The sequence below is a fragment of the Funiculus sociatus GB2-C1 genome (genome assembly GCF_039962115.1).
Lineage (GTDB): Bacteria > Cyanobacteriota > Cyanobacteriia > Cyanobacteriales > FACHB-T130 > Funiculus > Funiculus sociatus.
On the sequence record NZ_JAMPKJ010000045.1, the window covers coordinates 1 to 50,082 of the forward strand.

Genomic DNA, 50,082 nt, shown 5'->3' on the forward strand with positions numbered 1-50,082 from the left:
ATCTAAACGGGCTGAGCATGATTTCTATGACCAGATTTGGTTCTCTCGCATCCGTTCATTAACCTGTCACCCTTGATCTACCAAGCATCTACAAAGATGTGTCAGGCAGTCAGGTTCTTACCCTATCTCAGCAGATTGGCGCTAAGGAATGGCACGAATTGGCACTCTACCATCTAGGTAGGTATTACTTGAATTTGTGTCAATTTAATGATTCTATCATCCAGTTTGAGCAATTACTGCAACTTACTCATGACACTGGAAATAGGATGCTTGAAGCCGCAGCATTTTGGGGATTGGGAGGTAATTACCGCTATCTAGGGCAGTATCAAAAAGCGATTGAGTGTTTTCAGAAACAACTTGCTATTAGCTGTGAAATAAACGATCGCAGCTGGCAGATAAGTGCATTGGAAGGTCTAGGGGGTGTTTATCAGTTTTTGGGGCAGTATCAACAATCACTTGATTACTCTCAACAGTGTTTGGTAATTGCTCATGAAACTAATGATATTAACAGTCAGGCAGGGATACTATCAAATAGTGGTGGTATCTATTTACTTATACAGCAGTGGGAAAAAGCAATTGAATTATCTGAAAAATCACTTGAGCTTGCCACTGAAGTCAACAACAAAGATATTCAGGCACGTAGTCTCAGAAATCTTGGTCAAGCATACAAAAGCTTGGGCCAGTATCAGAAAGCCAGGGATCTTTTAGAAAGAGCTTTAACAATTTCTAGTGAAATTGGCGAAAAAGCATTATTAAGTAATATATTAGGAAGTCTGTGTGGGATATTTTTTGAAACCCACCAACTTGAACAGGCAATTGAATATAGCCAAAAGGCTAGTAATATAGCCTCTGAGGTGGGTAACAAAAGCGGCGAGGCTCACGCTTTATGGTGGATTGGAACTGCTTATAATAAGCTAGGGAGATATCAGAAAGCCCTGGAATATGAAAAACAAGCTTTAGTCATTTTTCACAATATAGGTGAAAGGCAGAATGAACAATATCTGCTTTACAACATTGCTAATGAATATTTCTCCCTAAAACAGTATCCTCAAGCAATGGGATTTTATCAATCTGCTCTTAGCCTTGCCCAAGAACTAAATAATCGTCGCGAAGAAGCCAAAGCATCTCATTTACTTGGTGTAACTTTTCACAATTTGGGTCGTAATACAGAAGCTATTTCTTATTATCGACAGGGCTACAGCATTTACAAAGAACTAGGTGATGAGACACAGGCACAAGAATGTTGGAAAGGTTTATCGCAATTAGGGGCAGAATAGCCAACCCTGAATAAGGTAGGGCCAGGGTATTCCTTACTCTCTACCTTATTCGTCACGTATTGGCTTATTCAATACCTTTAATCCGGTCTTCAACCTACTGATACAATTCACACAACATTTGTAGATTGCTTTGGCTAGTTTCCAAGTAACCGCGACCGTTGACTTCTAATAAAGTGGCAACAAATTGGAGGAAGAAATAAGGATTAAGGTTCATCAACCACTGACGCATTTCTTCATCTTGAATGAACGTGGCGTTAGTATCTTTAGAAATCCAGTTATCGAAGGCATCAACTCTCTGACTTGTCGCTCATCTGTTAATTTTTACCAAATTGATTCGAGATTTAGGTTAAAACCAGGGAGAACATTTTCTCCTGATAAAGTAGTAGGAGATTGCAGCACTTCAACTTCTTGACCTTGGCGATAAATTTCTACTTGCTTGGATTTGCGGTTAATTAACAAACCCAAAATAGTGCCATTCTCTCGGTATTCTTTCATTTTCTCTTGAGCTACTTTCAAAGTATCACTCGGTGAAAGTAACTCAATGACAAAATCAGGACAAATGGGGGGAAATTTCTCTTTCTGCTGCTGAGTTAGCGCATCCCATCGTTCCAGTTTCACCCAAGCAGCATCAGGAGAACGATTGGCACCATTGGGGAGTTTGAAACCTGTAGAGGAATCGAAAACTTTACCCCATTTATTTTGCTCGTTCCAAATCCAAAGTTGAGCAGTTAGTCCAGCGTTGCGATTTCCTGTTTCTCCCCCAGCGGGTGACATAATGATTAATTCCCCTGTAGCTGTGCGCTCAAACCTTAGATTTTCATTTACTTGGCAAAGCTGAAAAAATTGCTCATCTGTGAGCTTAATAATGGGGTTGAAGTTAACGGTTAGGGCAGTCATACCGACATTGGGGTTTAGATTTTGGATTATTTAACCCATGTAGAGACGCGATTAATCGCGTCTCTACATGGGTTTCAGTTACCGACTATTCTATTCCTTCAATCCGGTCTTCGACCTCCTGATACAATTCGCGCAGCATTTGTAAGTTGCTTTCGCTGGTTTCCCAGTAACCGCGACCATTTACTTCGAGTAAGGTTGCGACAACTTTGCGGAAGGAGTGAGGATTGAGGTTCATCAACCGCTTCCGCATCTCTTCATCTTGGATAAACGTGGTATTTGTATCCTCGTAAATCCAGTTATCGACTGCACCAGCAGTTGCAGACCAACCCATCGTATTTACTAGCCGCTTCGAGAGTTCGCGGACACCTTCGTAACCGTGACTTAGCATCCCTTCGTACCACTTGGGATTGAGTAGTTTGGTACGGGCATCTAAGCGGACGGTTTCAGATAGGGTGCGGACTTGGGCGTTGGCGGTGGTGGTGTCAGCAATGTAGGATGCTGGCGTTTTGCCATCGCCGCGTAGAGTGGCGACAACCTTGGTGGGGTCGGAGTCGAAATAGTGGGAAACATCCGTAAGACTAATCTCGGAAGAGTCGAGGTTTTGGAACGTCACTTCAGCAGTTTTCAGGGCGGTTTCAAAAATCTGACGCGACTGTTCCATTGTGCCGGGACTATCGGAGGTGAAAGCGAAAGATTTGCGGCTGAGGTACATATCTTGTAACTCAGATTCGCTTTCCCAGGTACTGTTTTCTACTGCCAGGTTGATATTAGAAGAATAAGAACCGGAGGCATTAGAAAAAACACGAGTTGCTGCTTGCCGCAGGTTGATGCCCATTTCCTCCGCCTGTTGTAAGGCGTGTTTGCGGACAAAGTTCATCGATAGCGGTTCATCGGCTTCTGCTGCCATTTTCACAGCTTGGTCGAGTAAATTCATCTGATTGATGAACAAGTCGCGGAAGACACCAGAACAGTTGATGACCACATCAACGCGGGGACGACCGAGTTCAGCCAGGGGAATCAGCTCCAGTTTGTTGACTCGTCCCAAAGCATCTGGCACGGGTTTAACGCCCACCATCCACATAATTTGGGCGAGGGATTCCCCGTAGGTTTTGATGTTGTCGGTTCCCCAGAGGACGCAGGCGATAGTTTCGGGATAGGCACCAGTTTCCGCCCGTTGCCGTTCTAGAAGTCGGTCTACAACGACTTTGGCGGATTTTACTGCGGCTGCGGTGGGGATAGATTGAGGGTCGAGGGCGTGGATGTTTTTGCCAGTAGGCAGGACATCCGGGTTGCGGATGGGGTCGCCACCTGGCCCCGGAAGGATGTATTCGCCTTCTAAACCTTTGAGTAATGCACCCAGTTCGTTGTCGGCACAAACTTGCTGGAGGCAGAATTCCAAATATTCAAACAAAGGCTTAATTTGTGCTTCGTCAATTTTGGGATATCCTGCTGCGTGCAATGTTTCAATCCAGGGCTGCTTTCTGCCCATGTTGAAGAAATTCAGCTTAGAAACTAGGGAAACGCGACCATCAGCGTCGGTTTGTTCTTTGACGAGGGCGGAAACGGCGGCACGGGTGGCTAGGGTGATATCCTGCAATAGCTGGACATCTTCTAAGACACCTTGATCGTTGTTTTTGTAGATGTCGTCAATGTTGCGTCCGATGCTGTTGGCGATGATGCGGGGAAGGCTGAGGATTTCTTCTTCGGCGCGGTCGAGAGAGGCGATGTTGACGAGGGTAGCGATCGCTTCCTCTGCACTCGGCGGTTTCCCAACGACGTGCAAGCCACAGGGCAACAACCGCGATTCAATCTCCATCAGCCTACGATACACCAAACCAATTAAGGTATCCCGTTCCTCGGCGGTCATCTCTTTAGCATCTTTCTCTGGCAAGGAGATATCCTTATCCAGATTCACCAAACGGCACTTGTCCACAATGGTGTTGACAATTTGCACGCCTCGCCCGGTATCTTTGAGAGTTTGGTAGGAGGCGATTAACTCGCTTAATTCCTTCAAACCCTTGTACAATCCGGCATTTTCTGCTGGTGGTGTCAGATAGCTAATCGTTTCCGCATAGCTGCGACGCTTAGCAATTGTGGCCTCGCTGGGATTATTCGCCGCATAGTAGTAAAGATTGGGAATAGAACCAATCAGGTTATCTGGGTAACAGTCGCCAGACATTCCCATCTGCTTACCAGGCATGAATTCCAACGATCCATGCGTGCCGAAGTGCAGCACTGCGTCAGCTTCCCAAATACGTTCCAGATAGGTGTAGTAGGCGGCAAAACCGTGATGGGGGCTGGCAGAACGGGAGAACAGCAACCGCATCGGATCGCCTTCATAGCCAAAGGTAGGCTGAACACCGATAAAGACATTGCCGAAGTGTTTGCCGTAAATTAGCAAATTCTGCCCGTCGCTGTTGAGATGTCCGGGAGGTGCGCCCCAGTTCTCTTCTAGGCGTTGCGAGTACGGTGTAAGTTCTTCATACTCCGGTACTGACATCCGATAGGCAATGTTAAGCTCAGGACTGGCGTACTGTGCTTGAGCATCATGGATGACTTCTTGCATCAACGCCATTGCTGAATCTGGCAATTCGGGCAAGTCGTAGCCGTTCTGCTTGAGGGCTTTCATCACCTCATAAATTGAACCAAATACATCTAGGTAAGCAGCAGTACCGACGTTGCCTTTATCAGGTGGGAAGCTGAAGACGGTAATAGCAATTTTCTTACCAAGTTTTGGCTTGCGGCGCAGGTTAGCCCATTTTAAAGCGCGTTGAGCGATCGCTTCAATTCGGTCTTGGAGTGCGATCGCTTTCCCGGTCGCTCCATCCCTTCCCGATAATATAATCGGTTCAATCGCTCCATCCAGTTCCGGAATCGCAATCTGCAACGCCACTTGAATTGGATGCAGTCCCAAGTCGCTATCTTCCCATTCTTCGGTAGTTTGGAAGACTAAGGGTAAAGCCACCATGTAGGGACGATTCAATTTTTTCAGCGCATCAATGGCTTTCGGATGATCTTGTCTGGCGGGGCCACCCACGAGAGCAAACCCGGTAAGAGATATCACCGTATCTACTATCGCCTGCGGTGTCTTGGCAGATGGATCGTAGAAATAAGCCTCAATTGGCTTGGCAAAATCTAAACCTCCAGCAAAAACGGGAATTACCCGTGCGCCCATCGCTTCTAGTTCCTGCACCATTGCCACATAATGGGCATCATCGCCTGTGACCAAGTGAGTGCGTTGTAGCACTAAGCCAACACAGGGTGCCAAAGGATCTTTGATATCGTTGGATATATCTCTGCGGCTGCTGTGCCAGTTAAGATACTCCTTGACATCCTCAAACATTTGTGGTGCGAGGGGATGCCAGATGCCCATGTCAGGATAGGTTACTGGTTCCTGAAACTTCAGCTTTTGCTCACCTTTGTAAACGTATTTATCCGCCAGCATCAGCAGGAAGTTCTCCAGGTTTTCCTGAGAACCGCCTAGCCAATATTGGAAGCTAAGCATGAAGTTTCGGGCATCCTGCGCTTTGTCCATTGGCAGGTATTTCAGGACTTTGGGCAGAGTTTGCAGTAGCTTCAGCATCCCATCTTGGAAGCCGCTGCCGGATTTTTCCTTGCGCTTTCGCATGAATTGCGCGATCGCACTCTTCGATTGTCCCAGCTGCGCCATCGAGAAGCTGCCCATCTTGTTCAGGCGCATCACTTGGGGCATTGAGGGAAATACTACGGCAACATCAAGGTTGTCTCGGTGTGGTTCCACCGCCGCTACAACTTTATCCGCTAAGTCTTCTATAAAGATCAACGAAGCGATAAAGATATTCGCCGCAGCGACCTCTTGCTTAAAACCCTCGTAGTTCTCAGGATCTCGCAGTTCTTCCAGCAGATATCCGCTGATTTCAACCGCTAAGTCGGGGTGGTTCTTGTTAATTGAGCGAACCGCTCCTGAGATGGCACTCTGGTACTGTGGCTCTAGCACGACATAGACCACCTTGAGTAGCGATCGCCCCCTCAGGTTGTCCGGGGAAATGTGGCGAATGGTGGACTTGACGTGAGTGAACATTCGCTTAGGCTCCAATGATACGGTGTTCTCTTCTTCAGGAATGCTCGATCTTTTAGCTCTAGGGCAGGATAGGCAATAATCCCCTCCCAATCGCAAAATCGTTAATTGCTAAAAGTAGGCACATCAGCATTTTTAGCAGAAGATGCTTACACTGTGGGGCTTTTGGCGTTTATCTGACACAATTTGATAAAAAAAACGCCATTTTTCTTTACATTTCTACATATTTAGCTGAGTGGAATACTTATTTATTGTAAAAATATTTGATAAATAATTGACATTTTTTACCAAGTGATATATTTTTTATTTTTTTTGATAACAACTATAAAAGTGAAGATAAATAACGCGGTGTGCAACTTAAGAGTTTATTATTAGTGCGTACATAGCATATAATGAGAATAAAAGTTTATTGAATACTTGAAAAAAAATCCTATTGATGTGCGATGGTGCTAGTTTTCCTAGAGAAAATGAAAGACTGATTAATTAAAGATAATGAAGGTAAACTCCAGAAAAATGGTCTAAGAATTGTCATTTATTTGCTTTTTATACCCCCAAAAAATTTTATTAAACTTTTAAATAGGTAGTTTTAATTAAAAAACTGCATGGGTTACGCATTGCGTAACCCATGCAGTACAAGGATTTGATGTATTACAAGTAGAAGCTGACGCATAGTACAAACAACTATGCTGTCCTATTTAGTAACGGTTGCTATTAAAAATTTTCTGTTGATGGCTCAAGTCAGTAAACAGAAATAAAATATCAACTTTATCTGCTGTAACCATCTTGGTGACGGATTATTATGACCTCTAATCAGCCCTTTGAGCAACCTACATCCGAATCTACTGGTAAAGCGTCTGATACAGAACAGCAAGACGATGTTTTATTTCCCATCGTTGGGATGGCTGCCTCTGCTGGTGGACTAGAAGCATTTATAGACTTGCTCAGGCATTTACCCATAGATACAGGCATGGCATTTGTGCTGATTCAGCATCTATCTCCTGACCACAAAAGTCTGCTGACTGAGATTTTAGCGAGGGAGACTAAAATGCCTGTGAGCGAAGTGAAAAACGGTGTGGCTGTAGAACCGAATCAAGTCTACATAATTCCGCCAAACACCAAAATGATTTTGTCTCAAGGGATGCTGCAACTCGCGCCTCGTGAGAAGGTGCTAGGGAAATATATGCCAGGTGATGCCTTCTTTACGTCACTTGCCACCGAGAGAGGGACGAAAGCGATCGCTGTGGTTTTATCTGGAGGTGATGGAGACGGATCGCTAGGACTAACAGAGATCAAAGCAGCAGGCGGCGTGACCTTTGCTCAGTGTGAAGGAACGGCAAAATTTGACAGTATGCCGAATACGGCTGTAGCAACGGGTAATGTCGATTTCATTCTACCTCCCCAAAAAATTGCCGAAGAACTGGCAAAGCTCAGTCGCCATCCCTTAATTGCTCATCGGTCTTCACCTATCTCGGTTGACAATTTTTCTCAAAGTGAAGATGTCCTATCGATCATCTTTGCGCTCCTGAAATCGTCAACAGGCGTTGACTTTAGCGACTACAAGCCCAATACATTAGCTCGACGAATGCAGCGACGAATGCTGTTATACAAGCTAGAACGGCTAGAGGATTACGCTCAGTATCTTAAAGACCATCCGGCTGAAGTCAAGGCACTCTATGAAGAAATTCTGATTCATGTCACCAGTTTTTTCCGCGACTCGGAAGCGTTTCAACAATTGAAGGAGCAAGTCTTTCCGACGATTACCCAAAATAAATCAGAGGATGCTCCGATTCGGATTTGGGTAGCGGGATGTTCGACGGGGGAAGAAGTCTACTCAATCGCTATTTGCTTGCTGGAGTTTTTGCGAGATACTAGCCGTCAGCCCATTCAGATTTTTGCAACGGACATCAGCGAGACAGCGATTAACAAAGCGAGGTCTGGTGTTTATCAAGAAAATCAGATGGTGGAGGTGTCACCAGAACGCCGACAACGCTTCTTTAATAAGTTAGAGAATGGCGGTTATCAAATTAGTAAAGTTGTCCGCGAACTGTGTATATTTGCTCGACAAGACTTGGGCAGCGATCCGCCTTTTTCTAATTTGGATCTGGTTAGCTGTCGCAATGTGCTGATTTATCTAGGAGAGGCGTTGCAACAACGGGTGATGCCGAGCTTCCATTACAGTCTCAACGCCAGAGGATTTCTCTGGCTAGGTACTTCAGAAAGCACGGGTAAATTCTCAGGCTTGTTTACTTTAATTGATAGAAAGTACAGATTTTATGCCAAGAAGCTAACTGTCGCTCGACCCATTTTTTCCTTTGTCACAAGCCAGCATCCAGTGTCAATAATGGATAGCCCGAAGCGGATAAATGAGATTACAAAGGATAATTTTAACTTACAAAAAGAAACCGACCAACTGATCTTGAATCGCTATACTCCAGTGGGTGTGGTGATTAATGAGAAAATGGATGTTCTGCAACTTCGGGGAAAGACCGATCTCTACCTCCGACTGCCATCAGGAACGCCAAGCTTTAACGTATTGAAAATGGTGCAAGACGATTTGCTCCTTGGGCTACGCACCGCCGTATATCAAGCACAACAGCAAGATGTACTGGTGAGAAAGGAAGGGTTACAAATGGTAGATGGCGATCGCTCAAAATTTGTCAATATTGAGGTAATTCCCTTTAAGAATGACATTGCCCAAGAGCGCTATTTTTTAGTTCTATTTGAAGAAGCAACCGCCCCCATTCGCCACCTCAACCCGATTGCTCCTGAAGATTTAGAGCAGAATGATTTAGAGCAGGAGATTGGGCGACTGAAGCAAGAACTCGCAACGGCAATTCAAGAACAGGCAGCGGCTCATGAGTATCTGCAAGCCGCCCTCCAAGAGCAGGAGCATACAAACCAAGACCTGAAAGTTGCCAATGAGGAAATATTGTCGAGCAATGAGGAGTTGCAAAGTACCAATGAAGAACTAGAAACAGCTAAAGAAGAGATTCAAGCGACCAACGAAGAACTACAGACAACCAATGAAGAACTTCGCAGTCGAAACTTGGAATTACACGCTGTCAATAACGATCTGATCAATTTGCTTGCCAGTAGTCACATCCCAATTTTGATGCTGACCAACGATTTGAGGGTTCGACGCTTCACGCCAATGGCGCAAAAATTATTCAATTTCATTCCTACTGATGTTGGACGACCCTTTAGCGATATCAGAACTACTCTTGAGCTTCCTGATTTAGAACCTTTGATTTTAGAGGTGATTGAAACCTTGAGTCCAAAGGAGCTAGAAGTTCAAACCCAGGCAGGATATTGGTATAACCTCCGCATTCGTCCCTACCGCACCACAGAAAACCGGATTGATGGGGCAGTGGTGGTGTTAATTGATATTGATGCTCTTAAACGCAGTGCTACAACCCTAGAAACGGCTCGGAAGTATGCAGAAGCGATCGTGGAAACGGTACAAATGCCTTTGCTGGTGCTGGATAATAAGTTGCGGGTGAACCGAGCGAATCGATCGTTCTATGAAACGTTTCAGGTTTCATCACTGGAAACTATTCAGTCTTCGATCTTTGAGATCGGGAATGGTCAGTGGGATTTGCCGACAATGCGATCGCTCCTAGAAGATACTTTTGCTAATGACACGCCGATTGCAAACTTTGAAGTCGAGCATTGCTTTGAACAAATTGGACAAAAAACTGTGCGGCTTACTGCTTGTAGAATTTTGCAAGCTGGGGATGTCCAAATGCTTTTGCTGGCGATTGAAGACATCAGCCAACAGAAGCAGTTTGAGGCAGAAAAGTCACAGCTACTCGTCCAGGAGCAGTCAGCGCGTCAACAGGCAGAAACCGCCAATCAAAGTAAGGATGATTTTTTATCCAATCTCTCTCACGAACTCCGTAACCCGCTTAATACGATCCTGGGTTGGGCGCAACTTCTGAGTAAAAAAAAGTTAGATGAAGCCACAGTCACTCGCGCCCTGGAGGTGATCGAGCGGAGTGCCAGAGCGCAATCTCAGTTAATCGAGGATCTCCTTGATGTTTCGAGGATTAACAGTGGAAAGCTACAATTAAACACTCGTCCGCTCGATCTAGCTTTGATAGTAAATGCGGCGATTGAGTCTATTCAATTGGCAGCAGAAACCAAAAACATTCAAGTTACTTCGCAGTTGGACTCGGCGCTCATTGTGGGAGATAGCGATCGCTTGCAGCAAGTTCTCTGGAATCTCCTCACTAATGCAATTAAGTTCACTTCATCCGGTGGGCGCGTGGAAGTGACGCTAACATCTGTGCAAAATCACGCTCAGATCCGAGTCTGCGACACAGGGCGAGGCATTGGGGCTGAGTTGCTACCTTATGTATTCGATCGCTTTCGTCAAGGCGATGCCAGCAGCAGCAAAGCGACTCAAGGGCTGGGTTTGGGCTTGTCGATTGTTTGGAATATTGTGGAACTACATGGCGGCACGGTACAAGCAGAAAGCCTCGGTGAAGCACAGGGAACGACGATGACGGTAAGGTTGCTTCTGCGATCACTTCCGCCGAGCCAATTGGAGCCAGTGGAACCTGATGTACCGAGTGATGCAGTTCCATCTTTAGGTGGTTTGCAGATCCTGGTTGTTGATGACGATTCGGATATCTGTAATTTTGTAACGTGGATCTTGGAAAATGCGGGAGCCGAAGTTGGAGTGGCTACCTCAGCTAAAGAAGCGATCGCCTCGCTAACCAAAACACCCAACCGATATGATGTACTGTTATCCGATATTGGTATGCCAGAGAACGACGGCTACTGGTTGATTCGTCAAGTCAGAGGGTTTGACGCGGAAACCGGAGGACAAATCCCAGCCGCCGCGTTAACTGCCTATGCTAGCGATCGGGATCGTCAACAGGCGATTGCGGCTGGTTTTCAAGCACATCTGGCTAAACCAATCGATCCTTCACAACTGATATTCACGGTGGCGAACTTGGTTGTAACTAGAAATACCAGTGCATAGGCAGGTGTCCTGTCTCTGCTTGCATAAGATAAAGAATATAGCGTTTCTCAGTTGGGTGGAATACATCGCGGTTATTTTGTTTTCGCCACCAACGTTAGGAACATGGCAATGCCATGTCCCTACAGATGTATCTCACCCAACCCTTGAATTGCTATAGTTTAAAATTGGGTTTTTTGACTCATTAAGTAGGAAAGAAATTAGTGCAACTCGTGGATATTTTAATCCTCTCAAATGGGCCTGGGGAGTTGGCAACCTGGGTGCGTCCAGTTGTGCGACGTTTAAGAGGACAGTTGGGAGATGAGCGAGAAAAGGTGCGGGTTTCTGTTGTATTGTCGCCTTGTACTCATGCTACCGGAAAAGAAGCAGCGATCGCACTCTCCTATCCAGAAGTAGACCGCGTACAGGGAGCAGATCATTTTTTAAAGTTTTTGCTTTGGGGAAAGACTGCCGAAAATTGGGAATGGCGCGATTGCGGTGTAGTAGTCTTTTTAGGAGGCGATCAATTTTTTGCCGTAGCGATTGGCAAACGCTTAAATTATCGTACCGTTGTCTATGCGGAATGGGAAGCTCGTTGGCAGGGCTGGATTGACAAATTTGGTGCGATGAAACCAGAGATTATCGCCAAAGTTCCTCAAAAATATGCCGATAAATTTACTGTTGTCGGGGATTTAATGGCAGACGTATCTCAAGAAGGCAAAGAAGACTCTTATACTGCCTCATTTTTACTCAGTCCGGAACTTATCGGATTACTTCCAGGATCGAAAGCGGCTAAACTAGCTCAAGGTGTGCCTTTGTGTTTAGCGATCGCAGAAAACATCCACAAACAACGTCCCCAAACTCAATTTGTAATTCCTGTTGCTCCTACTTTAGATTTATCAACTTTATCTAGATTTGCTGACAAAGACCAAAACCCAGTAATTGAACTGGTGAAAGGTTCTTCAGCCAAGCTTATCGTACCGGAACCGCCAGAGTTGCCATATTTCAAGACAGAGGCTGGATTGCGGGTGCAATTGTGGACGCGATCGCCTGCTTACGAATTATTATCCCAATGTTCGCTATGTTTTACCACCGTGGGAGCCAACACCGCTGAACTCGGTGCCTTAGCAGTACCAATGATCGTTTTACTGCCAACTCAACAACTTGATGCCATGCGAAGCTGGGATGGTTTGCCTGGGTTACTCGCCAACTTGCCACTATTAGGTTCCAGTTTTGCCAAAGCGATCAACTGGATAATAATGAAACAGGTAATGAAACAGGGGCGTTTATATGCTTGGCCTAATCTCTGGGCGAAATCGCAGGTAGTGCCAGAATTGGTAGGCAGACTACAAGCAGCAGAGGTGGCAGCACTGGCTTTAGATTATCTTAACCACCCGGAAAAATTACAACAAATGCGCGATCGCCTCAAAAGTCTTCGCGGTCAACCTGGTGCTGCGGAAAAACTAGCAACTTTAGTTTGTCAAGAGCTAGGAGTTATAAGTTAATAACTGCTCCCTATTTTAAGAAGATTTCCCATCTCTTCGACCTAGTTCATAAACGCCACAACTCATACAAGCTAGTATTCCCATACTAATTGCCCAGCTGCGTCCTAAACCGATTTCCACACCGTAATTGCAGGCGGCACCAACAATTAAAAAAGGTACAATGCTCAAAATGGAAGCATAAAAAGCGTTTTGTGATTCTCTACCCTTACGAGTTCTTTCAAATTCCTCATTAGAAGTGTATAGCGATCGCTCAGCAAAGTTAAACCAGCGATTTAGTTGTTCTGTAACCCATTCACTGGCTGGAGAGAAACCTAGATATAAAGCTAACGACCATAAAGAGGCACCAGCGATCGCAGTCGCATCGAGAGCGAATCTAAAAGGTAAAATTTCAGTCAGCATGAGTTTTAAAGCATTATATTTTTCACTTTTAGGAATTTTAACAAAATTAAAGAATCTCGCGAAATAGCCAATACCCCTCTACTGGGAGGCTTGACAGAGCTGCAATCTAGAGTAGAATACACCACGATCTTTGATTTTTTTTGGCAAAATACACCGTTGTGTGTAACTTATTTAAGCAGTCGAGGAGCGAATTAATGCAGCAAGCGCCAACGCCACCGAATCTCCAAAACCGCTTTCTGCGTCCCATATTTCTTCTACTTTTTCTAGGGCTGAGTTTAATTGGGTTAATGCCAGCAGTAGAACTTCAGGAGGAGAAAGTTGAGGCGAGGGAAATTAGAACAAATTCAGTATTAACTCGCAGTAGTTGGCAAGGTGCATCTTTCCCTGTCGAAAATTTTAAAGGCTACACTTCTGGCTTTGGCTACCGCCGTTCTCCCACTGACGCTTCTGGTTGGGAATTTCATCGCGGTTTAGACATTGCTGGGCCAGAAGGCAGCTACATCCGCAATTGGTGGGCAGGTTACGTCGTGGAAGTCTCAGACCATACCGCCTGCGGCACCTTAATTAAGATCCAATCTGGGCAATGGCAGCACGTCTACTGTCACCTGAAAGGGAGTGTAGGAACTGCCAATGGCAACCGTTATGTAATAGATCGTGGCGGTGGCATCATAATTTGGCAAGGTCAACAGCTCCCCGCAGGGGCACGGATTGGTCGTATAGGTATGACTGGGCGTACCACTGGCCCCCACCTGCATTGGGGCTTAAAGTACGCTAATAACTATGTAGATCCTGCCCAGGTTCTCCGAGCTATGTACTCTCAACAACCAGGCACCACTCAGCAATTTGCTCAGGGTTTCTCTGAGCAATTCACAGGACAGCCGTCTTGGGGTAGCTCTCAGGGGCGACGCACCATAGATTAGTGAAGTGGCTCGTGGATGGGGTACTACAGTTTTGGCGTGTTCTTAACCCTCTCCTTAGAGGAGAGGGTTAAGGAAGAATTTTTTCACGGGAGAGGCTTTAAAATTAACCCCCTTCCCTTGAAGGAAAGGGAAGGGGGTTAGGTGTGTATTAGACTCAACGGCGAAAGAAAAATAGATTAAAAGAGAACCTTTTTCTTTTTTTTTCTTTTTTCTACACGCTCTCTTTTAAAGGAGCGGAGGGAAGCACTAGCTCTTGCTTACGCTTTTGGATGTATTCATCAACGATCTGACGGAAGCGATCGCCTTCAATGGTTTCGTGGTCTAACAGCAGATCCACGAGCATATCTATCAAGGAGCGGTTTTCCAGAATTATCCGGCAAGCTTCTTTGTAGCAATGGTCAACAATTGAACGGACATGACCATCAATCCGAGCTGCAATCTCCTCCGAATACTCGCTGCGGTTCCCCCAATCTCGACCTAAAAATACTTCTCCATTCGGACTTTCTAGCGCCACAGGCCCAAGCTCGGACATTCCAAACCGTGTCACCATCTGTCGCGCTCGTTCCGTCACCTTCTCCAGGTCGTTACCCGCTCCAGTAGTTACTTCATCGTTGCCAAAGATGATTTCCTCTGCTGCTCTCCCGCCTAAGGTAGCAGTAATGCTGGAGAGAATTTGAGATTTGGAATCCAAACCTATCTCCTCGGCAGGAGTAAACCAAGTTAGCCCCAAAGCTTGCCCGCGAGGCAGTATGGTGACTTTCTCTAAAGGGTTGTGGTGGGGACTCAGGGTGCCGACGATTGCGTGACCAACCTCGTGATAAGCAATCAGACGCTTCTTCCTGCCATCTACCAAGGGTGTTCGTTCCATGCCAGCTACCACCCGGTCTATGGCATCGTTGATTTCTAGTTCTGAAACGGCTTCTTTCCGGCGACGAGCCGTTAAAATGGCGGCTTCGTTGAGCAGGTTGGCTAAATCAGCACCTGTGAAACCTGGGGTACGACGAGCGATCGCTTCTAAGGATACTTCCGGAGCGATTTTTTTGTTGCGGGCGTGTACATCCAAAATTTCCCGTCGTCCTTTCAGATCCGGGTAGTCTACTATTACTTGGCGGTCAAAGCGTCCCGGACGCAGTAATGCCGAATCTAGTACATCGGGACGGTTGGTGGCAGCAATAATAATAATCCCAGTGTTGCCTTCAAAGCCGTCCATTTCGGTCAGCAACTGGTTGAGGGTTTGTTCCCTCTCGTCGTTACCGCCGCCGATACCTGTGCCGCGTTGCCGTCCTACAGCGTCAATTTCATCGATGAAGATTAAACAAGGGGCGTTTTCCTTGGCTTTTTTAAACAAGTCGCGGACGCGGGATGCACCAACGCCGACAAACATTTCCACAAACTCAGATCCAGAGATGCTGAAAAATGGGACTCCAGCTTCGCCGGCGATCGCTTTTGCCAATAAAGTCTTACCCGTTCCCGGAGGGCCTACTAACAGCACTCCTTTGGGAATTCTCGCACCTATTGCTGTAAACCGTTCCGGTTGCTTCAGGAAAGTGACAACTTCTTCTAGTTCTTCTTTGGCTTCTTCAATCCCAGCTACATCGTCAAATTTGATTCCTGTTTTCGCCTCCATCTGGAATCTAGCTCTGGATTTGCCAAAGTTCATCGCTTGACCAGAGGAATTGCTAGAACGACGGAAAACGAACATTAAAACTGCCATTAAGAACAACAGCAAAAGTAAATTTGCCGCCACCCCCAAAACAGCCGCGTTATCCCCAGACGGTTGTACATCCAAGTCAATGTTTTTATCGCGGAGTCTTTCAATCAACTCTGGATTTTGCTCGAACAGCATCACCTCTTGACGCGGAGCTGTGGAGCTTTGCCCCTTTAATGTCACCCTAGCAATCTTGGTTGCTGGGTCAATTTCTACTTTGGTGACTTGGTTGGCATCAATTTTCTGCAACAGGTCGCCATAACTGAGGGTGTTCTGCTCTACCTTGGCAAGGGCTGGGGAACCCAACAACATCCCCTGAAAAATCATCAAACCTGCGGCAAGTTGCCAGAAGCGTTTCGGCTTCTTAGCACGATTCTCCTTAGAATTTTTTGGTTGTTCTTGCCCTGTCCATGCTCTCATTGAGGAATTGTTTTTCATACAAATGCCCTTTGCCTGCTGCTTTGACTGAACCTCTCACTTGCTGGATTTCCTGAGAAATATACCTGATTCAGCAGTTGAGTTAACCTTTCTACAATCTAGTTTAACTTTCTCTATTACAGCCGTGAGTGCTAACCGATCCGCTTTGTTTGACGGACTCATTGACAAAGTTCGCTTAAATCAGCTATCTTAAATGTAGTCATTACGACTTCGATTTATTTTGGCTTGATCTTAGCGGTCGATATGCAGATGAAATTTAATACAGCATATGCTGGAGTTTAGTTAAATATTTTTGCTGTTATTCAAATCAGTTTTTAACCCTAGTAGAGGCGAATATGGTCAAAATAGTTGGAATTGGCGGGAGTTTAAGACCTGCATCCCAGAGCCAGCAGGCTTTGAATTTAGCCGCTGGGCGGGTGCAAGCTTTGGGAGCTTCAGTAGAAATTCTCGATTTGCGACAGATGCAGTTGCCGTTCTGCAACGGGGAAAAAGAATATCCCGGCTTTCCGGATGTTGAGCGTTTGCAAAAGGCGGTAGCCGAGGCCGATGGCATAATTTTGGCGACCCCTGAGTATCATGGCAGTCTCAGTGGTGTGATGAAAAATGCCTTGGACTTGATGAGCTTCGACCAGATGAGCGACAAAGTTGTTGGTTTAATTAGTGTATTGGGCGGGCAAGTCAACAGCAACGCTCTCAACGATCTGCGGCTGATTATGCGTTGGGTTCATGCTTGGGTAATTCCAGAGCAAATTGCAATTGGACAAGCTTGGAAAGCCTTCAGCCCAGATGGCAAGTTGCTGGATGAGAAACTATCCCAGAGATTCGATGAGTTTGCTCAGAGTTTAGTAGAAAACACCCAAAAACTCCGAAACGTTGCCTAACCTAAGAACCTCACCCCCAGGCTCTCTCCGTTTTTCGGAGAGAGCAGCTAGAGTCTATGGCTCTGGCGGGGTGAGGTTCTTTTGTGAATGTAATCAGCCAAACTACATAACTCTCAAAGCCTTGCAAGTGAAGCAGAGCTTAAGCTAAATCATTCCCAGGCTCAGCCTGGGAATGAGAGAATGGCTTAGTGGTGGTGATGGTCGTGATTATGACCGTGCTGATGGTCGTGATCGTGACCGTGGTGATGACCGCTATGGGTATGAGCTTGCACTGCTGCCATCTGAGGATTTACGGAAAGTGCTTGCTCTGAGAGTAAAGCCTCAATTTGAGGATTTGCCCAATCTGCCGCCATCTTTAAGAATTCGGGATTGTCGTTAACGCACTCCATTTGCACGTAGGTAACGTGCGGATGGCGACGACGCAACCCGTGCAGGATGTGGTCTACATCTAACAGAGTTTCGTGATTTTCTGTGGCAAAGCCTATCGGCATGAAGACAAGTGATGTTGCCCCTAGCTGAATTAGGTTAAGAGCCGCTTGCTTAGCATCAGGCTGAGTCCATTCAATTAGGGGCGTGTCGTGGTTGAGCCAGCCCACTGAAATCAGCGGATATTTGTTCATCAGTTTGTCCCGTACTTTGTCGTACAGGGCTTGACTTTCGACAATACCTGATGTAAAGCCTTTGGCTTTGTGGGGGCAACCGTGGTTCATCAACACGATCCCTGTTTGCGAGGGCAGATGCGCTACTGCCAAGTCGCGAACAATTTTCTCTTCTACGAGATTGGCTAGCAAATCGATGTAGGCGGTTTCGTTGTAGAAGGAGGGGATGTAACGCTGTCCTTTGACCCAGTGTTCACTGCCATCAGCGAGATTGACTAGGGCGTTGTTGACTTGTTCGACGGCGATGCCGCTGGTGAAGATGGAATCTACTACTAATAGGGGGTAGATCAGGATTTTGTCAAATCCTTGAGCTTTGATTTCTGTGAGGACTTGTTCGGGTAGGAAGGGGGCGCAGAAGTTAAAGGCTTTGAAAACTTGGACGCGATCGCCCCATTTTTCCTGTAAATTTTTCTCTATCCCAGCCCGCTGTTTTTCAAAAATGGCGTTGTGGGGGGAAATAAAATTACCGTGCTGATGATCCCACTCGTGCAAGTCAAAAATTGCCAAAATCTTGGCAATTGGCGGATACATCCAGGTGGGAACTGGGGCAAATTTGGCGGTGAGTAGATTTAAAGCTTGTTCGTTGTAGTTGGCGAAATCTTCGTAACTTTCAACTTCTCCGTAACCCATTAGCAAGACGGCTACTTTGTCTGTACCTTGTTGAGCGTTCGGTGTTTGTTGCAGTTTTTCAGGGGTGGCAACCAAGTCGCATTCCTCCAAAGGAATATTTTCTTTCTTTAGAGTGGACTTTGGCAAAGCGCATTGTTTTACAGCTTCATTGCCCTCAAAGTGCCACTCATAATCTAGCTTAACATCCCCTAGGGGGGGATTAGGTTAAATAATTCAGTAATTAAATAATAATCCAGCAAGTTTTGCTGGGGCGATTCATCGTTGGGAAGATTTATGCTTTACGAGGCACAAAGAACGCGATCGCGTCCTTGTTGTTTAGCGCGATATAAAGCCGCATCAGCTGCTCGAATCACCGCGGAACCTGTCAAGCCATGTGTGGGGAAAATTGCTACCCCTATTGATAGGGTAATAGAACCAAGGCTCTGACGGCGATTTTGTAAATTTAGGTGCTTAACTCCTTCCCGGATAGCTTCGGCTCGTTCTCTGGTAGCCTCTAAAGATGCTTCTGGCAGAATCAGCGTTAGCTCCTCACCGCCGTAACGACAGGCAATATCTGAACCACGGGTATGACTTTTCAAAAATACGCCAAGTTCTCTCAGCACAGTATCACCTGCTTCGTGACCAAAGGTGTCGTTAAAGTGCTTAAAGTGGTCAACGTCGATCATAATGATTCCCAGTGATTGCTGTTTGCGCTCAGCGCGGCTAATCTCCCGTTCCAGAGATTCTTCCAAGTAACGGCGATTATATAAACCAGTAAGAGTGTCACGGATACTCTGCTGCTTGAGAGCTTCGTGCAGTTTTAAGTTTGCCAACGCCAACCCAATGTGTTCAGCAACTGTTGTGGCTAACTGTTGTTTGGCTTGGGTGAATTGTCCCAAAGCTTGAGAACTCAAATACAGTACGCCCAAGGCTTCCCCCTGTGCCATCATCGGGACGCATAGAGATGCAGGGGGGATTGGGGATTGGGGATTGGGGATTGGGGATTGGGAGTAATTCTCCTCGGTGTTGGTGCGCCTGGCTTGATCTAGCCCAATCCCCAATCTGTGCTTGCAGCGCAAACCACGATGATCGCATTCAAACAAATGCGATCGCCCACGTCGTAGCGCCCAACATTCATTAGGCGTGAACAAAAGCTGGCTAGTAAACGTTGAATCTCCCCAGGTAGCAACAGCCTCAACTATTTGTTTTGAGGAATTAATCACAAATACCCCACCTGAGAAATTAGGAAATAAGGGTTGGACTAATCCAGCGATCGCGCTATAAGCTTCTTCAATACTTAAGCAAGTTTGTAGAATATGGCTCATTTCTCCAAGCAAGGCGATTTCTCGGTTGCGAGATTCTAATTCCTTTACCCAGCTACGTAACTCAGTGTTAGCTTCCTGCAAGGCTTCTTCTGAGGCCTTACGTTCAGTGATGTCGCGCAAAATTACAGTAAATATTTTTTCGCTGCCTAATTCCAGTTGGGAAATTGAAGCTTCAGCAGGGAACTCTGTACCATTTTTGCGACAACCAAAAATCTCGCGGCGATCGCCGATTTTCCTTGCCACACTCTCAGATTGGAAAAATTGCGCCAGGTCTTGAGGATGAGCATCTGCAAAACTTTCTGGCAACAGCAAGCTAAGCGGTTTTCCTAAAACTTCATTAGCAGTGTAGCCAAAAATCTTTTCCGCGCCTTGATTGAATAATGTAATTTGCTGGCTTTGATTTACTGAGATAATCGCATCTTCAGCAATATCCAAAATTCCTGCCAGACGAACACCGGAAGCTATTAGCGCGTCTTCGCTTCGCTTAGTAGCTGTGATGTCACTGTTGATTTCCAGAATTTTTATCGGATTGCCGTGCAAATCCCGTTGAATTGCCAAACGTCCAGCAACTACGATAGTTGTACCATCCCGTTTGGTCTGGATAAGTTCACCTTCCCAGCGTCCTTCTCGTAATAGCTTGGCTTGGATTTCAGGCAACCCTTTGGGAAATTGCGTTTGCAGTAATTTATAGCTTTCCTTTCCTAAAGCTTCTTGTTTTGTCCAACCATACATTTTTTCTGCGCCACGATTCCAAAAGGTGAGATTAAAGTTCAAATCTAAAGTTAGGATGGCATCGTGAGCCAGATCGAGCAGTTGTGCCTGATCTTGTAACATTTTTTGTGTGCGTTGGCGCTCGAAGAGTTTGAGTTGCAACTCTTCGTTGGCTTGGCTCAATTCCTCGTTACGCTTTATGGCTTTGAACTCTAGCTCGTCTTTGGCTTTTTGCAGATTCGATTCTGTCTGCTTTCGTCGGGTGATATCCATGACTGTGCCAACCATCCGCACCGCCTGGAAGCCGCTATCGTAGAAAAATTGTCCTTTGGCTTCTATCCAGTGGATGCTGCGATCGCGCCAGATGACACGAAATTCCTGTTCGTAGTCTGCTTTGGCTTTCACGCATCTGTTTAGGGCTTGGGTGATGCTTTCGCGGTCTTCAGGATGAACGCATTCATTGAAAGCTTCATAGGTGCCATTAAATGTTCCTGCTTCCAGCCCGAATAGCAGTGCATAATTATCAGACCAAGTAATTTTGTCGGTGAGGATATTCCAGTCCCAAATCCCTATGCGGGCTGCTTCTAGGGCTAATCTCAGCTGCTCTTCACTCTGTTGCAGTACGACTTCTGCTTTGGCGCGATCGCTTAATTCTAAATGCAGCAGCTGGTTACTCGCAACGAGTTGGTTTTCTTGTTCTGTGACCTTTTGGAGCAGTTGACTTAAAGATTGCCAGAGCAAGGCAATTTCATCATTTCCTTGGCGTACTGGTATTTGGATTTTATCGCCCAGACGGATGCGGTGTAAGGCGGATGCGATCGCTAAAATTGGATCGACAATCTTTCCAGCCACCATCCAGCCAAATATCGCCAACACGACGCCAAACACCATGTCCCCGATCAATATCTGTTGTTGCAACTGACGCGCTGGCGCAAACGCAATATCAGTTTTCTGCCGCACCAGCACCACCCAACCCAAGCCAGGATAGTTCAAGTAGCCCTGAGAGCGAGCAAAACCAGTTATATAAGTTTTACCATCTGCCCAAGTTTCAACTAGATAGCGGTTCTCACCATAACGTTCTGGGTCAAAGTTTTTGGGTTTCATCTGTAGCCCCTGTAACTTTGGCGAACCTAACAACATGGTGCCATTTTGACTTAAAATCAGCATCTCTACCTGGGAACGGCTTTGTAGCGCCGACAGCCAGTTGCGAACTTCTCTAGCCCATTCCCAACTTAGATGAGCGCACAATACACCTTTGAAATTACCTTCAAAATCGGTCACGGGTGCGGCTACATCTACAACGCTCAGGGATTCGCCATTAAAGTTGGGTAGCAACTTAGCCAGCGCTGTTTTATGCAAATCGGCTACATCAGGTAATTTCTGCCCTTTGAGAAACCAAGGTTGTTGAGAGTTTTTGCCTTCCAGCAATTTTCCCGTACTAACTTGGACAATTCCCAAGGTGTCAGCAAGACCAATCCAGGCATAGTTAGGATTGGTGCTTTGCAGCTTTTCTAGGAAACTTCGCATCTCCTCTGATGGCGTCGCATAATCTCGCAGTGTGTGGAGTGTGGCGATATTCTGAATATCCCGGTAGCGCTCGAACATCCCCCGATCCAGCTTATCTGTAATCTGGTGCGCTAACTCGACTAAGGCATTACCCGCCTCAGCTTCTATTCTGGCGCTAGTAAGTTGGCTGACGGTGACACTTTGCAAGATCGACAGTATCAGGGTAATGCCACCAACTGCCAAACCCAAGCGGACTCTGAGACTGTATCGAGGATCGACAGCGATGCTAAGGCGACCGAAAAACTGGGAGCGATCGCCTTTCTCCGGTGAAAACCCAGTTACTGCTAAGAGCCATTTGCGTACCACTGCACTCATTTCAGCCCCGCTACTTCATAATTACTTAATAGTATCTTCTTGAAATCTTTAATATTAGGGTTCCCACCTAGCCAGTAGCGCGATCGCAGCGTTAGCATTACTTAATAAATCCAAGCAACATCGCGATTTTTTGCAGTTTATATAGCTAAAAAGCCCTGTATTAGGCTAGACATTGAAAAACCAGCATGAGAAAGAAAAAAGTGAAGAATTATTTTTTTCCTTTTGCTTTTTAATACTGTGTCTAGCGATATACGGAGTAATCGCCTAACAAACTACCCAGAGCAACCTCGCTGCAAATAATCTAAAAGTTTTATTCTTTTTCTATCTTAGGGTAGATGCTTTATATACAGTCAATTTTAGATTAAATTAATGAGCCTAATCATTTGTCCCGGAATCCACGAGCCAGAACTGACTGAAGGCTTCTTAAAAGGGTTGCGATGGGAAGGTTCAAATCAAAATTTATTGATTTTTCCGGCTCACGACTACCCAGCTTATTCAGCTATTGACATATTCCAGTTTTTATGGAAAAGTTCGGTAAATTCTCCGGTAGTATTTATCAGTTTTAGTGCTGGTGTTGTAGGTGCCATTGGCGCAGCTTGGATGTGGCAGCTATCGGGAAGAAGCGTAAAGGCTTTTATTGCTGTAGATGGCTGGGGTGTTCCTTTAAGTGGCAATTTTCCGATTCACCGAATCAGCCACGATTACTTTACTCACTGGAGTTCCGCTGTACTGGGAACCGGGGAAGATAGTTTCTATGCCGATCCGTCAGTGGAGCATTTAGAATTATGGCGATCGCCTGAAACTGCACAAGGTTGGCGAGTAAGTTCAGGTAGTAGTACCCAAACGCGAAGATACACAACAGCAGCTGAGTTTTTAACTTGCTTGTTGCAACGTTACGGCAATGAGTAGTAGTTTACAAGCAATTTGCTGACAGCAATACCTCCTCGCTACTACACCCTCTTGAAAGTAAGCCTTGAGAGGTATGAATTTTGGCTCTGATAAAATCAACCTGGTATGAGATTAATCAGGAAAGTAGTATCTATGCCTTATCAACAAATTGAGGAATTACCAGATTCCGTAAAAAATCACCTACCCAAACACGCCCAAGAGATTTTCTTGGCAGCATTTAATAATGCTAATGAAGAATACAAAGAGGAAGAAACTGCCTTTAAAGTTGCTTGGAGTGCCGTGAAACGTGATTATGAAAAAGGAGACGATGGTAACTGGCTCAAGAAGCCAGAATAGAAAGAGACGTGAAAGCGATCGCTGCCACTAATTTAGTATAAAAATATTAGCTGTGTGGCATATTTCAATAAAGTTATACACCCAAGAGATTGACTTTGACTAACACCAGTCGCTTACCACCACAAACCGATCCGCCTCTTTCACCCAGGCTGACATTGCCAACAATGTACGATCTACCTAGCGAAGATCCAGAGGAACCGGGTTTGCCAGACGAATATCACGGATATCAGCCGCCGCTGTTGAGACAAACTTTCAAGCCTGCTAACTTTGACCCAGAGGAAATTTTTGTCGGTGCCGATCTGAATATTTATTACGATCTTCGCCATCCCAATTGGTATAAACGCCCAGATTGGTTTGCCGTTTTGGGAGTTCCCAGACTCTACGATGGGGACAAATTGCGCTTAAGCTACGTTCTATGGCAAGAACAGGTCAGTCCGTTTGTTGTCGTTGAATTATTGTCGCCAAGCACCGAGGATGAAGATTTAGGTCGCCCTGTTTCTGATAGAGGAAAGCCACCTACTAAATGGCAAGTTTACGAACAGATTTTGCGCGTTCCTTATTACATTGTTTCCAGTGGCTATACGAAGGAAATGCAGGCATTTCGTCTGGTGGCTGGTGCTTACGAACGTACCGAATTGACCAATGGGCGTTTATTAATTCCTCAGTTAGAGCTAAGTTTAGGTTTGTGGCAAGGTAGCTATGAAAATATCGAACGAACTTGGTTAAGGTGGTTTACAGCATCTGGAGAGTTAATTCTAACTCCGGGTGAGGAAGCCCAGGAGGAAGTAATCGCTATCCAGCAGGAAGTAGCCGTCGCCCAAGCTGAAGCCGCCGTCGCCCAGCAGCGGGCTGAACGGCTAGCAGCAAAACTACGTGAGTTGAATATTGATCCAGATCGGTTGGAATAGGTAGAAGTTAGCGATCGCATCCTCATCTCTTCTCAGCGCGATCGCTCTCGTTAATTTATATCTACTCAATACAAAATCCCCCAAATTTTACCCCTTTTTTAAGGGGCTGGGGGATTAAAATAATGAAGTTGCGATTAGCGGATTGGCGGACAGGGAACGGGTGGGAACCCTCCCGCCTCAATCACGAAGTCATCGAAATCCTCATCTTTTCCTGGTTGGGGTAGCCCTGCATCATCCCAAGCGATGCGAACGCCAGTAATTTCTTCGTTCGTGCCACCATCCAAACGGCCATTAAACGCAGCGGCTAAGTTGGTGGTGGATCTGACACTGCGGCGAGTTTGACCTGTAGGGCTAACAGATTCCAGGTAGAAAGCATACCGGGTATTCGCCTTAAAAGTATATTCGCTGAGTCGATTTTGTACAGCGCCCCCATCAACTGTCCCCAGAAAATCGATTGCCGTGCCAATATTGTTTTGACCGGGCGAGGAAGACTGAGGCTGGCCGCTTCCGAAGGCGTCATAGGGTTTGACTTCCTGAAACAGCACCGTCTGTTCACCCGTATCTAAATTGACAACACCAAGCGTTGATAGATAAGCTCCGTGGGACTCTTTGAATTCAAATTCAACCGTCGTATCCACCGGAAACTGGACAGCTTCATTGCCAAACATATCTTCAGCGTGAACGGGTGTTGCCACGCCCACAAACCCAACCGCGATCGCTCCCAGTAGCCACTTGAACCCGGCGGTTCTAAAGTTTTTACGCTTCATCTGCCTCATCGTATTCTTGCTCCTGCTCACACTAGAATGACTGTGCAACTGACAACCAAACCTCTACCAAGTCCGCAAACCGGAACTGGCTCTGGAAATGTCTTTTTGCTGCAAAGTAGTTCTCAAGTTTTCTACTTCTGCCCTTAACTGCTCTAACCGCTGACACGCCTGGGGAACAGCGGGTGGTGTTTGAGGCTGTCGCGTAAACCGGCGGCTAGTGGGAGTTTGTTGTGTCAGAGCAGCTCCGCAGGCTTGAAAGGCTGCTTGTGACTCCTGGTTAAGCCGGGTAATATTTGCGGTTAGTTCCGGATCTAACTTGTCATCAGTATCAAAAACGGGTGCCGTGTTGTTCCAGATATTAGTTCCCGTGATGTCAGAATAACTACGGTCGGCTCTAGCAGGCGCAGCAATACCCAGCGCCACAATTGATAAACCAACAACCCAACCCAGAGATTTTATGGTGTGCATTTGGCGTACTCCTTAAAACTTCAATGCTGTCCCAACACCTAATACAAACCGAGAGCCATCACCCGCACCTGCAATGTCGCGCAAGGCTGGAGTAATCACAAAAGGCAAGTTTTTGAAGGGAGCGATGGAAAGACCCAATGCTAAGTCCTGCCCTGTCCATTCCGCAATCAAACTAACAGGTCGAACAACTCGAACTGCTAAATTTCCAAACACGTTGATATTGTTTTGACCGGCATCAACCGCACCGTTGGAACGGAACTGTCCATCACCGACACCAACCGTAACAGCAACGCGACTGAAAGCATTATTGAGAGATTCTCGCGTTCGGAATACTTTGGTAACAACTCCATATTTGGATTGTTCAAAGTCGTTGCGACCAATATTTAGAAAGCCATTCCAGCCTAATGCTGCTGAGACATCTCCCCCAAATCGACGATGCAGCTTGCCATTAAAACCACCTTCGCCGAAGCTGTCATTTGTAGCTAAAGCGTAAGATAGTTCTACCCCCACGGCTTTATCAGCATTGCCTAAGCCGATGCCTATCCCCGCAGCCCCTACAGAACCGCTATCTTCTCGCACGCTGGGTTGATAGGTGCCACTGATAAAGGCGGTGTTTCTATCTGCACCATAGCCAACTGGGATATAGATACTGAGGGCTGGCGAAGATTCAAATTCTTCGATTGGTGCTGGCAAGGCTAGCGGCGCAACAGGTTCCGGACTCGGACAGCGTTCTGTAGCCTGTGTTGTCAATCCTTGAGCGACTTGATAAGTTGCAGATTCATTCCTTTGGGAGGCACAGGTATTCCCGGCTTTCGGTTCCGTTGCCATTAACTGGCTAGCTTGTACCGTTGACGAGTTAGCGATCGCCTCATCTGGACGGAGTGCCTCAGCCTTGGATGTAAATACACCTCCACTGGGTATCGTTCGTTCATTTACAGCCGCTTCGTTAAGAGTTTCCCCGTTTCGGAAGGAAGCTAAATCAGAAGCTGTCCTGGCGGATTCAGGCTGGTTAACATCAGAACCTGTTGATGAGTCTGTGAGGATGTTATTGGGGGGAAGCGCCGCAGCTTCAGAGATTTCTGCCAAATCGGTTTGGGGGGCGGCTGTCAATGCTGGAAGTTGCCTTGCAGCTAATTCTGGGGCATTTTCAGAAGGCAGCGGAAATTCCTGTCTGGGTGCCAATCCTGGCTCTTGTTGCACTTCTGGGATAGCGATCGCTGTCATACTCCTGGGAGTGACCACCGGGGTGACAACACTCCCCTCATTGGTCACGGCTTCCTGGTGAGAACCAGAACCTTCATAACTCGGACTTTCACTTGCTTGGGCTATCATCCCTCCAGCCACAAGAGCAGCTAAAGTACAAACAGCAACACTAGGAAAACGCATAAATTAAGCCCTACTAAACTCACACCGCTCTGATCGAGAAGTCGGTCTTCCCACATAGTTGAATAGATACTTATACAGAGTTTGGCGCGTTTATCCGCAGCAATAAGGATGCAAATTTTGTCTGGATCTGAGTAAAAATCTTCGCTTCAAATTCCGATCTTCTATCCACAACTCGAAGCGCTACCTCTTTTCAGCGATGCTTCACCGATATAAACTAGCCATGTCGCTATCCGTATTTACGACATGATAGTTTTCCTCGCCCTACTAGCTTTCTACGTCGCCTGGAACTTGGGAGCAAACGACGTTGCTAACTCGATGGGAACGTCGGTAGGGTCAAAAGCTGTTACGCTGCGACAAGCATTGATAATTGCCGGTATCTTAGAGTTCACAGGTGCGGTGTTGTTCGGTCGTGCGGTATCCGAAACACTGGCGACGGGAGTTGTAAAGCCGGAAGTGTTCGCTGATGCACCCCAGATTTTACTAATCGGGATGGTTTCGGTGCTAATAACCTGTGGTTTGTGGTTGCAATTTGCCACAAGTAAAGGCTTGCCAGTAGCGTCATCTCATGCTGTAGTAGGCGCGATCGCAGGCTTTAGTTGGGTAGCGGTTGGTGTTGGTGCTATAGACTGGTCATCAATCGGGTTAATTTCCTTCGCTTGGGTAATAACGCCTGTGGTGAGTGGCGCGATCGCCGCCTTGTTCTACAGCGTGGTAAAACGTTGGATACTCGATCAACCCGATCCCTTATTTCGCTTGCGCGAGTGGATTCCCTGGTTGAGTGCGACGCTGTTAGGCATCTTTGGCACAATCGTTCTACCGCCAGTAAGTAAACCTATAGACACTCTACTTACAAACAGATTCGGGATAAATCTTCCCACTCACGATATCCCCCTCTTAATAGGCGCGATCGCTACCTTTTCCCTCACCTGGTACAGTTGGCGACAATTAGATAGTGGCGGCTGGGAAGAAGAAAAGTCTAAATTCCCCAATCCTCTGGAACAACAAATGGCTCGGTTTCAGCTACTGAGTGCTTGCTTTGTCGCCTTTGCTCACGGTTCCAATGATGTCGGGAATGCGATCGCTCCCTTAGCTGCGATCGCCTACATCAATCGTACAGGTTCCGTTCCCGTAAATGGCTTCAGCGTTCCCCTATGGATTTTGGTACTCGGCGGCGCTGGTATCGTTGCAGGTCTTGCGGTTTGGGGTAAAAAAGTTATAGCTACCATTGGCGAAGGAATCATCCCCCTACAACCTAGTAGCGGCTTCTGCGCCGAACTCGCCACCGCCACCACCATCTTACTTGCCTCCCGCTTCGGCTTACCCGTCTCCACCTCCCACGCCCTTGTTGGCGCTGTAGTTGGCATTGGCGCGATTCAAAGCTGGAAGTCCATCCGCTTCCAAACCCTGCAATCTATAGCTCTCGCTTGGGTGATTACCCTTCCCATTAGTGCTGGTCTAGGAGCGGTAATCTTTTTAGGGTTGCGTCTGGTAGCGACTTAAGTGTTGCGTCTCTTAAAGCTGAATTTTGAACTAAACTGCTCGCATCCTATACTAATAGCAAACAAATAACGCACCTAACCCATAGGCAAAATCCGACTTTTGAGAGAAATTTACAATACTTTTAAGAGTATTTTGACAAAATAATGGGAATAATAAATAAAACTATAAGCAGACAAAGTTACAAACAAGCTTCCTTATAGCCAACAGCATCGAGGTTATACGCTAATGGTGCAACTGGACAACGATCAACCTGAAAAGTATGGCAAAGGGGATTCCACAGCCGCCGAAAACCTCCTGAGAGCAATGATTCAGGAACTTGAAAATTTACAGCAAAACCTCATCGTCCAGTTGAATCAAGACGTTGAGCGGCTACAAGCTGAAAAATCCCGCTTAATCGCTGAGATTGACAATTTGCAAACTCAGCGTCAGCAATTGCCATCTTCATTACAAGACCCTCCATCCCAGGAACAAGGCGCACAGCAACAATATTTGGTCAGTCAACTCACCCAAGCGCTGGCAGAGCATCTACAAGAGATATTGATGCAGCGGCTGTCTCAGCAAAGCGGTAGTTCCTATCGACCTCTGAGTGGCTCTGCTGGTGACAATTTGTCGCCTTCGCCGAACGAATACAACGAGAGTGCTTATCGCATACTTGCATCCTTGGATACAACGCTGAGGACGACCTTTAAAACGCTGCAACAAGACATCAGCAGCTATCAAGGTTCCTTCTCGCAGCAACTCTCCCGGATGCACAGCTTAGAGCAACAAGGAGAGGCGATCTTAGAGGCTCTTGTCAATCGTCTGAACGACCAACTCAAACTACAAGGAAGTGCGCTGCCATTAATCCAGCCATCAGACCGAGAGAATGTAACCGAACCTGAACGCGATCGCCAACGCTTACCAGAAAGTAATCCTATCGCATTACAGGTTCCGGCTACCCCATTACCACTTTCCCGCCAACCTAAACCAACTTCCCAAAACCAACTCGGTTTACTGCTGGTATTAATTTCTACCGTGGCGTTGTCGATTCATAACGTTGTTGTTCAGGTCGTCGGTAGAGAAAGCAACATCCTTGGCACGTTCCTCTTGGGAGGATTCATCAAGCTGAATTTGGGGAACTCGCTGTTAATTTTGTGGCTCCGCATGATAGTAGTGTTGCCACTGATGGCAATATTCGCCACAGGACTTTATCCCAACGTTTGGAGGGATATCAGGAAGTTTTTATTCGACCCAAACCGTCGAGGACTGCTGACGGTGGTAGGGAGTGGCTTCTTCCTGTTTTTGTCCCAGGTGCTAATTTATATCGCCATTTCGCAAATTGGGCCTGGGGTTGCGGTGACGATTCTGTTTATGTATCCTCTTGTTACCGTCCCGCTAGCGTGGCTGTTTTTTGGCGATCGCCCGACTTTCCTCCGCGTGGGAGTGATGATTGCTATTTCTGTGGGTGTTATCCTCGCTGCATTTCCTAAAATCTTCCCGGCGGGTGGTTCTGGAGTGCCGGGTATTTCCCCGGTGGGAGTTGGCACAGCCGCAGTTTCAGGTATAGCCTTTGCTTTATACCTGATTTTCATGCAACTTGGCTTTAAAAAGCTTCATCCCGTACCCGTCAGCTTAATTCAGTTCTCAACCATTTTTGTCCTGTCTAGCCTCAGCTTAATGTTGCCGTTACCAGGAAATTTCGCTGTCCAGCTTATCCCAGATCGGCGATTTGGTTTGATAATCGGTGGCGTAGTATTGGGTATCTTGACTCTCATAGGCTACCTGTTGAACAACTTTGGAGTGCGCTTCTTGGGTGCAGCAAGAGCTTCAATCGTGGCTTCTAGCGGCCCAGTGCTGACGGCTGTTTTGGCATTTGTAATTATTCCCAGCGCTCAGAATGCGTTGCAGCCAATATCAATTACGGGAATATTACTGGTTACATTAGGAGTATTTGCCCTAAGTTTTGAACGGCTACTGGTTCAGAATAAACCGCAGCAACCTGCCAAATAAATACAAAAATTCTAATTAGTAGGGTGGGCAATGCTCACCCTTTTTTATTAGGAGGATATGAAGTTGCGCGTTAACCAATACGGTTCGGGTAAAGCTGAAAACAACAAATTTCGCATAGGTTGAGTTGAGGCACGAAACCCAACTACAATTATTTTTAAGCCAGAAGTATTGGCAGCTAACCCTTACCGTTATTATCTACGTCTTGTATTATTGGTTCTTCTAAAGGTGACGGAGCTACTATTCGCAGGTTGAGATCAACTATTATATTATTTCTCTCAAGACTTATATTTGCTTTATTTATTATGAATTTTACTTGTAAGCGATCGCTGATTTGAGATTCTATAGATGGTTGAGTTTTATATCCTGCTTCCTCAAGCCATTCATTAATATTTCTCCAGTTTTCTATCTTTTCATCACCTTTGCTCACCAGGTTTTTCACATACTGGTACAAAGTATTACACAAGTCAACTCCAACTCCCTTAGCGCTCTTATTCAGCCTCTCAGCTATTTCAGCCGGACTATAACCGCAAAGCAATCCCCGCAGGTGTAGCTTCTCAACCGGTGTCAGACGCTTTCCCTTAGCAGAAGCCAAGTCTGTATACAGCGTCTCTAAATCCCAGTCATTTGCAGCAGAGGCAAATTGCACGTCAGTAGATGCCATAGCTAGGAGCCTCAAAATTTCCTAACGTAATTCTAACTTAATTACTAACGCTTGTTAGTTCATGGCTAACCGCAATTAGCTTAGTATAAAATCTAACAAGCTTTTACAGCCGTAAATATACAGCTCAAAACTCAAGAGAGCCTACGTCAAACACATTTTGCGTTGTATTGCCACTGGGAGTATCTGATATACCACCGCTAGTAAGTATGTGAGAAAAACCATAACAGAAATGGCGCTTATTGAACCCATAGGATAGCTAATCTTGAGGCAAGGGCAGTGGCGCAAGACGCTGAGAGAAAAGGAAGTTTACGATCAACACTCAGCGTGGGCTTTGATACAGATTAAGCAAAAGCAATTCAATTTAATTAACTTTTTCGTGGATTTATAGCTATGTTATCTACCAGGAGTTTCGGAAAATTGCAGAGCCAGTCACAGGTTGCGGGTGGTGCGGTTTTTATTGGTTTAGCTATCTCCGCTCTTTTTGTTCCCTTGAGTGCAGACAGTGTGCTGGCTCAAAACGTCGGTCTAGGAAGTATAGCTGAGGGATTTTCCATCCTTAGTTCGATTTCAGGTAGTTCATCCGGCAACAATAACATTAACTGTTCTGAATCTTATAATGCAAATGATTTTGGGTTAAAAACTCTAAGAATTTATGCTACTTGTAACTTAAATTTTAATGCTGAATCTTCTTGGTTTTTGGGGGAGAATAACGCAGGAGCAAGAAGCTGGAAAAGGATATATGGGAGTTACTCTTTTAGAGGCGAAACTAGCAAAACGTATAAAATAGATATCAGCCTCAAAGGAAGTTTCTCAGCTAATACAAGTGCATCTGGTAATGCGTATGCTTTTTCGGCATCCTACATTTACGATGGGTATAATGGCAGGTACATAGGAAACGAATTCAATAACATATACAGTGGCAGCCATTCAGATTATGGTTTCATTGACAGCTCTTCTGTTAGTTCAAGCGGCTACTATGGTTATGATTTTTCATTAGGCGCTTGGGGATATGGATGGACTGAGTCTAATGCACTCGCAGGTTATGCTAGAGCTACATCTAATATGAACTTTACCAGTACAGCTATCATAACTGAGCTACCCAGTTATAGTTCTTTTAGTAGAATGAGTTCCCTTAATAGTAACGAGCAAGCAGACGATAGCAAAATTGATACTATTAACCGAGACTTTTTTAAAAATTTACCTGAAGAGGTTCTTTTAGAAAGCACACTTCTTCGAGAAAAGCTGGAATCTTCATCTAAATCCGTACCTGAACCTGGTTTTGTTTTCGGCTTACTGACCTTTAGTGCATTGGGTGCTGGCTCAATGCTGAAGCGTAAGCAGAATATGTGTTGATGTTCAGTGCGAGGATCGATCGCACTCTACACCCTCTGTAAAAAAAACTAGAATGCGATCGCTCACAACCTAACCCTACCAAACTTTAATTCTGTTGCAATCTATCGACTGGGAAGCGATCGCGTCCTTCTCCTCTAGTCAAATTGCAGCGCGATCGCGTCTTTCTCTTCTAGTCAGATTTAACAGTGATCGCGTATTACTCCTCTAGTCAAATTTAAAAGCGATCGCTCTTACCCCAAGGTCAACACTCCCGCCGCAAAATCAACCACCAATCGCTTTGTCTGGAGCCAATAGACACCTAAGAGAATGACTGGAAGTTCATCTCCACCCAGCACTTCAGTTGTGAACTCCTCTCCATCCATCAGCACATTTCCCTGATATAGATTAAACCGTGCTTCTCCCCGTGCTGTATCCCTATACTCGTTGTTACTTTCAATAAACCACCCAAGACTTTCAGCATCTTGATTGTCAATTGCTAACCAGCCAGTGAAACCTGTATCCAGAAGAGCCTTAACTGGAATAACATCACCATCAGCTGCAATTAAATCAATTTCAAAGATTAACTCTCCCTTACTGTGAAACTCACCTGAAATCATATTCTGCCACAAGTTCCTGTTTCATTGATTCGCATGATCAGGCGGATGGTATCACCAAATTTATCGCGAGCTTTTTGTTTTGCAATTGTTTTGTCTGAATCGACGACATAATCCCCACTGTTTGGCTCTATGATAATAAACCAGTCGTAATGCTCTTTGATTAGCTCAGGTTGAACGCGGTCAAATATCGCGCGACAACGCTTCACAAAAGCTTCATTTTCAGCTTTTCGTTTGGCTTTTTTTTCTGGAGATAGTTGGCGTTCTGGAAATACCCTGCCAAGACGCGGAGTGTGGTTATTAGATAGTTGGACCATGTGATACTCTTCTTGTTTAATATTAATAGGTTACTTTTTATTATAAATTTATTCAATAGGCAGCGATCGCATATTATTTCTCTACATAAATGGGCAAGCGCTCGCTTATTACGTAGATAGGAAAATTATTAAAAGTACAATCAAATATTCCATACAAAGAGGTGTACAGAAACTGAAAGTTTTTGTACACCTTTTATAGGATAGATTGTAAAACGGAGAGGGTGGGATTCGAACCCACGTTAAGTTGCCCTAAACAGCATTTCCAGTGCTGCGCCTTCAACCACTCGGCCACCTCTCCAGGGGATTTATTATTTTTGAGTTTAGCAGCTTTAAGCTGCGATTTTTAATAATACACTATTTTTATGACAAATTACCATACGATTCGGATACATCATCGCCAAAAGGGTACTTATCACGAGCTGCAAGTGCCGGAAGACCGTTATATTCTGAGCTTCGCGGAGCAGCAGGGCGTGGATTTACCTTTTTCTTGTCGCAATGGAGCTTGTACTACCTGCGCCGTGCGCGTGCTTTCTGGGGAAATCCATCAGCCAGAGGCTATGGGGCTTTCTCCGGAACTGCGCGACAAGGGTTATGCTCTTTTGTGTGTAAGTTATCCTAGATCCGATCTGGAGGTGGAAACGCAGGATGAGGATGAAGTCTACGAACTCCAGTTTGGGCGCTATTTTGCCAAGGGCAAAGTCCGCGTCGGCTTACCTCTGGATGAAGAATAGAATCACGCAAAAGCTAAAAGAAAAAAAACTTTTCTTTTGCCTTTTACCTTTGCTTGCTTGCCTTATGTTAGCGGGTTGTCAAGCGAAAGAAACCCCGACAGGAGTAGCAGTTAAGGTGGAGCGGGTTATCAGCGGGCAAACCCTGGAGGTAGTGGACACCAGCAAGCCATCAGCGTTGATTGAGAGGGTGCGGTTGCTGGGAATTGAGGCACCGGATATGAAACAGCAGCCTTGGGGGACGGCGGCGCGAGAAAAGCTGAAGCAGCTGATTGGTGGGCAAATCGTTTTGTTAGAGTCGGAGGGATCAACCAAAGATCAGTTTGAGCGCACCTTGGCTTATGTATGGAAAGATGGGATGTTGGTGAATGAGCAGCTGGTGGTAGAAGGGTATGTGTATGTACCGCGAAGTATTAACAACAAGTACGAGCAAAGGCTAACCAATGCCCAAGAATTCGCCCGACTTATGGGAAAAGGCATTTGGAACCCGGAAAAACCCATGCGCTTGACCCCAACTGAGTTTCGTCGGCAAAATCGGTAATGGCTAATGGCTAATTGTTCAACAGCCATTGGCCATTAGCTATTACCCATTAGCCATTAGCCAAAAAACCAAACAAATGAGCAACCATACCCCTGACCAATTGCAAATTTTCTTAGATATTGCTACTGAGGCGGCGCTAGCTGGTGGTGCCGTATTGCAAGCCTACTGGGGCAATTTAGAAGCAGTTCAAGAAAAAGGACGACCAGGCGACTTGGTGACAGAAGCGGATAAAGCTGCTGAAAGGGCAATTTTGGCGGTGATTACTCGCCATTTTCCCGAACATCAAATCTTGGCAGAGGAATCTGGTCAACTGGGAGATACAACCAGTGAATATCTCTGGGCAATTGACCCGCTCGATGGTACAACAAATTATGCTCATCAGTATCCTTTTTTCTCTTCTTCCGTGGGATTACTAATTGACGGAATTCCCCAAGTTGGTGTTATTTACGATCCGTTTCATAATGAGTTGTTTCGCGCTGCTAAAGGGTTAGGATCAACTTGCAATCGTCGCCCTATTCGAGTTTCCGAGACCGACCAGTTAAGCAAGAGCCTGCTTGTCAGTGGCTTTGCCTATGACCGACGGGAGACTATTGATAATAATTACGCTGAGTTTTGTCACTTGACTCATCTTACTCAGGGCGTAAGGCGTAGCGGTTCTGCATCCATCGATCTCGCTCATGTTGCTTGTGGACGGGTGGATGGTTACTGGGAGAGGGGTCTACAACCTTGGGATATAGCAGCGGGGATAGTAATTGTGGAGGAATCTGGTGGTAAATTGACCGCCTACGATGGTAGCCCGTTAGTTATTAGTTCTGGTCGAATTTTGGCAACAAATAGTTATATTCATTCCTCACTCAGTCAAGAACTTTCGCAAGTTACTCCCTTAAGTGGATGGGAAAGTGCGGGAAATCAACTAACTCGGTAAGCAAAGTCACACATGGTTTAATAAAGGGAAGTAAACTAGAAGAATTATTTGGCTTTGATGGTGGGATAGCGGGCTATGTCATTTCGCATCGAACGTGGACTTTTTAAGTTAGATTTTATCGACCACCACGCAGTTTTAGGGGTGCCAGTGGATGCGGGGGTCAATGACATCCGCAAACGATATCTCAAAATTGCTCGTAGCTTACATCCAGATAGTTGCAAAGCGGAAAAAGCAGCCGAAAAACAGTATGCAAGCCAACTGTTGTCAAAGTTGGTAAATCCTGCCTATGAACAACTTTCTGCTGAGCGCAGTCGGGCAGAATATGTTGTGATGCTAGGGCGTATGGGTAAGCGCTTGGCTGGAGAATCGGCTAATATCCAACCCCAAAGTGAAATTGCCCAGAAATTAGCTGCTGCTGGTGGGGATTTAGACCACAGCTACAAAACTGCACTGCAAAACTTGGCACAAAAGCAGTATGAATCGCTGGGTCAAGTCAAGGAAGCGATCGCGCAAATCAGCGAACTCAATATGGTCTATCTGAGGCGCAAAGAAAGCAAAGGTGAGGGTGTTAAAGCCGGGACGCAGCCAGCCAAAGCAGCAGTAAACTCGACGCCCACGACGAACACAGCAACGACTTCCACCCCTGGAAATGCTGGTGCTGCATCTGGGAAAGCAACCGGAACTGCAACTGGAACTTCATTAGTAGATCCATTTTGCCGTCGCGCTGAAGACTTGATTAGTAAAAACCAGTTTGCTAAGGCAGAGATAGAATTGCGGGAAGCTCTAAAAATGGAGCCAAATAATAGCCGCTGTCACAGCTTATTAGGGATGGTTTATTTAAAGCAAGATCCGCCGAAGGTGACAATGGCTAAAGTGCATATCACCCAAGCTTTGAAATTAAACCCCCAAGACCCGATGGCGCAAGAGGTCAAGCAAACATTAGAGAAGCTGACGCAAAAAACTGCGGGTAGCAAGGCAACGACACCACCCAAGCCATCAGCGGGTAAACCAGCTCCAGGCAAGCCAGAGGATAAATCAGGCGGCTTTTTTGGTATGTTTGGTAAGAAAAAGTAAATTAGAGACTAGGAATTGGGAATTGGGGATTAGGGATTAGGGATTGGGAAGCCTTGAATATTCTTCGCCTAGTAAAAAGTCTCCAGTCCCCAGTCCCCAGTTCCCAGTCCCCAGTCCCTATTCCCGAATTTAACAATGGTTTATCAACCCCCATCAGGCGCGAGAGATTTACTGCCCCTCGATGTCGCACAAAAACGCTGGATTGAACATCGGTTGCAGCAGGTGTATCATCGGTGGGGCTATCACCGGATTATTACCTCAACTCTGGAACGGCTGGATACGTTGATGGCAGGTGGAGCTATCCAACGCTCGACGGTAATCCAGATACAGGATGCTGAGGAGGGAACTCTGGGACTGCGCCCAGAGTTGACGGCTTCTATTGCTCGTGCATCTGTGACGCGCATGGCTGGTGTCGCCTATCCGCAACGTCTTTACTACAACGCTAACGTGTTTCGGCGATCGCTTGGAGGAAATTACGGGCGCAGAGAGGAGTTTTACCAGGCGGGAGTAGAACTGTTGGGGTCTGGGGGCGTGTTGGCAGATGCAGAAGTGCTGCTGTTGCTGCGCGACTGCATGAATTGTCTGGGTTTGAGTCAGTGGCGCGTGGTATTGGGAGAAGCAGGTTTGACGCGATCGCTTCTTTCCCCATTTCCCGCCGAGCTGCAAGATAAAGTAAGACGCGCGATCGCTCATCTCGACCGCATCACCCTGGAAACTCTGCCTCTGTCGCCAGAATTGCGCCAAAGAGCTTTATTTCTCTTTGAACTGCGCGGACACCCAGCTGAAGTGCTACAACGAGTTTCAACCCTTGATTTAGCTGCATCTGAGCGAAATATCGTTAATAATCTCAAGTCGCTCGTTGAACTGCTTGCTGACTCAAACTTTCCCCTAACTCTGGATCTCAGCTTGATCCAAACCTTTGATTATTACACGGGCATTGTGTTTGAAATCACCAGCGACACAGACGCGCCAGCACGAATTTTGGGACAAGGCGGGCGTTACGACGAATTGCTAGGACTATATCATCCTCAGGGAAAAACTTTTCCCAGTATTGGGTTTGCGCTCAATATTGAAGATTTATACCAAGTTTTGCTTTCCCGCCCCGGAATGCCCCGCCAAACGCCTGCAAATGATTGGTTGGTCGTCCCTGAGACACCAAAAGCATACATGGCAGCTTTCGCCTATGCCCAAACTCTCAGAGATTCTACTCATCTGGTGCGGGTGGAGATGGAATTAGGAGAGCGAACTAAGGAAGATGTGCGAGAATATGCCCGTAGCCGTCGCATAAGTCACATTGCGTGGGTAAAAGCTCAGGGTGCTGCTGAAATTGAAGCGGTAAAGTAGCTTTTAAACGCTCTAGTACGCAAAGGTTAGCTCAGAGGTAGCACTGTCGCGCCGCTTCGCTAACGTAGAAAGTTTTCTCTTTTGCTAACCTTTGCGTTTTAAAAAGCTATTTTGATTAGAGGACTTTGGTAGGCTATAGACAGCAGTCTGTCCATCCTAAGAAAGAGAACACCGTGCCGCATACTATTGTTACTAATATCTGTGAAGGCGTTGCTGATTGTGTCGATGCCTGTCCAGTCGCCTGTATTCACGAAGGCCCCAGTAAGAATACTAAGGGTACTGACTGGTATTGGATTGATTTTGCCACTTGCATTGACTGCGGTATTTGCCTACAGGTATGCCCAGTAGAAGGAGCAATTGTTCCAGAAGAACGCCCTGATTTGCAAAAAACACCGTAATATTGCTAATGGCTAATTGCTAATTATTTTAAAGCCATTAGCCACTAGCCATCCTGACCTTAGCCAATCTTCCAATGATTAATGAACCTTTATTAGAAGTTGAAAATGTCCACGCTGGATATGTCAAAGATTTAGATATCCTGCAAGGTATAAATTTTAAGATTTATCCTGGTGAATTGGTTGCCGTAATTGGCCCTAATGGTGCTGGAAAATCAACTCTGGCAAAAACTATCTTTGGGCTATTAACTCCCCATAAAGGGAAAATTACTTTTAATCACGAGAATATTGCTGGCTTAAGGTCGGATCAAATTGTTCAGCGGGGGATGTGCTATGTGCCTCAAATTGCTAATGTTTTCTCCTCGCTGACGGTGGAAGAAAATCTAGAGATGGGTGCGTTTATTCGTAATGTCCCTTTGCCACCTCTGAAAGATAAAATATTTTCTATGTTTCCCGTACTAGCTAATCGTCGTCGTCAGCGTGCGGGAACTCTCTCTGGAGGAGAAAGGCAGATGTTGGCGATGGGAAAGGCTTTGATGTTAGATCCCAGTTTGTTGCTTTTGGATGAGCCTTCCGCCGCTTTGTCTCCCCTACTCGTAAACAATGTTTTTGAGCAGATTCAACTTATCAATCAAACAGGTAAAGCAATTGTGTTGGTAGAGCAGAATGCCCGAAAAGCTCTGGCGATGGCACACCGGGGTTATGTGTTGGATACTGGACGCGATCGCTTCTCAGGCCCCGGTACAGAATTATTAAATGACCCAAAGGTGGGAGAACTTTATCTAGGTGCGGGTAAAGCTCATTAAATTACGTCTATTCCACTCTGGGCTATACAAACATAGTTCGCTTTGACGGATTTTTGGGCGATATTTTTTTTGTATTAAAGCCTATACAAATTTTGCTTTGCAAGGTATATTTATACAATGGGAATCCGTGCGCTCATATATACTAATTAGATTAGCAAATACACAACTTTGTTATCTAAGTTTAGCCAAATCTATTGCTTGTCACCTTTTTCGCAGACAAAAGTCCTAAAAATCTTTTTTCCTAGTATAGATGCGACCATTGTTGACAGAATTACAACCACATTCTGAATAAGTCGCCACAAAATCAAAAAATTTATCTTGGTTGTCTATCACTACATATTTCTAAAGGCGGAGTTACGCATTTCTAATCTGTATACTTAGGATTAGAAATGCGTAACTCCGCCTTTAGACATTCTGGTTTCTATATTCTACTTATGGAGCTAAGCGGATTCGAACCGCTGACCCCCTCAATGCCATTGAGGTGCTCTACCAACTGAGCTATAACCCCGTGCGGTGCTTTATTATTATGCCTCAAATTTTGGTAACTCGTCAAGTTGTTTCCGAAAGACTTTTAATAAAATGAGCAGGGGTGCTGAGCAATATTGTTGATATACCCCATGTAGCTATTCATCAAAAAATATACGACTAACATAGCAGCAGCCGACAACGCCACCAAAGTTCCAGCCAGCATGAGAGAAAATTCCTGTTGGTCGAAGGCTTCCTGCATCAGGTGCAGCGACCATGCCACTAACGCAACATCAAAAATTAAAATACCTATCAACATTTTTTAAGTTTCGTAACACTTCATTTATTCTAATATATACAAATGAACAGATTGATGCTACAAATCGATCGCTTCCTCTCCCTGAAGACAGAGTTTGCACTGCTATTACATACGCACTGGTACTTGATTCTCTGCTAAATAAGTTTTAATTTCTGATACAGTGAGTTCTCCGTAGTGTAACAGGGAAGCAAGAAGAGCAGCTTCCGCTTGACCTTCGGTTACGGCATCATAAATGTGGCTGCAATTTCCCGCCCCGCCGGAGGCAATAACTGGAATCTGCACTTGCTTGGCAATAGTGCGCGTCAAGTCCAAGTCATATCCAGCCTTGGTTCCATCAGCATCCATACTGGTGACAAGTAGTTCACCTGCGCCGCGTTGCTCGACTTCCTTGGCCCAAGCGATCGCATCTATTCCAGTATTTTCTCGCCCACCGCGCACGTAAACATCCCAACCAGGATTAACTGGGTCTTGCCGCCGCCGTGCATCAATTGCTACAACAATACACTGATTACCAAAGCGATCGCTTGCCCGGTTGATAAATTCTGGCTCTCGTACCGCCGCCGAATTTATGCTGACTTTATCCGCTCCCGCCCTTAACAATTGTTTAATAGTCTCTAAGGATTGAATTCCCCCACCTACCGTTAGGGGGATAAACACTTGCTCAGCGGTGCGGTATACGACATCAAAAATAATGTCCCGTTCTTCGTGAGAAGCCGTAATGTCCAGAAACACCAACTCATCCGCACCCGCATCGTTATAAGCTTGTGCCAGTTCCACCGGATCGCCTGCATCTTGGAGGTTGACAAAATTAACACCTTTGACAACTCGCCCCGCTTTCACATCTAAGCAAGGCAGTATTCTTTTTGCCAGCATGACAATCCCCTACAGAATGTAATCATAATGAGAGCCTATCTAATGTAAACCTTTTGTGTCTTCCTACTTAAGTGGTTTTTTTACAACAAATTTTTAATCATGGCGATAATTTCTTCTAAACAACAGTCTCAAGAACCCGAAAAGCAACCTAAACGCTCTCGCGAGTCATCTGGTAGCTATAAATCTCCGAAAGAACCGCCAGAAGAGATTTTGCAGCCAGAAGCGATGCTAGACGAAACCGAGAAGCAGGAAGAAGGACTACGACCAGGGCGACTAGCAGATTATATCGGACAAAAAGACCTCAAGGCAGTTCTAGAGATTGCCATCGAAGCGGCGAAAGGTAGAGGTGAGACGATGGATCACTTACTGCTGTATGGCCCGCCAGGTTTGGGGAAAACAACGATGTCGCTGATTTTGGCGACCGAGATGGGCAGTAGTTGTAAAATTACCTCAGCACCAGCTTTGGAGCGTCCCCGCGATATTGTGGGGATACTAATGAGTCTGAAGCCGGGAGATATTATATTTATTGACGAAATCCATCGATTGAGCCGGATGACAGAGGAATTGCTTTATCCGGCGATGGAGGACTTCCGGTTAGATATTACGATTGGTAAGGGTCAAACTGCTAAAACTCGCAGTTTACCGCTACCGCCATTTACTCTGGTGGGAGCAACAACGCGGGTGGGATCGCTATCTTCGCCGTTGCGCGATCGCTTTGGGTTAATCCAACGGTTACGCTTTTATGAGTTGGATGAACTGATCTTAATTGTGCAGCGGACTGCCGAACTTCTGCAAGCTCCCGTTACGCCTGATGGTGCTGAAGAAATTGCTCGTCGCAGCCGTGGAACTCCCCGAATTGCCAATCGCCTTCTTAAACGGGTGCGAGATTTTGCTCAGGTAAAGAAGCTTGGAGAAATTACGCAACCTGTTGCGGTGGAAGCTTTGGAAGTCTTCGGTGTAGATCCGATGGGTTTGGATTGGGCGGATCGTTTGATGCTGGGGGTAATGATAGAACAGTTTAATGGGGGGCCAGTCGGTTTGGAAGCGATCGCTGCCGCAACTGGCGAAGATTCCCAAACAATTGAAGATGTTTATGAGCCATATTTGTTGCAAATTGGTTATTTGCACCGAACGCCTCGCGGTCGCGTTGCTACGCCAAATGCTCGCAAGCATTTAGGGTATGAGTAGTCCTTAGCAATGGACAATGGTATTTAAGAGATTGGGGAGGCTCTGCCTCGCTTCAAGGAGATTTAAAAGGGAAAATAATTTATGATGCGTCTGATTCTAGCTTTATTGAGTGTTCTGCTGATTTTTGTCTCCTCTGCGTGGGTGATCCCGACAGCGATCGCGCAAGAACAATCTTCCACTTATACTGAGGCTCAGTTGCAGGAAGGAGATGAGCTGGCGGCTAAAGCTTTTACCGCTACGAATGCAGGCGACTTTGCTACGGCTGAAGGGTATTGGACACAACTAATTGAGCGATTTCCCGACAATCCGGCTATCTGGAGTAATCGGGGAAATTCTAAGATCAGTCAGAATAAATTGCAAGATGCGATCGCAGACTTTAATAAATCTATTGAAATCGCTCCGAATGCACCAGACCCGTTTCTAAATCGCGGTACTGCTTTGGAAGGGTTAGGACAGTGGGAAGATGCGATCGCTGATTACAATCGAGTCTTGGAAATTGATCCCAACGATGCAATGGCATACAATAATCGCGGAAATGCTAAAGCAGGACAGGAACACTGGGAAGAAGCGATCGCAGATTATCAAAAAGCCGCCGATTTAGCGCCAAATTTTGCTTTTGCCAGAGCTAATTATGCGATCGCTCTTTATCAAACAGGTCAGAAAGACGAAGCGATTCGCACTATGAAGAATATAGTCCGCAAGTATCCGCAATTTCCGGATATGCGTGCTGCTCTCACAGCTGCTCTCTGGGAACAGGGAAAGCGAGGTGAAGCGGAGAGTAACTGGGTGGCGACTGTCGGACTTGATTCTCGCTACAAAGATTTGAACTGGGTGAAGAATGTTCGCCGCTGGTCTCCGGCGATGGTAGCAGCTTTGGAGAAGTTCCTGAAGCTCCAATAAAGAAACCCGGTTTCTTTTACGAAACCGAGTTTCCTACTTTCGGTATAGAGCTTCGGTATAGCCAAGCATCGCTTTTAATGGTATTTTAGCGCGCTCGGTATTTATCTTAGCAGGTCTGAGGAGCAATTGGTTGTCAACAACCTGGTTCGAGAGATATTTTGCTCAATTGGTTCCAGGTTCTGGCACCCACAATTCCATCTGCAACTAAGCGATGGTCTTGTTGGAAGGCTTTTACAGCTGCGTCTGTGCGAGAGCCAAATATGCCGTCTATCAAAAACTGGTCATAGTAGCCATTGCAAGTTAGAACCCGCTGTAGCATTCTAATAGCCAGTCCAGATTGGCCTAGACGCAGAGTGGGTAGATCGATAGTGGTAGTTGCTTGATTGTTGATGGGTTGAGACTGTTGTGTGGATGGCATGGATTGTTGCTCGTTGAAACTTTTCTACACTACCAATCTACTCAGAGCGATCGCGTTTCCCCACCGCCCATCCTGGTGAAAATGCGATCGCCCTTTTGGGTGATTCCTATCTGTAGAAACCTCGGAAACGTCTCTACAAAACCTAACCGATCCCCTCGATGACAGGATGGAAGTAGAAGGCAAATCCCAAAACAACATAAGCCGCTAATAGCAGCGTACCCTCTAGCCAATTCGAGCGACCATCGGAACTAATCGAATTGGCAATCAATACAGACACAGCCACAGCTACCAACTCAAAGGGATTAAAATCCAAATCCATCGGTTTATCCAGTATCCAACCTGCCAAAACCAAGACCGGAGCCACAAACAAGGCAATTTGCAAACTTGATCCCAGCGCCACAGATACGGAAAGATCCATTTTGTTTTTCATCGCCACAGTGACTGCTGTCGCGTGTTCAGCAGCATTGCCAATAATAGGAACCAAGATCACCCCTGTAAACAGCGCCGTTAATCCTAGTTGAGAAGTAGCTTCTTCCAGAGTGGTTACAAGTAATTCTGACTCTACAGCCACTAGCAGCGTCGCGCCTAATAGCACTCCAACCCACAACGGCAGGTTAACTTTGTGTTCCGGGGATTCTTCGGCTAGATTTGCCTCGGCTAACTCAACTAAATCCTGCTCAGCCAAAGCCACATCGTAGAGATAGGCGTGGGTTTTCATGGAAAATAGCAGCGTCAACCCGTACACGGCAATTAACACTACAGCGACGGCGATCGAAAGTCGCTGGATGGTCGCTTCATCGATCCCAGTAGAGGTATAGTCCACCGCTGTTGGCAGCAGCAGCGCAATTACTGCCAAATTCATCGAGGAAGCATTCACCCGCGCCACAATCGGCTGAAATTCCTGCTCTTTGTAGCGTAAGCCCCCTAAGAGCATGGAAAAGCCCATAACTAGCAACAAGTTCCCGATGATGGAGCCTGTGATACTGGCTTTGACAACATCCACCAGCCCCGCATTCAGAGCAACTAGGGCGATAATCAGTTCGGTAGCATTGCCAAAAGTGGCGTTTAACAAACCTCCTAATGAGGGGCCAAGCACTACAGCAATTTCTTCTGTGGCTGTCCCCATCCAAGCGGCGAGGGGAATGATGCCTAAGCAGGCTGTGATGAAGATTAGCGCCGATCCCCACTCCAGAAAGTGACCTGCAATGGAGACGGGAATAAACAGCAATAGGATGGATAAGATTGTGTTGAGAGACAGCATCTAAGGATTTTGGATTTTGGATTTTGGAGTGATTTTAGGGAAGATTCATTCTTTCCCCAACATTGCGTGATTTTGGAGCGATTTTAGGGAAGCCGGAGAAACTTCGCCGCCGATGATTGGCAAGGTGCCATATTATAGGCTTTGCTTAGTTCGGTAAAATCGACTTTTTATCAAAGTCTCGTGTCTAGGATACTCGGTTGTTAAGCGTTCTGGGTTTTTGGCGGCTGGGTCTGTAACGGAATATAACTTTAGATGCAGGATTCCTTAAGAAAAATCAATTTAATATTCAATTACATGAATTTACTGCTCAAGGAATAGCGTTGTTGCGGTTGAATCATGTAAGTTGCAAGTTACACCCAAAGCTTTTCCAAGTTTTCATTCGCTGATCCTCCCATGAGGGGAACGCAAGTTGCTCATCGGTACGAGCGATCGCTCTTTTCCGGTCGCTAATAACAGCTAAAGGGAGCTAAACGGAAAAAGCCAGCCCCTAATAGCTAAGGTTGTCTATCTTAGTGAGCCAATAATTGCTCAATAATCTTAAGTCTTTTACAAATTGGATGCGATCCCATGACTTCTGCTGCTGATATTCCAGCTTCAATGTATGCTGCCCAGGAGACAGTCGCCTCAGAAGCTACTGATCCCCTGAAAACTGCTACTGGCGTTTATGTAACTGTCCACGGTCATTTTTACCAACCGCCCCGCGAAAATCCTTATCTAGATGCTATTGAACGACAGCCGAGTGCGGCTCCTTTCCACGACTGGAACGAACGGATTCACCACGAATGCTATCGCCCGAATGCCTTTGCCAGAGTCTTGAATGACCGCGGCGAACTCGTGGAGATCGTGAATAACTATGAGTATTTAAGCTTTAATATTGGCCCAACACTGATGTCGTGGCTGGAACGCTACGATGTGGAAGTTTATCAGCGGATTGTGGAAGCGGATCGCAAAAGTTGCGATCGCCTCAACGGTCACGGGAATGCGATCGCGCAAGTCTACAATCACATCATCATGCCCCTCGCCAACGAGCGAGACAAACAGACTCAAATCCGCTGGGGTAAAGAAGATTTCCGCTCTCGCTTCGGGCGCGATCCCGAAGGAATGTGGTTAGCGGAAACTGCTGTAGACTATGCAACCCTAGAAGCATTAGTCGCCGAGGGCATTAAGTTTATTGTTTTAGCACCTTCGCAAGCTGAACGTTGTCGCTTGATCCCCACCGACGAGCAACCAGTAACTCAATGGCTGGAAGTCGGCGGCTCTCAAATCGATCCCACCCGTCCTTACCGCTGTTACCTAAACGGGAATAGGGGACTGGCAATAGGCGACTGGGAACTGGGGGATCGTCTTCCCTCCCCAACCACTGATCCCCAATCTCTCCCCTACATCGATATCTTTTTCTACGATGGCCCGATATCGCGGGATATGGGATTTAACGATGTACTGGGTTGGGCGGGTACGTTTGCTGGGCGCATCGGTTCAGCGGTGCGCGGCGACCATCGCCAGTCGCAATTAATTTCTGTAGCTACAGATGGCGAAACCTTTGGACACCACAAAGGCGGTACGGAGAAAACCTTAGCTTTTGCCTTTACCCACGAACTTCCCCGGCGCGGCTGGACTGTCACCAACTATGCCCATTACCTAAGCTTGAATACTCCTAAATGGGAGGTGGAACTTAAGCCTGTGACGGCTTGGAGCTGTGCTCACGGGGTAAATCGCTGGCAGGATGACTGCGGTTGCGGCGGCGAAGGGGGTGTTTGGCACCAAAAATGGCGTCGTCCCCTGCGGACTGCTCTCGATTGGTTGCGGGATCAGCTGGCTAAAGTTTATGAGGAGCATGGAAAGCAGGTTTTCCGCGATCCCTGGCAAGCGCGGGATGAATATATCCAGGTAATACGCGATCGCTCACCTGCCAATGTCGAAAAATTCCTCACCCGCCACCGTTCGCGCAAACTTACCGCCGCTGAACAGGTAGATGCCCTGCGCCTGTTGGAAATGCAGCGCCACAGCCTGTTAATGTACACCAGTTGCGGTTGGTTTTTTGAAGAACTTTCTCGACCCGAAGGAACGCAGATTCTCCGCTACGCTTCGCGTGCGTTGGAACTAGCGGGAGATGTCTCAGGTATCCAGCTTGAAAAACCATTTATCAAGCGCCTCTCCCAAGCTGCTAGTAATGTTGAATTGTTCAAGCACGGTGCTGAAGTCTACCGCCAGCTAGTCGTAACTGCCCAGATTACTATGGAGCAAGTGGCGGCACACTATGCCATCAGTTCTCTGTTTACGACTTATCCCGCACAACAGCGGATTTACTGCTACGATGCCCATCAGTTAGATTACCAATTGCAACGCATGGGATCGCTGACTCTGGCTGTGGGGCAGCTGCGGCTGGTTTCAGAGATTACCTGGGAAAGCACTCATTTAGTCTTTGCAGTTCTCCATCTGGGGGGTTGGGATTTCCACTGCTGCATTCAACCATTTGCAGGTCGTCGTACTTACAGCCATCTCAAAGAGAAGCTGTTTGCATCGCTGCAAGAAGCTAGTGCAGCTCACGCTATCCTGGCGATGAGTCAACTGTTTAACGGTCACTCGTTCAACTTACAGAAGTTGTTTCCAGAGGAGCGTCACCGGATTATGCGGCTGTTAAGTCACAACACTCTGACTCGGCTGGATCAGTTATATACACAGGTTTACCGGGATAATTATGGTGTTCTGATGGCGTTCCATCGCGACGACTTGCCTGTACCACAAGAGTTGCAGGTAGCGGCAGAAGTGGCGATTTCTAACCGCGCCGCGATCGCACTCCAGGCCTTGGAGCAAGAAAACGGCGATCCCCAACAAAGTTTGAGTTACCTGGCAGAACTAGAAGCGATCGCTACCGAAGCCAATCATCTGCGCTGCCGTCTGAATATACCAGATGCAAAGCCAACTCTAGAGCAGTTGATATTGCGATCGCTCTGGCACCTCTTGCACGGCTCTAACCCAGCCACTCTGTCGGCAGATGTCCAACGTTTAGAGCGCACGATTGAAGTTGCCAATCAACTCAACTTGGGCTTATCTATGTTCCGGGCGCAGGAGCTATACTTCCACTGTCTGCACAATCAAATTGTGCCTCAGTTGTCATCAGAAACTAACTCAAATTCGTCGCACCTACATCAGTTGCTACGCTTGGGTCAAAAGTTAGCTGTTGATGTTAGCGCCTGGTTGTAAAAAGGTTTTCATGTAAAAGGTAGAGACGTTAAATTTAACGTCTCTACCTTTTAATTAGTGATTTTGTGGATAATTAAAAGCCCCTCTCCTTTTAGGAGAGGGGTTGGTCAGAGGTGTTCACCACCCCAGAACTAACTAAACACGATTAGATGCGATCGCGTCTGACGTTTGTATCATCTACCGGAAGACTTCCGGAATCTACATCTAACTCTTCACGACGCAGCTGTTCTTGAGCGGTAACAGTGTCGTGTTCGACTTCTTTGTGGATTCTGACTTCCTCACGCACAAAGGCTTCCTTGTGAATGTCAGGAGTCTCCTCGTAAATTTCCATGTGTGCGACTTCGCCTTGACGGAAAGTAGCCTCGCCAGGAGCAACTGCCCTTCCAGCGTCTGCTGGAGTTACGCGCTCAACAACTACTCGCTCTTTCTCAATGGGTACGGAAACTCTTGCAGTTTCGGTTTCAACGTGCTTACCAACCGCCACTTCTGCGGTCTTAACGCGCTTTTTATTTGCAACCAGCCGCTCTTCGTACAGTTTGAGAGTTTGATGATCCTGCTCATTCATATTGTACAAATGTGCATCTTGCTGATAGTTGTAGCTATCGCGATCGTAAGCAGCAGTGGTAGGCGTAGCAGGGATATTCCCTGTCATCGGAGCCGCATAGGGCATAGGAGCTATCGGTGGTGCGCCCATTGCAGCCGAAGCATCCAAAGGAGTTGTTGTGTTTATCGGTGCCGTTGTTTCCACATTTGGCTCTACAGATGATCCGCGATAAACTCCTCTCACCTGCTCTTCATAATCGTAATCAACCTTCAGGTCATCGCCGAACTCAGGTAAAGCCTCTGCTTGCTCTTTCGTCAGTCCTACAGCATAGACACGGCGATCATCATAGTCGATGCGAGAACGGCCAACTGGTAGCAATACTTTCTTGCCAAAAACCCAGAAGCCTGTATCTACAACCAGATATCGAAAATTCCCTTCTTCATCCACCATGATGTTTTTGACACTGCCAATCTTGTCATCATCTATGGATGAATAAACATCAAATCCTTTGATGTCATCGCCGCCAAAAGTGTCCTGATAGTTTGTATCAAAGTCTTCGAGCTTGTAAAGAACCATATTTTATTTTTCTCCTTCTTTTATTCACTTACTATCTAGCTTAAAAGTATTTGCGATCGCTCCATCTGGCTAGGGACTGACTTAATTAATTTTTATATATTGTACTTACAGCGGATGTCGAAAGTTTAAGCCCTTCTCTTCCCTGCCAAGCTGTTATTTAGTATTAACGTTATATTAAATTCCAATACATTCAATACATAACCATCTTAACTAATAACAAATTTTACTCTATCATCTCCCTTAAGATAGTTTTTTAGCCAACCACCCGATAGAGATAAGAAAATTGAAATTAGCCCGGCTCTTAAAAAACTAAAAAAATGAGCAATTTCTAATTATCTCCAATCTTCTAATCTGCCTATAGATATATATTTCTCCATCGCCAGGGGGGGAATTAAAATCATCCGACAGGTAGACATAATTATATAAAAAAAATATTTGGAGGTATCTGTAAATGTCTAACTTCTCTCGTTGGTCATCAGCAAGTATAGCTTTGCTCACTTTAGGAGTAGCCGTGGGTACAATTCTCCCCTTGGTAACTTCGGATTCACAAAAGGTAATTGCGGCTCCAGAATCAGCAACTAGCTTTCCTGATATTCAAGATCACTGGGCGAGTCCCTTTATTAAAGCGCTAGCTGAAAAAAACGGTGGTGGTAAATATGTAGTGAAAGGGTAAATATATAAACTAAAAATACTTTCGTTTTTACACTTTGCAGTGGTTATTTATTTGCCTCGGCAAGCGGTGATTTTGACAACTAGCATAATCCTTAATTGAAATCGATTTTTAAAGCTCATCTCATATTAAATGCTATAATTTTTTAAAAATATCAAAATTTTCAGTAATTATGCTTACTTCTAGACCTGACTGCCCTCGTTGTGGTTCTAACCATATTGTTAAAAATGGTAGAATTCACAATAAAAAACCTAAATATAAATGTCAAAATTGTGGTAGGCAATTTATTGAAAGCCCTAACAACAAGATCATTGATAAACCTACGTTAGATTACATTGACAAAATGTTACTGGAAAAAATTCCTTTAGCAGGAATTGCGAGGGTGACTAGCGTTTCTAAAAAATGGCTTCAAGATTACGTTAATACTAAATATG

40 protein-coding genes, 2 tRNA genes and 1 pseudogene are annotated in these 50,082 nt (G+C 46.0%); 23 read left to right on the plus strand and 20 right to left on the minus strand.

Going from position 1 to position 50,082, the window contains the following annotated elements; genetic code table 11:
- The first annotated feature begins 98 nt into the window (after positions 1-98).
- Complete coding sequence (locus tag NDI42_RS19250; RefSeq protein ID WP_313930837.1) at positions 99-1,277, plus strand: tetratricopeptide repeat protein; 1,179 nt, start codon at positions 99-101, stop codon at positions 1,275-1,277.
- A gap of 94 nt (positions 1,278-1,371) precedes the next feature.
- Here the strand turns inward: NDI42_RS19250 and NDI42_RS19255 are convergent.
- From NDI42_RS19255 to NDI42_RS19265, 3 genes and pseudogenes are all read right to left on the minus strand, one after another.
- Positions 1,372-1,578: pseudogene (locus NDI42_RS19255) on the minus strand (cobaltochelatase subunit CobN); the annotation flags it as partial.
- A 20-nt stretch (positions 1,579-1,598) separates the two neighbouring features.
- Positions 1,599-2,174, minus strand: a complete 576-nt coding sequence (locus NDI42_RS19260; protein ID WP_190452609.1) for a Uma2 family endonuclease — start codon at positions 2,172-2,174, stop codon at positions 1,599-1,601.
- A gap of 85 nt (positions 2,175-2,259) precedes the next feature.
- Positions 2,260-6,234, minus strand: a complete 3,975-nt coding sequence (locus NDI42_RS19265; RefSeq protein WP_190452613.1) for a magnesium chelatase subunit H — start codon at positions 6,232-6,234, stop codon at positions 2,260-2,262.
- A 796-nt stretch (positions 6,235-7,030) separates the two neighbouring features.
- Between NDI42_RS19265 and NDI42_RS19270 the strand changes: the two genes are divergently transcribed.
- Positions 7,031-11,218, plus strand: coding sequence for a CheR family methyltransferase (locus NDI42_RS19270; protein WP_190452615.1), 4,188 nt, complete (start codon positions 7,031-7,033; stop codon positions 11,216-11,218).
- A 200-nt stretch (positions 11,219-11,418) separates the two neighbouring features.
- A complete protein-coding gene (locus NDI42_RS19275; RefSeq protein WP_190452617.1) occupies positions 11,419-12,699 on the plus strand; it encodes a glycosyltransferase family protein in 1,281 nt (426 codons plus the stop codon).
- Between the two features lie 15 nt (positions 12,700-12,714).
- Here the strand turns inward: NDI42_RS19275 and NDI42_RS19280 are convergent, their stop codons facing one another.
- Positions 12,715-13,098 (minus strand): hypothetical protein, encoded by a 384-nt coding sequence (locus NDI42_RS19280; RefSeq protein WP_190452618.1) that lies wholly within the window; start codon positions 13,096-13,098, stop codon positions 12,715-12,717.
- A gap of 194 nt (positions 13,099-13,292) precedes the next feature.
- Between NDI42_RS19280 and NDI42_RS19285 the strand changes: the two genes are divergently transcribed.
- Positions 13,293-14,018, plus strand: coding sequence for a M23 family metallopeptidase (locus tag NDI42_RS19285; RefSeq protein ID WP_190452620.1), 726 nt, complete (start codon positions 13,293-13,295; stop codon positions 14,016-14,018).
- 211 nt (positions 14,019-14,229) lie between these two features.
- Here NDI42_RS19285 and ftsH read toward each other — a convergent pair whose 3' ends face one another.
- Positions 14,230-16,164: an ATP-dependent zinc metalloprotease FtsH gene (gene ftsH, locus NDI42_RS19290; RefSeq protein ID WP_190452629.1), complete on the minus strand. Its 1,935-nt coding sequence runs from the start codon at positions 16,162-16,164 to the stop codon at positions 14,230-14,232.
- Between the two features lie 335 nt (positions 16,165-16,499).
- On the opposite strand from ftsH, the gene NDI42_RS19295 reads away from it, so the two are divergent.
- Positions 16,500-17,045: an NADPH-dependent FMN reductase gene (locus tag NDI42_RS19295; protein WP_190452631.1), complete on the plus strand. Its 546-nt coding sequence runs from the start codon at positions 16,500-16,502 to the stop codon at positions 17,043-17,045.
- 185 nt (positions 17,046-17,230) lie between these two features.
- Here NDI42_RS19295 and NDI42_RS19300 read toward each other — a convergent pair whose 3' ends face one another.
- Both NDI42_RS19300 and NDI42_RS19305 read right to left on the minus strand, forming a co-directional pair.
- Positions 17,231-18,409, minus strand: coding sequence for a ferrochelatase (locus tag NDI42_RS19300; protein WP_190452695.1), 1,179 nt, complete (start codon positions 18,407-18,409; stop codon positions 17,231-17,233).
- A 203-nt stretch (positions 18,410-18,612) separates the two neighbouring features.
- A complete protein-coding gene (locus NDI42_RS19305) occupies positions 18,613-22,230 on the minus strand; it encodes a diguanylate cyclase (protein WP_190452638.1) in 3,618 nt (1,205 codons plus the stop codon).
- A 369-nt stretch (positions 22,231-22,599) separates the two neighbouring features.
- Here NDI42_RS19305 and NDI42_RS19310 point away from each other — a divergent pair, with 369 nt between their 5' ends.
- From NDI42_RS19310 to NDI42_RS19320, 3 genes are all read left to right on the plus strand, one after another.
- Positions 22,600-23,139, plus strand: a complete 540-nt coding sequence (locus NDI42_RS19310) for a hypothetical protein (protein ID WP_190452640.1) — start codon at positions 22,600-22,602, stop codon at positions 23,137-23,139.
- Between the two features lie 132 nt (positions 23,140-23,271).
- Entirely contained in the window at positions 23,272-23,475 is a 204-nt protein-coding gene (locus NDI42_RS19315) for a ChaB family protein (protein ID WP_190452641.1), read from the plus strand.
- A 95-nt stretch (positions 23,476-23,570) separates the two neighbouring features.
- Positions 23,571-24,383, plus strand: a complete 813-nt coding sequence (locus NDI42_RS19320) for a Uma2 family endonuclease (RefSeq protein WP_242017544.1) — start codon at positions 23,571-23,573, stop codon at positions 24,381-24,383.
- 134 nt (positions 24,384-24,517) lie between these two features.
- Here the strand turns inward: NDI42_RS19320 and NDI42_RS19325 are convergent, their stop codons facing one another.
- From NDI42_RS19325 to NDI42_RS19335, 3 genes are read right to left on the minus strand one after another with little or no spacing between them, the layout of a single operon-like run.
- Entirely contained in the window at positions 24,518-25,159 is a 642-nt protein-coding gene (locus NDI42_RS19325; RefSeq protein WP_190452644.1) for a hypothetical protein, read from the minus strand.
- A gap of 54 nt (positions 25,160-25,213) precedes the next feature.
- Complete coding sequence (locus NDI42_RS19330; RefSeq protein WP_190452646.1) at positions 25,214-25,618, minus strand: hypothetical protein; 405 nt, start codon at positions 25,616-25,618, stop codon at positions 25,214-25,216.
- A 12-nt stretch (positions 25,619-25,630) separates the two neighbouring features.
- A complete protein-coding gene (locus NDI42_RS19335; protein WP_190452648.1) occupies positions 25,631-27,004 on the minus strand; it encodes a hypothetical protein in 1,374 nt (457 codons plus the stop codon).
- Between the two features lie 243 nt (positions 27,005-27,247).
- On the opposite strand from NDI42_RS19335, the gene NDI42_RS19340 reads away from it, so the two are divergent.
- Both NDI42_RS19340 and NDI42_RS19345 read left to right on the plus strand, forming a co-directional pair.
- Positions 27,248-28,504, plus strand: coding sequence for an inorganic phosphate transporter (locus NDI42_RS19340; RefSeq protein ID WP_190452649.1), 1,257 nt, complete (start codon positions 27,248-27,250; stop codon positions 28,502-28,504).
- A 225-nt stretch (positions 28,505-28,729) separates the two neighbouring features.
- The gene (locus NDI42_RS19345; RefSeq protein WP_190452651.1) at positions 28,730-30,493 is read left to right on the plus strand and encodes an EamA family transporter; all 1,764 of its coding nucleotides are present in this window, start codon (positions 28,730-28,732) and stop codon (positions 30,491-30,493) included.
- Between the two features lie 175 nt (positions 30,494-30,668).
- On the opposite strand, the gene NDI42_RS19350 is transcribed toward NDI42_RS19345, so the two are convergent.
- Positions 30,669-31,154, minus strand: coding sequence for a helix-turn-helix transcriptional regulator (locus NDI42_RS19350; protein ID WP_190452653.1), 486 nt, complete (start codon positions 31,152-31,154; stop codon positions 30,669-30,671).
- 417 nt (positions 31,155-31,571) lie between these two features.
- On the opposite strand from NDI42_RS19350, the gene NDI42_RS19355 reads away from it, so the two are divergent.
- Positions 31,572-32,507 carry a hypothetical protein gene (locus tag NDI42_RS19355; RefSeq protein WP_190452655.1) on the plus strand — a complete coding sequence of 312 codons (936 nt, stop codon included), beginning with the start codon at positions 31,572-31,574 and terminating at the stop codon, positions 32,505-32,507.
- A gap of 230 nt (positions 32,508-32,737) precedes the next feature.
- Here the strand turns inward: NDI42_RS19355 and NDI42_RS19360 are convergent, their stop codons facing one another.
- The 3 genes from NDI42_RS19360 to NDI42_RS19370 all read right to left on the minus strand — a co-directional run bounded on the left by NDI42_RS19360 (position 32,738) and on the right by NDI42_RS19370 (position 33,715).
- Positions 32,738-33,103 (minus strand): aspartyl protease, encoded by a 366-nt coding sequence (locus tag NDI42_RS19360; RefSeq protein WP_190452656.1) that lies wholly within the window; start codon positions 33,101-33,103, stop codon positions 32,738-32,740.
- Positions 33,100-33,417, minus strand: a complete 318-nt coding sequence (locus NDI42_RS19365; RefSeq protein ID WP_190452658.1) for a hypothetical protein — start codon at positions 33,415-33,417, stop codon at positions 33,100-33,102. Before NDI42_RS19365 ends, NDI42_RS19360 begins: the two co-directional genes overlap by 4 nt.
- Positions 33,418-33,630: 213 nt before the next feature.
- A tRNA-Ser gene (locus NDI42_RS19370) sits at positions 33,631-33,715 on the minus strand.
- Between the two features lie 64 nt (positions 33,716-33,779).
- On the opposite strand from NDI42_RS19370, the gene NDI42_RS19375 reads away from it, so the two are divergent.
- The 7 genes from NDI42_RS19375 to NDI42_RS19405 all read left to right on the plus strand — a co-directional run bounded on the left by NDI42_RS19375 (position 33,780) and on the right by NDI42_RS19405 (position 39,230).
- On the plus strand, positions 33,780-34,148 hold the full coding sequence (locus NDI42_RS19375) for a 2Fe-2S iron-sulfur cluster-binding protein (RefSeq protein WP_190452660.1): 369 nt from the start codon (positions 33,780-33,782) through the stop codon (positions 34,146-34,148).
- Between the two features lie 64 nt (positions 34,149-34,212).
- Positions 34,213-34,686, plus strand: a complete 474-nt coding sequence (locus tag NDI42_RS19380; protein ID WP_242017545.1) for a thermonuclease family protein — start codon at positions 34,213-34,215, stop codon at positions 34,684-34,686.
- Between the two features lie 76 nt (positions 34,687-34,762).
- On the plus strand, positions 34,763-35,611 hold the full coding sequence (locus tag NDI42_RS19385; RefSeq protein ID WP_190452663.1) for an inositol monophosphatase family protein: 849 nt from the start codon (positions 34,763-34,765) through the stop codon (positions 35,609-35,611).
- 75 nt (positions 35,612-35,686) lie between these two features.
- The gene (locus NDI42_RS19390) at positions 35,687-36,685 is read left to right on the plus strand and encodes a J domain-containing protein (RefSeq protein ID WP_190452671.1); all 999 of its coding nucleotides are present in this window, start codon (positions 35,687-35,689) and stop codon (positions 36,683-36,685) included.
- 135 nt (positions 36,686-36,820) lie between these two features.
- Positions 36,821-38,029: an ATP phosphoribosyltransferase regulatory subunit gene (locus NDI42_RS19395; protein ID WP_190452673.1), complete on the plus strand. Its 1,209-nt coding sequence runs from the start codon at positions 36,821-36,823 to the stop codon at positions 38,027-38,029.
- A 173-nt stretch (positions 38,030-38,202) separates the two neighbouring features.
- Positions 38,203-38,427 (plus strand): ferredoxin family protein, encoded by a 225-nt coding sequence (locus NDI42_RS19400; RefSeq protein ID WP_190425747.1) that lies wholly within the window; start codon positions 38,203-38,205, stop codon positions 38,425-38,427.
- Positions 38,428-38,501: 74 nt separating this feature from the next.
- On the plus strand, positions 38,502-39,230 hold the full coding sequence (locus NDI42_RS19405) for an ABC transporter ATP-binding protein (protein ID WP_190452675.1): 729 nt from the start codon (positions 38,502-38,504) through the stop codon (positions 39,228-39,230).
- A gap of 435 nt (positions 39,231-39,665) precedes the next feature.
- On the opposite strand, the gene NDI42_RS19410 is transcribed toward NDI42_RS19405, so the two are convergent.
- The 3 genes from NDI42_RS19410 to hisF all read right to left on the minus strand — a co-directional run bounded on the left by NDI42_RS19410 (position 39,666) and on the right by hisF (position 40,887).
- Positions 39,666-39,738: transfer RNA gene (locus NDI42_RS19410), tRNA-Ala, on the minus strand.
- A gap of 63 nt (positions 39,739-39,801) precedes the next feature.
- Positions 39,802-40,014, minus strand: a complete 213-nt coding sequence (locus NDI42_RS19415; protein WP_190425742.1) for a hypothetical protein — start codon at positions 40,012-40,014, stop codon at positions 39,802-39,804.
- Between the two features lie 105 nt (positions 40,015-40,119).
- The gene (gene hisF, locus NDI42_RS19420) at positions 40,120-40,887 is read right to left on the minus strand and encodes an imidazole glycerol phosphate synthase subunit HisF (protein ID WP_190452676.1); all 768 of its coding nucleotides are present in this window, start codon (positions 40,885-40,887) and stop codon (positions 40,120-40,122) included.
- Between the two features lie 99 nt (positions 40,888-40,986).
- On the opposite strand from hisF, the gene ruvB reads away from it, so the two are divergent.
- Together ruvB and NDI42_RS19430 are read left to right on the plus strand one after the other, a co-directional pair.
- Positions 40,987-42,075 carry a Holliday junction branch migration DNA helicase RuvB gene (gene ruvB, locus NDI42_RS19425; protein WP_190452678.1) on the plus strand — a complete coding sequence of 363 codons (1,089 nt, stop codon included), beginning with the start codon at positions 40,987-40,989 and terminating at the stop codon, positions 42,073-42,075.
- Positions 42,076-42,156: 81 nt separating this feature from the next.
- Complete coding sequence (locus NDI42_RS19430) at positions 42,157-42,975, plus strand: tetratricopeptide repeat protein (protein WP_190452680.1); 819 nt, start codon at positions 42,157-42,159, stop codon at positions 42,973-42,975.
- Positions 42,976-43,108: 133 nt separating this feature from the next.
- Here NDI42_RS19430 and NDI42_RS19435 read toward each other — a convergent pair whose 3' ends face one another.
- Positions 43,109-43,393 (minus strand): peptidoglycan-binding domain-containing protein, encoded by a 285-nt coding sequence (locus NDI42_RS19435; protein ID WP_190452683.1) that lies wholly within the window; start codon positions 43,391-43,393, stop codon positions 43,109-43,111.
- Between the two features lie 142 nt (positions 43,394-43,535).
- Entirely contained in the window at positions 43,536-44,654 is a 1,119-nt protein-coding gene (gene cax, locus NDI42_RS19440; protein ID WP_190452685.1) for a calcium/proton exchanger, read from the minus strand.
- Between the two features lie 567 nt (positions 44,655-45,221).
- On the opposite strand from cax, the gene NDI42_RS19445 reads away from it, so the two are divergent.
- A complete protein-coding gene (locus tag NDI42_RS19445; RefSeq protein ID WP_190452687.1) occupies positions 45,222-47,858 on the plus strand; it encodes a DUF3536 domain-containing protein in 2,637 nt (878 codons plus the stop codon).
- A 145-nt stretch (positions 47,859-48,003) separates the two neighbouring features.
- On the opposite strand, the gene NDI42_RS19450 is transcribed toward NDI42_RS19445, so the two are convergent.
- Entirely contained in the window at positions 48,004-48,978 is a 975-nt protein-coding gene (locus NDI42_RS19450; RefSeq protein WP_190452689.1) for a DUF2382 domain-containing protein, read from the minus strand.
- Between the two features lie 451 nt (positions 48,979-49,429).
- Here NDI42_RS19450 and NDI42_RS19455 point away from each other — a divergent pair, with 451 nt between their 5' ends.
- Both NDI42_RS19455 and NDI42_RS19460 read left to right on the plus strand, forming a co-directional pair.
- On the plus strand, positions 49,430-49,651 hold the full coding sequence (locus NDI42_RS19455; RefSeq protein ID WP_190452691.1) for a hypothetical protein: 222 nt from the start codon (positions 49,430-49,432) through the stop codon (positions 49,649-49,651).
- A gap of 169 nt (positions 49,652-49,820) precedes the next feature.
- The coding region (locus NDI42_RS19460; protein WP_206755906.1) for an IS1 family transposase at positions 49,821-50,082 on the plus strand (262 nt) is incomplete at its 3' end.

Bases quoted from the DNA above. Each gene is read 5' to 3' on its own strand.
- NDI42_RS19365 (WP_190452658.1), bottom strand. From the start codon at position 33,417: ATGGTCCAACTATCTAATAACCACACTCCGCGTCTTGGCAGGGTATTT.
- NDI42_RS19405 (WP_190452675.1), top strand. From the start codon at position 38,502: ATGATTAATGAACCTTTATTAGAAGTTGAAAATGTCCACGCTGGATAT.
- NDI42_RS19385 (WP_190452663.1), top strand. From the start codon at position 34,763: ATGAGCAACCATACCCCTGACCAATTGCAAATTTTCTTAGATATTGCT.
- NDI42_RS19330 (WP_190452646.1), bottom strand. From the start codon at position 25,618: ATGCACACCATAAAATCTCTGGGTTGGGTTGTTGGTTTATCAATTGTG.
- ftsH (WP_190452629.1), bottom strand. From the start codon at position 16,164: ATGAAAAACAATTCCTCAATGAGAGCATGGACAGGGCAAGAACAACCA.
- NDI42_RS19455 (WP_190452691.1), top strand. From the start codon at position 49,430: ATGTCTAACTTCTCTCGTTGGTCATCAGCAAGTATAGCTTTGCTCACT.
- NDI42_RS19270 (WP_190452615.1), top strand. From the start codon at position 7,031: ATGACCTCTAATCAGCCCTTTGAGCAACCTACATCCGAATCTACTGGT.
- NDI42_RS19325 (WP_190452644.1), bottom strand. From the start codon at position 25,159: ATGAGGCAGATGAAGCGTAAAAACTTTAGAACCGCCGGGTTCAAGTGG.
- cax (WP_190452685.1), bottom strand. From the start codon at position 44,654: ATGCTGTCTCTCAACACAATCTTATCCATCCTATTGCTGTTTATTCCC.
- NDI42_RS19380 (WP_242017545.1), top strand. From the start codon at position 34,213: ATGTTAGCGGGTTGTCAAGCGAAAGAAACCCCGACAGGAGTAGCAGTT.
- NDI42_RS19395 (WP_190452673.1), top strand. From the start codon at position 36,821: ATGGTTTATCAACCCCCATCAGGCGCGAGAGATTTACTGCCCCTCGAT.
- NDI42_RS19265 (WP_190452613.1), bottom strand. From the start codon at position 6,234: ATGTTCACTCACGTCAAGTCCACCATTCGCCACATTTCCCCGGACAAC.
- NDI42_RS19435 (WP_190452683.1), bottom strand. From the start codon at position 43,393: ATGCCATCCACACAACAGTCTCAACCCATCAACAATCAAGCAACTACC.
- NDI42_RS19305 (WP_190452638.1), bottom strand. From the start codon at position 22,230: ATGAGTGCAGTGGTACGCAAATGGCTCTTAGCAGTAACTGGGTTTTCA.
- NDI42_RS19390 (WP_190452671.1), top strand. From the start codon at position 35,687: ATGTCATTTCGCATCGAACGTGGACTTTTTAAGTTAGATTTTATCGAC.
- NDI42_RS19315 (WP_190452641.1), top strand. From the start codon at position 23,272: ATGCCTTATCAACAAATTGAGGAATTACCAGATTCCGTAAAAAATCAC.
- NDI42_RS19335 (WP_190452648.1), bottom strand. From the start codon at position 27,004: ATGCGTTTTCCTAGTGTTGCTGTTTGTACTTTAGCTGCTCTTGTGGCT.
- NDI42_RS19445 (WP_190452687.1), top strand. From the start codon at position 45,222: ATGACTTCTGCTGCTGATATTCCAGCTTCAATGTATGCTGCCCAGGAG.
- NDI42_RS19280 (WP_190452618.1), bottom strand. From the start codon at position 13,098: ATGCTGACTGAAATTTTACCTTTTAGATTCGCTCTCGATGCGACTGCG.
- NDI42_RS19345 (WP_190452651.1), top strand. From the start codon at position 28,730: ATGGTGCAACTGGACAACGATCAACCTGAAAAGTATGGCAAAGGGGAT.
- NDI42_RS19260 (WP_190452609.1), bottom strand. From the start codon at position 2,174: ATGACTGCCCTAACCGTTAACTTCAACCCCATTATTAAGCTCACAGAT.
- NDI42_RS19285 (WP_190452620.1), top strand. From the start codon at position 13,293: ATGCAGCAAGCGCCAACGCCACCGAATCTCCAAAACCGCTTTCTGCGT.
- NDI42_RS19360 (WP_190452656.1), bottom strand. From the start codon at position 33,103: ATGATTTCAGGTGAGTTTCACAGTAAGGGAGAGTTAATCTTTGAAATT.
- NDI42_RS19295 (WP_190452631.1), top strand. From the start codon at position 16,500: ATGGTCAAAATAGTTGGAATTGGCGGGAGTTTAAGACCTGCATCCCAG.
- hisF (WP_190452676.1), bottom strand. From the start codon at position 40,887: ATGCTGGCAAAAAGAATACTGCCTTGCTTAGATGTGAAAGCGGGGCGA.
- NDI42_RS19375 (WP_190452660.1), top strand. From the start codon at position 33,780: ATGACAAATTACCATACGATTCGGATACATCATCGCCAAAAGGGTACT.
- NDI42_RS19450 (WP_190452689.1), bottom strand. From the start codon at position 48,978: ATGGTTCTTTACAAGCTCGAAGACTTTGATACAAACTATCAGGACACT.
- NDI42_RS19430 (WP_190452680.1), top strand. From the start codon at position 42,157: ATGATGCGTCTGATTCTAGCTTTATTGAGTGTTCTGCTGATTTTTGTC.
- NDI42_RS19310 (WP_190452640.1), top strand. From the start codon at position 22,600: ATGAGCCTAATCATTTGTCCCGGAATCCACGAGCCAGAACTGACTGAA.
- NDI42_RS19415 (WP_190425742.1), bottom strand. From the start codon at position 40,014: ATGTTGATAGGTATTTTAATTTTTGATGTTGCGTTAGTGGCATGGTCG.
- NDI42_RS19350 (WP_190452653.1), bottom strand. From the start codon at position 31,154: ATGGCATCTACTGACGTGCAATTTGCCTCTGCTGCAAATGACTGGGAT.
- NDI42_RS19340 (WP_190452649.1), top strand. From the start codon at position 27,248: ATGATAGTTTTCCTCGCCCTACTAGCTTTCTACGTCGCCTGGAACTTG.
- ruvB (WP_190452678.1), top strand. From the start codon at position 40,987: ATGGCGATAATTTCTTCTAAACAACAGTCTCAAGAACCCGAAAAGCAA.